Origin of the sequence: Paractinoplanes globisporus DSM 43857 (assembly GCF_000379645.1) — a bacterium.
GTDB lineage: Bacteria > Actinomycetota > Actinomycetes > Mycobacteriales > Micromonosporaceae > Actinoplanes > Actinoplanes globisporus.
The window spans coordinates 55,713-112,804 of record NZ_KB903301.1 but is presented as its reverse complement, the minus strand read 5'-3'; the positions used below and the strand labels follow the sequence as shown (position 1 = coordinate 112,804).

Genomic DNA, 57,092 nt, shown 5'->3' with positions numbered 1-57,092 from the left:
CGCTCGGCTACGAGCTCGAGTTCCAGGCCTGGGGCGTACCGGGGAAACGGGGTTGAACGAGGCGGAGACCGCCGTGAAGCGGTCTCCGCCTTCCGTCAGGTCAGAACCTCGCCGAACAGAACGTCACGCTGGGTGAGGCGCGGCCGGACCGTGCCGAGAATGTGTTCCGCGAAGTGCTCGGATGCCGCATGTGCGTCAAATGCGGCGCGATCGGTGTACTGCTCGTAGAGAATGAAAGCGGGCTGCCCGGCCCCGTCCTCGGCGTGCACCTCGTAGGCGAGGTTCCCGGGCTCCCTCAGCGTGTGCTCACGCATCGTGAGCAGGGCTTCCCGGATGAGGGCGGCGTCCCGCGCCGCGCACCGGTAGTGCGCTATCACCGCATAGGGCACGAGATCCTCCAGAGGTTGTCGTTTCGCATTCGGCCCGGGAATTCCATCAGTTTCCGGCCCGCGCCTGGAGTGCGCCGGATGCAACCAATGCATGCCTCCAGGCCCATGGTTGGCCCCGATTAGGGTTCCTACTATTCGGCCTTGAATGCGCGACCCGAGGAGTGGTGATGTTCGTACGAACCATGGAGACTCTCGCCGGAGGGGAGTGGACCGGCGCCGAGACCTGGGTGGACGTGTTCGACCCGGTCGACGTCCGGCAGCCCGTGGTCCGGGTGCCCGCGCTCACGGCCGCACAGGTCGCCGGCATCTACGACGCCGCTTCGGACGGCTTTTCCGTCTGGAAGCGCACCCCGGCGCTGGAGCGCGCCGCAATCCTGGCCAAGGCCGCCTCGCTGCTGCGGGTGCGGGCCGCCGAGATCGCGCTCGGCGTGACGACCGAGAACGGCAAGACCCTCGCCGAGGCGCGCGGCGAGGTCGGGAAGGCCGCCGACTTCCTCGACTACTACGCCGGGCACGCCCGGGAGGCGTACGGATCGCTCGTGCACGACGTGCGCCCGGACACGCGTACGTCGTTCCACCGTGAGCCGATCGGCGTGGTCCTGGCGATCACCCCGTGGAACGACCCGCTGCTCACCCCGGCCCGCAAGCTCGCGCCCGCGCTCGCCGCCGGCAACGCGGTGGTGCTCAAGCCGGCGTCCGAGACCCCGACGAGCGGCCTCTACCTGGCCCGCGCGCTGCACGACGCCGGCCTGCCCGCCGGTGTGCTGAGCGTGGTCACCGGCCGCACCTCGGAGATCTCCGACGCGCTGCTGGACGACCCGCGGATCGCCGCGGTCACCTTCACCGGCAGCAACGAGGTCGGCGAGGCCCTGCGCGCCCGGATCGCCCCGCGCAACGTGCGCTTCCAGGCCGAGCTCGGCGGCAAGAACGCGTCGGTCGTGCTGGCCGGCGCCGACCTGCCGGCCGCCGCGGCCGCCGTGGTCGCCGCCTCGTTCGGTCAGGCCGGCCAGCGCTGCACCGCCACCAGCCGGGTGCTGGTCGAGCGGGGCGTCTACGACGCGTTCGTCGCCGAGCTGCGCGCCAGGGTCACCGCCCTGCGGCTGGGCCCCGGCCGGGACGCCGGGACCGTGGTCGGCCCGCTGGTCAGCCGCGGCCACCAGGACAGCGTGCTCGGCGACATCGCCACCGCCGTGAAGCAGGGCGCCCGGGTCGAGCTGGGCGGCGACGCCCCGGCCGGCGACCTCGCCCACGGCTGCTACGTGAACCCGACGGTGCTCGCCGACGTCACGACCGAGATGGACATCTGGCGGCACGAGGTGTTCGGCCCGGTGGTCGTGGTCCGCGCGGTCGACGGCCTGGACGAGGCGATCGATGCGGTCAACGACTCGAAGTACGGCCTGTCGGCGGCCGTGTTCAGCGACAGCCTCGCGGCGGCGTACCGGTTCGCGGAGGAGGTGGAGTGCGGCCAGATCGCGGTCAACACGACCACCTCGGGCTGGGACGTGCACCATCCGTTCGGCGGCTTCCGGGACTCCGGCTCGGCGTTCAAGGAGCAGGGTGTCGAGGCGCTGCACTTCTACACCCGGGTCAAGACCGTCGCGATCCACTTCGGGCGGTGACCGGGATGGCTGACGAGACGATCGGGATCATCGGCGCCGGCATCGTGGGGCTGGCCATCGGTCGGGAGCTCACCAAGCGGCGGCCGGGCGCGCGCATCGTGGTGGTCGAGAAGGAGGACCGGGTCGCGGTCCACCAGACCGGGCACAACTCGGGCGTCGTGCACGCCGGCATCTACTACAAGCCGGGCAGCCTCAAGGCGGTCCTCTGCACCCGCGGCAAGGCGATGCTGGAGGAGTACTGCGCCGAGCGCGGGCTGCCGTACGACGCGTGCGGCAAACTCGTGGTCGCGGTCAGCGCCGACGACGTGACCCGGCTCGACGCCCTGGCCGCCCGCGCCGGGGACAACGCGGTGCCGGGGCTGCGCCGGGTCGGCCCCGAGGAGATCCTCGAGATCGAACCGCACGGCACGGGGCTCGCCGCGCTCTACTCGCCGAAGACCGCGATCACCGACTACGTGAAGATCGCGTCGTCGTTCGCCGAGGACATCGTCGCGGCCGGGGGAGAGGTCCGGTTCAACTTCCCGGTCACGTCGGTTTTGCAGCGGGCCGGCGGGCTCACGTTGTCGTCGCCGGCCGGCGAGGTCGTGGTCGACCAGCTCATCGTCTGCGCGGGTATCCAGAGCGACCAGGTCGCGGGGCTGGCCGGGGATTCGGCCGAGCCCCGGATCATCCCGTTCCGGGGCGAATACATGCGGGTAAAGCCCGGCAAATCCGACATGGTTCGCGGGCTGATCTACCCGGTGCCCGACCCGCGCTACCCGTTCCTCGGCGTGCACTACACCCGCCGGGTCGACGGGACGCTCGAGGTGGGTCCGAACGCCGTCCTGGCCACCGCCCGCGAGGGCTATCGCCGCAGCGACGTCTCGTTCAAAGATCTGTGGGGCATCGCCACCTGGCCCGGCGCCTGGAAGATGGCCGGCCAGCACTGGCGCACCGGTATCCGGGAGATGTACGGCTCGGCGTCCAAGCGGGCGTACATGAAGGCGGCCCGCCGCTACGTCCCCGAGATCGGCGTGCACGACGTCGAGCGGGCCGGAGCGGGCGTGCGGGCCCAGGCCCTCGACCGCGACGGGAGCCTCGTCGACGACTTCCGCATCCACCGGATGGGAGTCGTCACCGCGATCCGCAACGCGCCGTCGCCCGCGGCCACCTCGAGCATGGCCATCGCCGAGCACGTTCTCGACGTCATCGAGGGGAAGTCGGCGGGCTGACGAATCACACGTTTCCTGCAACAACCGCTTGCGCGCCAGGGACTTAGCAGAGGTCGCTCCCAGCTCTAGCGTCAATGCCACCCCGGCAGGCAGGCCGGCAGAGGAAGGAAAAAGCCCATGTTCGTTGTCGACTCCCAGGTGCACATCTGGAAGGAGGAGACCCCGGACCGTCCGTGGGTCCCCGGAGCCCGCGAGCGCATCCGCCTCAACGGCCACCGCGAGGACCCGTTCAGCTACGAGGAATGCCTCGCGCTGATGGACGAGGCCGGCGTCAATCGGGCTCTCATCCTTCCGCCGTCCTGGGAGGGCGACCGGATCGACTACGCGCTGGAGGCCTGCGAGGCGTACCCGGAGCGCTTCGGGATCATGGCGCGCATCCCGCAGAACAAGCCCGGCGAGGGCAAGGCGATGCTCAAGGACTTCGCGCAGAACCCGTACGTGAAGGGCACCCGGCTCACCTTCCACCGTCCGATCGACCGCAACTGGATGATCGACGGCACCAACGACTGGTACTGGCCCATCGCCGAGGAGCTGAACATCCCGACGATGGTGCACGCGCCGATCTGGAAGGCCGAGCTGGGTGCCATTGCCGAGCGCCACCGCGGGCTGAAGATCATCATCGACCACATGGGAATCATGGCCCGCTGCGTGGACGACGCGATCGGCTACTGGGTGCAGGAGACCGCCGACCTGCACAGGCACCCGAACATCTACGTGAAGGTCTCGGCCATCCCCGGGTACTCGACCCAGCCCTTCCCCAACCTCAACATCGAGAAGTACGTCCGGGAGATGGTCGACAAGATGGGCCCGGAACGCTGCTTCTGGGGCACCGACATCACCCGGCTGCTCGGTCACGGGCTCAGCTACGTGGAGACCATCGAGCAGTTCACCAAGCACTTCGACTTCACCGCCGAGGAGCTTGAGTGGATCATGGGCCGGGGCATCTGCGAGTGCCTCGACTGGCCGATCACGGACCCGTCCAAGTGACTGCCCGGACCGACGGGGGCGACGCCGTCATCAGCGCCTTCCTCGCGGCGGGCGCGGACTACATCTTCTCCTCGCCCGGCTCCGAGTGGGCCCCGGTCTGGGAGTCGATCGCCCGGCGCCATCGCGACGGCGAGCCCTGCCCGCGCTACCTCGACCTGACCCACGAGACCGTCGCGGTGGGCATGGCGACCGGGTACGGGCTGGTCACCCGGCGCGGCCAGGGAGTGCTGCTGCACGCCGGGCCCGGACTGCTGCAGGGCTCGGTCGCGGTGCACGGCGCGCTGCTCGCGGGCGTGCCGATGGTGGTCGCGTCGTCGGAGTCCACGACGTACGGCGACGGGCCCGGCCCCGACCCGGGCGGCCAGTGGTACCGGAACCTCTCGGTGGTCGGCGGCCCGCACGTGCTGGCGGCGCCGTTCACCAAGTGGAGCAACCAGGCCGCTAGCGTGCACACGCTGCCGGCGATGGTGACCCGTTCCTTCGAGATGGCGGCCCATGCTCCGGCCGGCCCGGTCTACCTGAACATCCCGCTCGAGGTGCTGCTGGATCCGTGGGAGGAGCGGCCGGTCCACCCGGTCGTGCCGCGCGGTACCACGGTCAGCGCCCCGGCCGAGATCGCGGCGGTCGCGGGTCTCCTCCGGGGCGCGGAGAACCCCGTCATCGTCACCGAGACCGTCGGCCGGGAGGAGGGCGGCCTTGCAGCCCTGGTCGAGTTCGCTTCGGCGTACCGAATCCCGGTGGTGGAGCCCAACTCGGCGGTCTGCGTGAACTTCCCGCGCGACCACGAGCTGCACGCGGGCGGCGACCTCGAGCCGTGGGTCGACACCGCCGACCTCATCGTGCTGGTCAACTGCCGGGCGCCGTTCTACCCGCCGAGCCGCAAGCCGGCGCGCGCCAGGATCGTCGTGATCGACGACGTGCCGCAGCGTCCGCACATCGTCTACCAGGTGTTGCGCGCCGACGCGTACCTGGAAGGGGGTGTGACCGCGACGCTGCGCGAGCTGGCCGCCCAGGCCGGCCCGGCACCCAGCCGTTCCTATGTGTCACAGGAACCTTCCGCCGTCCGCGCGGCCGAGGAAAAGGCGACGGGGCTCGACCCGGTGCTGGTCACGGCCACCCTCCGGGAGCTGGCCGGCGACGACTCGATCGTGGTGGACGAGACCATCACGCACAGCCGGGTCGTCCAGCGCCACCTGCGCCGCACCGCCCCGGACTCGTACTTCTACGTGCAGGGCGGGCTCGGGCAGGGCATCGCGGTCGCATTGGGCGTGAAGCTGGCCGCCCCGGACCGGACCGTCGTGCTCACCATCGGCGACGGCGCGTTCCTCTACAACCCGGTCATCCCGTCGCTGGAGGCCGCGAAGGCGAACGGGCTGCCGCTGCTGATCCTGATCTACAACAACCACGAGTATCGCTCGATGAAGATGAACCACCTGCGCTTCTACCCGCGGGGCGCGGCGGTGGAGACCGGCGAGTTCCTCGGCAACGACCTGAGCGGCCAGCCGTCGCTCGCGGCCTTCGCCGAGCCGTTCGGCATGCACGGCGAGACCGTCTTCGGGTCCGAGGAGTTACGGCCGGCTCTCGAGCGGGCGCTCAAGTCCGTGCGCACCGGCACCACCGCGATCGTCAACGTCCGCGTGTCCCGCTAGTTCGCTTGTTTTGGGAGCAGCATCCATGCCCGTCGTGATTCCGGCCGGCGAGCTGGGCGAGTTCGTCACCGCCCTGCTCGGCACCGCCGTCCCCAACCCCGACCACGCCCGCACGATCAGCGACGTGCTGCTCTGGGCCAGCCTGCGCGGCGTCGACTCGCACGGCGTCGCCCGCGTCCCCCGCTACCTGGAGCTGCTCGACTCGGGCGAGGCCAACGCCACCCCCGAGATGACCTTCTCCGCCGGGCCGTCGGGCGTGACCGTGCTGGACGCCGACCGCGCGCCCGGCCCGGTGGCGCTGACCGCCGCGGCCCAGGAGGCGGTGCGCCGGGCCCGGGCCGTCGGCATCGGCGCGGTCGGCGTGCGCCGCACCGTGCACACCGGGGCGATCGGCTACTACACGTCGCGGATCGCCGATCAGGGCCTGGTCGGCATCGCCTTCGTGGCCGGCATGCCGAACATGAGCTACCCCGGCGTCACCGGCGCCGCCGTCGCCACCAGCCCGTTGTCGATCGCCGTCCCGACCTCGGGCTCGCCGGCGGTCCTGCTCGACATGGCGACGGCCGGCATCGCGCTCGGGAAGATCGCCCAGTACCGCAACGCCGGCAAGACGCTGCCCTCCGGCGTGGCGGCGACCGCGGACGGCACCCCGACGACCGACCCCGCGCTGGCCAAGATACCGTTGCCGCTGGGCGGGGCGAAGGGCGCCGGCATGTCGCTGGTCTTCGAGCTGATCACCAGCGTGCTGGTCGGCGCGCCGATCGTCTCCTCGTTCCACTCCGACGACCCGCAGGGGCGCGTGCACCGGCAGAACGCGCTGATCGTCGCGCTCGACCCGGCGGCTTTCGGCGACCCGGCCGTGTTCACCGCGCAGGTCTCGTCGACGCTGGCCGCGCTCCAGAGCCTGCCGAAGGCCGACCCCGACACCGAGATCCGCTACCCGGGCGAGAACAGTGCGGCGATCGCCGAGTCGCGGGCGGCCAAGGGCATTCCGGTGGGTCCGAAGGTGTGGGGCGAGCTCGAGGTGGCGGCCGGGAAACTGGGCGTCGCGCTTCCGACGCCGGTGTGATCTCCACGCGGCCGGCCGCGGTTCTGAGTATCGGTCGATCCGGCCGGCGTCGCTCCCGGGGGGATCCACGCCGGCCGGGCCGATCGGGTCAGGCGCGGTTGAGGCGGACGACGACGGCGGTGCGGGAGTAGGAGACCGTGGCCTTGAAGCCGGCCGGGGCGACCACCGACGCGAAGCGGCCCTGCACGCGGCGGGCGCGCAGAACGGTCAGGTCGCGGCCGATGTCGCCGGTGACGGTCAGGGTGCCGCCGAGGACCGCGTCGCCGCAGATCTCGAGCAGGTCGCCGCGGCAGCGCGACGGCACATCCACCGAGAGCGTGCCGGCGTTCTGGCGGTATTCACCGCCCACCCGCAGCGCGTCGCCCACCAGGAGCGTGCCGCCGGTGACGGCCACGTCGCCGGTGCCGAGTGCGCGCGAGGACGACGCGACCAGCGTGCCGGCCGCGACCGTCGTGCCGCCTCGGTAGGCGTTGTCGCCGGTCAGGGTCAGGGCGCCGGTGCCCGTCTTCACCAGGCCGCCGCGGCCGGAGATGTCGTTGCGCCACGTGTCGGCGGCGGCGAAACCACCGGCGGCGGCGTCCAGCGAGACGACCACGTCCCGGTCGAAGGCGCCGTAACCGTCCGCGGCGGCGAACAGGTTGAGGCGACCCCAGTTCTCCGGGCCGTCGAGCAGCGGCCAGCCGGCGCCGACGGCGGTCGTGCGGAGCACCTCGCGGCGCTGGCGGGCGGTGAGGTAGGGCTGGCGGGTCTCGAGCAGCACCTCGGCGCCGTCCGGCACGACCATCGGGGCGGTCGAGCGGCCGCGGGGGAGACCATAGGTGAGCTTCGGCGTGACGATGCGCTCGTTGGCGGCCCGATCGGCGCCGCTCCGCGCGAACCCGACCAGATCGGCTCCGGTCCGAGCGGTGAAGTACGCGAGGGCCTGAGCGCGCGCGGCGGCCTTGAGGGTGGCGTTCGCCGGGTCGTTGAGGATCGCGGCGGCCAGCGCGGTCGCGAGGATCCGGCCGCCGATGACGTCGACCGGGGAGTGCATGCCGGCGACGATCCGGGTCTCGGCGAGGTCGAAGGCGGCGGTCACCAGCTCCTGGAAGCGCTCCGGCACGGCGTACGCGAAAGCCAGCGCGGCCAGGTGGAAAGCGTTGGTGTGCCCGCTGGGGAAACCACCGTCGGAGGCTGGCGTGGTGCTGCGCTGGCGTAGCAGCTGCGGCACCACCGTGACCGGCGAGTCGTAGACCGGGAAGCCGAGCGGGTCGACCGTCCCGGCGTCGGCGACCACGCTGTCCTCGTTCATCCGCCACGGGCGCGGGTACTGGTAGGCGGCCTTGCTCGGGTTGCCCGAGGAGAACGAGCCGCGCACGGTGTTGACGAGCGTGACGACCTGGCCGAGCGCCGAGGTGGGGGAGCCGGCGCCGAGGGCCGAGCCGGCGGGCGCGTCGGCCGGGACGACGTCGTCGATCGTGGTGGCGGGGGTGCCGGTGGGGGCCGAGGTGATCGAGGTGACGGCGAGCGCGCCGGCCTTGTAGAGCGGCGCGAGCGGGCCGAGGCCGGAGATCGCGGCGTACGACTGGTTCTGCCGGTCCTGGATGAAGGCGCGCGCCTCGTCGGCGGCGCTCCGGGTGCGGCTGATCCGGGCGGCGTAGCGCATGCTCGCCCGCAGCGCCGGGGCGTCGAGGACGGTGCCGGTGTTCCAGGCCGTGCCGGTCTGCCAGAGGCGCTGCATGCCGGAGAGGGCGCGGACCGCCGCGTTGGTGTCGACCGTCAGGTTCGCGGCAGTATTAGTCTGATAAGTCGAGATAAAGGTGGGCGAGGCGGACGCTAAGGCCGGAAGCCCGCGCATCAAGGCCGGCCCCGCCATTACGCGGCCGAGGCGGCGACCGTGGCGCGAAGCAGCGCCCGGCGGCTCAGGGTAGAAGAGATCACAAAACCGGATGCTCGGTGAACGACAAGAACCACCGGTGAATCCCGCCCGAACGCGATCTTTTTTCACCTATGAGTATTACCGCGCGCGTTCCATCGATGACCGTGAAAACCTACTGTCCGGTACATGAGTCGGATTACGGCCGGACTGGCCGCAGTCGTCACCGTGGGCGCGGTCCTCGTCGCGACGCCCCACGCCGCCCTCGCCGCGAGCGGCACCTTCACCGCCCTCACCTACAACGTCGCCGGGCTCCCCGAGGGCCTGTCCAGCGCGCCCACCCCGCGCGACACGGCGACCACCGCGATTGGTCAGCGCCTCGGACCATTCGACCTCGTGCACGTGCAGGAGGACTTCAACTACCACGCCAACCTCTACGCGGCCGACACCCACCCGTACCGGACGCCGACCAGCGGCGGTGCCGGCATCGGCAGCGGCCTCAACACGCTCTCGAGCTACGCGTACGACGCCGACGACTTCGAGCGGGTGAAGTGGAACTCGTGCCAGCTCGACTCGGGCGACTGCCTGACGCCCAAAGGTTTTACCTTCATGCGGGAGCGGCTCGCCGAGGGCGTCTACGTGGACGTTTACAACGTTCATACCAATGCCGGCACCAACGCGGGCGACCTGTCGTCACGGGCCGACAACCTCAGCCAGCTCACCTCGTTCATCGCGTCCCGCTCGGCCGGCAACGCCGTGATCGTCATGGGGGACTCGAACACCCGCTACACGCGTACGGGAGACACGATCGCGGCCTTCGCGGCGAACAACGGCCTCACCGACGCCTGGGTGAAACTGGAACGCGGCGGCGTCGCGCCGGCGATCGGCGGCGACGCGCTGCTCTGCGACGAGAACGCGATCACCGACACCTGCGAGGTGGTCGACAAGGTTCTCTACCGCGGCAGCAAGTTCGTCACGCTCAACGCCACCGCGTACCACAACGAGCACGCCGGTTTCCTCGAGACGTCGTCCGGGCTGATGCTCAGCGACCACGACCCGATCAGCGTGAAGTTCTCCTGGTCGGCCAGCGCGTCGTTCCAGATGAGCGAGCAGTTCGGCGGCCCGCACGGCAACTACTACACCGACATCGACGCGGTTCCCGCCGCCGGCCGGGCCGGCGTGATCAGCATGCGGGCCGGCAGCCGGGTCGACCAGCTGGGCCTCACGCTCACCACCGGCACCGTGCTGGCCCACGGCGGCACGGGCGGCATCGCCAAGTCGCTCACGCTCGGCAGCGGCGAGTACGTCACCTCGGTCAAGCTCTGCGCGGGCAAGTACAGCAACACCACCCGCATCTTCTACGCCCAGTTCATCACCAGCGCCGGCAACACCCTGGCCGGCGGCACCACGACCTCGGACTGCGTCACCCGCACGACGCCCAGCGGCTGGCAGGTCGCCGGCTTCCAGGGCCGCTCCGGCGACGAGGTCGACAAGGTCGGCTTCATCTACACAAAGCGCTGAGCTCCGCTCACGTCCGCGCCGATCCGGCCGAACGGACCGTTGTGACCGTCGGCTACCTGGATCGGCCGGCCGAGAGCGAGACACCGTTCGGATCTCTGTTCGACGCCTCGCCGCTCGGCATGGCCGTGTTCGGTCCGGAGGGCACCGTCCTGCGGGCGAACACGGCCCTGTCGACGCTGCTGGGCCGGGAGCCGCACGAGCTCGAGGGCCGGGAGTTTGTCAAGATCGCCCACCCCGACGACCGCCGCCTGCTCGACAACGACAACAAGCAGCAGCGGCACGTACGCCTGATGCACGCCGACGGCCGGCCCGTGCCCTGCCTGATCGCCGTGACCCCGCTCGCCGACGGCCGGCGGATCGCGCAGATCGTGGACCGCACCGAGGCCGTCGCCACCCGGGACCGGTTGCTGCGCAGCGAGCAGCAGTTCCGCACGGCCTTCGACGTGAGCCCGATCCCGTCGGCCATCGCCGGGGAGGACGGCCGCATCCAGCAGATCAACCCGGCCTTCTCGGCGCTGCTCGGCCGGGGCGACCTGGTCGGCCGGCACTTCGGGGATCTCACCCATCCCGCCGACCGCCCGGTCAGCGAGCGCGAGGTGAGCAAGGTGGTCGCCGACCCCGACGCGGCGGCCGGCTTCGACAAGCGATACCTGCGCCCCGACGGCACGGTCGTCTGGGCGCGGGTGGGACTGACCACGATCCCGGGGCCGGACGGCACCCGGCTGCGGTTCGTGCAGTGCGAGGACATCACCGCGCGCAAGCTCGCCGAGGAGGCGGCCGCCCGCGAGGCCGAGCGCCTGCGGGTGACGGTCGCCGCCGAGCGCTCGGCCCGCGCCGACCTGGCCCGCAGCGAGGAGCAGTTCCGCACCGCCTTCGACGGCTGCCCGATCGGCCTGCTGGTCGCCGACGAGCACGGCCGGTTCCAGCGTGCGAACCCGGCCGCCGCCGCGCTCACCGGGCGCAGCCGCGAGGAGCTGGCCGGGCTCACCCACCGGGAGATCACCGACCCGGCCGACCTCGAGGCGGCCACCCACGCCCGGCTCGCGCTGCTGCGCGGGGCCGGCGAGGTCTGCTACGACAAGCGGCTGCTGCGCCCGGACGGCTCGATCGCGTGGACGCGGGTCACCCTGTCGCTGATTCCCGGCCCGGCCGGCCGGCGGTGGCGGCTCGTGCAGCTGCAGGACATCAGCGCCGAGCGGGCCGCCGCCGCGGCCAGCCAGCGCGAGCTGCGGCGGCTGCGCGCCACCCTGGCCGTGCAGCGCGAAGTCACCGCCGCGGCCGGGGTACGCGATGACGCCCTGCGCGTGGTCGCCGAGCGGGCCGTCGAGATCTTCGACGCGGCCGACGGATCCGCGGTCGAGCTCGTCGACGGCGACACCCTCTACTACCAGGCCACGGCGGGCGCGCTCGCCGCCGCCATCGGCACCCGGGTCCGGATCGCCGGCTCACTCAGCGGCCGCGTGCTCACCTCCGACGCGCCCGCCCACTGCGCGGACACCGCCGACGACCCGCGCGTCGACCGGGCCGCCTGCGAGCGCCTCGGCATCGGCTCGATGCTGATCGCCCCGCTGCACGCCGAGAACCGGGTCATCGGCTGCCTGAAGATCTCGGCGGCCCGGCCCGGCGTCTTCGACGACACCGACGAGCAGCAGCTCGCCCTGCTGGCCGACAGCCTCTCCTCGGCGCTGCGGCACGCCGGCGACGCCGAGCGCAACGCCGAGCTGCTCGCCGAGCGGACCCGGGCGCTCGCCGCGCTCGAGGCCAGCGAGACCCGCTTCCGGCTCGCCTTCGAGAACTCGCCGCTGGGTCTCACGCTGATCGACATGAGCGAGGCCGGCCGGGGCCGGTACCTGCAGGTCAACCCGGCGATGAGCGAGATCACCGGGTACCGCCCCGACGAGCTGCTGACGATGACCTACAAGGATCTGATCATCCCGGAGGACATCCCCACCGACGCCGTGGTCCGCGAGGTCGTCGCGGCCGGGATCGGGGCCTACCGGCTCGAGCTGCGCTACCGGCACAAGGACGGGCACGCCGTCTGGGTGGCCCTGGCCGGAGCGCCGGTCACCGACGAGTGCGGGCGGCCGATGTACGTGGTCAGCCTGGTCGAGGACATCACCGAGAAGCGGGCAGCCGACACCGAGCTGCGCCGCCAGGCCCGGCTGCTCGAGCTGATCCCGGCCGCGGTCATCGTCCGCGACGTCGGGGGCGCGATCCGCTGGTGGAACGCCGGGGCCGAGGCCCTGTACGGCTGGCCGCTGCCGGCGGTGGCCGGCAAGAACGTGCACCGGCTGCTCGGCACCGCGTACCCGGCCGGCGGCAGCGAGATCGACGTGCTGAACGGCCTCACCCGCGACGGGCACTGGGACGGGCAGGTCGAGCACTTCACCGGCACCGGGCGGGTGGTCACCGTGCTCAGCCGTCAGGTGCTGCACCGGCCGGGCTCGGGCGCCGACCCGCAGGTCCTGGAGATCAACACGGACGTGACCGGGGCGCGGGCCGCCGAGAAGGCGCTCGCCGAGAGCGAGCAGCGGTTCCGGGCGCAGTTCGCGAACTCGGCCGCCGGTCAGGTCATCCGCAGCCTCGACGGCTTGCCCCCGCAGGTCAATCCCGCGTACGCGGCGATGCTCGGCTACACGCCGGCGGAGATGGCCGAGCTGCCCGACACCGACCTGCTGGATCCCGACGATTTCGCCGACATCAAGCGGGAGGTGGCCGGGCTGTTCGCGGGCGACGCCGCCTCGTACACGCGCGAGGGGCGGCTGCGCCACAAGGACGGCCACTGGGTCGATGTGGCGGCGACGGTCTCCCTCGTACGGGATGAATCCGGACGTCCCAAGAACGTGATCGCCGTCGTCACCGACATCTCGGCCCGCCGGGCCGCCGAGAACGCCCGCGACCAGGCCGCGGCCGCGCTCGCCGAGCGCAACCAGGAGCTCGAGGCCGCGAACCAGCTCAAGCTCGACCTCATCGGCATGCTCGGGCACGAGATCGGCAACCCGCTGTCGTCGATCCGCGGCTACGCCGAGGTGCTCACCGAGGGCGTGGACGACCCGAGCCGGGACCGGGCGGTCGGCGCCATCACGCGGCAGGCCGGCCGGCTCGACGAGATCGTGCGCGAGGTGCTCGCCATGGTCAGCATCGACGCCGGCACGATCACCGCTGCCCGGCAGGAGCTGTCCCTGCGCGCGGAGGTCGAGCGGGCGCTGTCGGCGATGGATCTCGACCAGCTGCCGGTGACCGGGCCCGACCTGCGGGTGCTGTTCCACCCCGGCCACCTGCAGCAGATCCTGGTCAACCTGCTGTCCAACGCCGGCAAGTACGGCGGCGGCGCCACGGCGGTCGTTCTTACCTGCCCGGGTACGGGGTCGGCGCAGGTCGCCGTGGAGGACGACGGGCCGGGCGTGCCGGAGGAGTTCCGGCCCCACCTGTTCGAGCGGATGTCGCGCGCCGACCGCGACGCGGCCAGCGTGAAGGGCACCGGCCTGGGCCTGTTCATCGTGCAGGGGCTGGCGCACGCCAACCACGCCGACATCCGGCACGAGCCCAAATCGGGCGGCGGGTCGCGCTTCGTCGTCACCCTGCAAACGACGCGCTCCGCAACTGACTGATCACAGACAGGTCCATTTCGGGTCCTGTCGGGCGGCGTTACGGTGTCGCGGGGCGGTGTGTCGTCCCGCGCGCACCGGGGAGGCGCCGCCATGACCGACGACCACGCACGGGATTCCGAGGACAGGCTGCGGACGATCGGCGGCAACGTCCCGGTGCGGCTCGAGATCCCCGCGATCGACGTGCGTGCCGACGTGGTGCCGGTCGGGGCCCGGCCGGAGCGGGCGCTCGAGTCGCCGGCGCCGAGCGGGAACGCGCCCGTGGCGTGGTACCGGGAGTCGCCGGCGCCGGGGGAGACCGGCTCGGCGGTGATCGTCGGGCACGTCGAGGCCGCCCACGACGGGCCACCCGCCTTCTCCCGGCTGCGGCTGCTGCGGCCGGGTGACGAGATCCTCGTGGGGCGGGCGGACGGCGTCTCGGTGCGGTTCGTGGTCACCGGCGTGGCGCTCTATCCGACGAAGGCGTTCCCGAACGAGCGGGTCTACGGACCCCGCGAGCACCCCGAGTTGACGCTGGTCACCTTCGGGGGCGGCTTCGACCGCAACCGGCTCTCCTACACAACCAACCTCATCGTGTACGCCCGGAGCGTGCCCCGCTGATCCTCAGGGTGCGGGCTCGGCGGCCGATTCTGCGGCCGTGGAATGGGTACGGCGGATGCTGCCGTTGATCGGCGGCGCCCTGATCGTGGGCGTCGCGGGGATCCTTGCCGCCCCGATGCTGGCGGATCGGCTCGGCGGGGGATCGATCGGGATCGACTACCTGCCGCTGCGGCACGCGGCCGAGGCGTTGCTGGCCGGGCGCTCCGTCTTCACCGATCCGCTGTTCGTCTACCCGCCGACGGCCGCCGTCGCGCTGCTACCGGCCGCGCTCGGCTCGCCGGCCGCCGGGTTCGCCGGCTGGACGCTCGCCGGGATCGCGGCCCTGCTGCTCGCGGCGGTGGTCATCGCCGGCGCGGCCCCGCAGCGGCATCGGACCACCGTCTTCGGGATCGCCGCGATCGGGCTGCTCGGCAGCATGGTCGCCGCGCACTCCCTGCTCCTCGGCAACCTCAGCGTGCTGCTGGCGCCGGTCGCGGCCGGGGTGCTGCTCGCGTTCCGGCGGGACCGATGGGAGCTCGGATGCGGGCTGCTGGCGGCCTCGCTGCTGGTCAAGCCGCTGCTCGCGCCGCTGGTGCTGGTGCCGGTTCTCTACCGGCAGTGGCGGCCGCTGCTGCGGACGATGCTGCCCGCCGGCGCGCTGCTGCTGCTCGCGGTCGGGCTGGTGCCCGGCGGGTGGTCGTTCCCGCGCGTGCTGCGGTACTGCCTGACCGGGACGAACCTGCACGGCGCGAACGCGGTCAACAACCTGTCGCTGCGCGGGTGGGCCGAGTGGCACGGCGCGCCGCACGTGCTGGGCGTCGCGGCGGCCGCGGTCGCGCTGGCCGCGGTGGTGGCCGCGGTGGCGTGGCGGCTGCGCGCGGGTCCGCTGCCGTCGCCGATCTGGCTGGGCGCCGTGCTGATGTTCGGGACCTTCCTGGCCGGGGGCATCTCCGAGGTGCACTTCCTGCTCACCGGGTACGCCGTCGTCCTGCTGTTCCTCGTCGCCGACCGTCCGCCGGCGCGCTGGTTCGTGCCCGGGCTGGCGATGATCGCGCTTCCCGATCTCTTCCTGCCCTGGGCCACGACCCAGAACTGGCTGGTCGGGGCGGAACTGCTGCTCCTGGTGGTGCTGCTGCTCGCGCCCCCGGCCGGCCGGCGCCCAGCGTCAGTGCTCCTGGCGCCGGTGGCGGCCACCGCGTGACCCTCCCGGCTTCCCTCCAGCGGACATGGCGCCGCGTGGCCGCTCCGGCCTCCTTGCACACGCTCGTTCGTTACCGGCGGGTGGTGGCGGCGGTGGTTGCCGCGGTGGTCGGGGTGCTCACGGCGGACGTCCCGCCCGATCTCGCGGGCTTCGCGCAGGCGGCCGATCTGCTGTTGCGGGGGCGGTTCGCGGAGGTCTACGCGACGCCGTGGAACCAGGCCGGGCCGGCACAGCTGCTGATCAGCCGGGTCCTGGAGTTCGGCGTCGGCGAGCACGGCATGGCGTGGCCGGTGGCTGCGTTGTGGGGTGCGGCGCTGGTGACGGGCGTGATGTGGCTGTGCGGGCGGTTCCACCCCGGGGACCTGCGGCGCGAGGCGGTCGCGGCGCTGCTGGCCCTGCTCTGGGTGGCCGTGCCGATGCCGTGGTACGGGCATCCGCCCGAGATCCTGGTGCCGGTGCTCTGGGCGTACGGCATCGTCTGTCAAAGACGCGGCCGTGATGTCGCGGCAGCCGGCCTGCTCGCGCTCGGGATCGCGATCGCGCCGTGGGCGATTCTCGGCGTGCCGTGCCTGCTCGCCGGGTCCGGGCCGATCCGTGCCCTGCGCGCGGGGCTGCTCGCGGTAGCGCTGGGCGTGGCGTGCTACCTGCCGTTCGTGCTGACCGGGCAGTTCGCGATGTTCGCGATCAAGTGGCGGGTCGGGGTCGGCACCTTCGCCTCGCTGCTGGGGATCGAGCAGATCGGCTGGTGGATGCGGCCGCTGCAGGCCGCGATCGTGGCCGGCGGGGTGGCGCTGGTGGCCTGGCGGCTGCGGCGGTCGCCGGTGGCGGTCACGGCGGTCCCGCTGGCGGCCGCGTTGCTGCGGGTGACGACCGATCCGGTGACGCACGGCTACTACTGGTTCCCGGTGGCGATCGCGTCGTTGCTGTTCGTGGCCGTGAACGGGCGATGGGTGATCGCGGCGGCGCTGGGTTTCGTGGCGTTGCTGAGCGAGTCGTCGTGGTGGCCGCTGTGGGGCGGGGCGGCGTGCCTGGTGCTGCTGCTCGTGGCCGTCGGCGTCCTGCGTTTCACCGCTCGCCCATCGCTTGATCCCGTTGGATAGGTTGACGGCTGCCGATGTCTGCCGTCGTTCTGACCTCCCGGGGGAGCCACATGTCCATGCTATTTTCCCGCCGTTCCGCGCTCGGTCTGGGCGCCGCCACGGCCGCCGCGCTGGTGGGCTCGCCGGCCGCGGCTTCTTCGAGCGGGCCGGCGTGCATCCGCTCGGCGTACCAGCGGGAGAAGAAGAAGGCCGGCGGCACCTGGCACACGCACATCGCCGGGGTCGACGGGACCGGCGCCCCGGTCCCGATCGTCGAGGACGACGCCGACCACGTGACGCAGGGCTACAGCGTGCAGAAACTGGCCGTGGCCACCGCGGTCATGGACAAGATCGACCGTGGCGAGCTGACCCTCGGCCAGAAGCTCGACCTGCCCGCCGACATCATCCTGGGCGGCAGCGGCATCTACTTCCTGCACACCGTCTGGGGCGACGAGATCACGATCGCCAACTTCCTGACCGCGATGCTCCTGGTCTCCGACAACACGGCCGTCCGCATGTGCGGCCGCGTCGTCCCCGCCGCCGAGATCAACGAGATTCTGGCCGCGAAGGGCTTCGTCCACACCCGCGTCGAGCCGGTGGCCAACCCGAACCGCTTCTTCCTCGGCACCACCACCCCGCGCGAGATGCACGACCTCCTGTGGCGCCTGGCCACGAAGACCCTCCTGTCACCGGCCTCCTGCACTTTCCTCCTGAGCATCACCCGTTGGATCAACGGCTACATGGACGGCGTCCGCCGTGTCATGTCGTCCGAGGAGCGCAGCCGGGTAGCCACCAAGTACGGCGCCGACTTCAACACCCTCGGCGCCTCCCGCCACGAGGCCGGCATCATGTTCGGCCCCGACGGCCAGCCGAAGCTCACCTACGCCATGTTCGCCGAGGCCCTCGGCGACCTGGACAACTACGGCTCCACCCACCCCGCGGTCCAGGCACACGCCGTCATCGGCCGCACGATGCTCGACAACCTCCCTGCCGGCGCTCCGGCAACCGCAGCCGCAGCCGCCGCCGCTGCCTCCCGTGCCGACCAGCCGAAGCTCTTCACCCCGGTCAACGGCGGCTGACCACCGACCGTCGCCCCGCGACCGCGGGCGCCTGCGCCGAGCACCCGGATCCCGTCACCCCCGCGCTTAACGGCGGCTGATCCCCGGGCTGGTCATGGCGCTGCTGCTTGGCGGGCCGGGTCCGGTGTGGACGGTCCGACGACGCCCGTTTCGTAGGCGAGGATGACGGCCTGGACGCGGTCGCGGAGGCCGAACTTGCCGAGGATGCGGGCGACGTGCGTCTTCACCGTGGCCTCGGCCAGGTGCAGCTCGGTGGCAAACTCGGCGTTGGTCAGCCCGCGCGCTATGAGGACCAGCACCTCGTGCTCACGCGGGGTGAGCGCGGCCAGGCCGCGGTGGGCGGCCACGGCCGGCGCCTCCGGCCGGGCGAACCGCTCGACCAGCCGCCGCGTGATCGTCGGGGCGAGCAGCGCGTCCCCCGACCGGACCAGCCGCACCGCCGCCACCAGGTGCTCCGGCGAGACGTCCTTGAGCAGGAACCCACTGGCCCCGGCCGAGAGCGCCGCGTACACGTACTGGTCGAGGTCGAATGTGGTGAGGATCAGCACCCGCGGCGCCTCGGCCGTCCCGTCGAGGATCCGGCGAGTCGCCTCCAGCCCGACCCCGCTGCTGACCGCGGCCGGTGCGAAGATCGGGGACACCATCACGGTGACCGTTTCCGGTCATCGGATCCCGCTGCGGATCGTCGGCGAGGTCTTCTCCACCCGCAACCAGGGCATGCAGGTGTTCACCGACCTGCGCACGCTGACCGCGGTGTTGCCCGGCGCCACCCCGTTCGAGTACCGGGTGGCCGTTGCGTTCGGGGTGGACGTGGTGGCGTACACGAACAATCTTGACTCTGCCCTGCGATCGCTGGGGCTGAGCGCCGCGGTCAATGCGGCCGGACACAGCAGCACGCTGCTGGCTTTGAACACGCTGACCGTTTTTCTCACGGTGCTGCTGGTCGCCGTCGCCGCCCTCGGCATCCTCAACGCGGTGGTGCTCCAGACCCGGGAGCGGGTGCGGGAGTTGGGCGTCCACAAGGCGATCGGGATGACTCCGCGGCAGGCCGTCGCCGTCGTGCTGTCCTCGGTGATCCTGGTCGGACTGGTGGGCGGACTGGTCGGCGTTCCGGCCGGGGTGGCGCTGCACCGCGTGCTCATGCCCGCCATGGCCGGCAGCGCGGGCATCCGCCTCCCGCACGCGTTGCTCGAGGTCTACCAGCCGTGGTTGCTGGCCGTTCTGGCGGCGGGAGGTCTGCTGATCGCGATCGTGGGCGCCCTGCTTCCGGCGGGTTGGGCGGCCCGCCTGCGCACCGCGACCGCCCTCCGAACGGAGTGAACAGACGGCGTGGCCGATGAACGGGGCTCGAGTTCGGTAGCCGACAACGAGCGGCGGGTCGGCGTGGCCGGCGGGCATGATGAGCCGCGGAAAGGGGTGGACATGGAACGGACGGACGACCTGGACGGGCTGATCCGGCGCACCGCGGATGCGGCTTCGGCGATCATCCGGGGTGACATCCGGGGGTACCTCGCGCTGATTGTGCACAGCGACGACTACACGCTCATGCCGCCGGCGGGCGGCGAGACGGTGCGGGGCTTCGACGGCTCACCGGAGACCATCGAGTCGATGGAACGGTACTTCCGGAGCGGGGAGGCCCGGCTGGAGATCGTGGAGACCTACGCCTCGGGTGATCTCGCGGTGCTGGTCGGAGTCGAGCGGCAACACGGCGAGGTCGGCGATCTGCCGGATCAGGACCTGTCGCTACGGGTCACGCTGGTCTTCCGCCGCGACGGCGACTCGTGGCAGCTCGTGCACCGCCACGCCGACCCGCTCACACGCCGCATCACCGAGACGACGCTGGGCGCCCTGGCCCGCGGCGACGCGGCCTTGTAAGCGGGGCGGCCGGAAGGGAGCCGGGCCGTGGCGCGGCGGCACAGGCCCGCAGGCCCCGACGGCGCAGCACGAGCGGGCAGCAGCGCGGCGGAACCAGCGCCGGACGGGGCTGCGCGGCGGTGCGGGACCGGTGGCGCGGTGGTGCGGGAACGGGCCGCAGCCCGCCGGGGCGACGGCGCGGGAACGGGCGGCAGCCCGCCGGGGCGACGGTGCGGGGCCGGGCGGGGTCTTGGCGGGAGCCGCGCCTACCCGAGGCGCGGGCCGGTGAGCGGGTCCGGCTCGGTGACGCGGGGATCGTGGTGCAGGACGTGGCGGCGGGCGTCGCGGTGGGAGGCTCGGATGGCGTCGCCGCCGGCTCGCTTGGCCTCGTACATGGCCTGGTCGGCTCGTTGCAGGGCGTCGACCAGGGCGACGGCGGGGGCGGCGGCCATGCCGATGCTGATGGTGGCGGGGCAGTCGGGGAGGGCGCGCACGGCGGTGAGCATGCGGGCGGCCATCGACGCGGCCGTGGCCGGTGAGGCGTCGGGGAGCAGCACGCCGAACTCGTCGCCGCCGAGGCGGGCTATCAGGTCCGTGTCGCGTAGCTCGGCGGAGAGGGCGCGGGCTATCGAGCGCAGCGCCGTGTCGCCGGCGGGGTGGCCCAGGGTGTCGTTGATCTGTTTGAACTTGTCGGTGTCGATGATCATGACGGTCACGGCGCCGGGGAGAGTCTGCGCTCGGTGGATGGCCCGGTCGAAGGCCCGGCGGTTGGCGATGCCGGTGAGCGGGTCCAGGTCGGCGGCGCGGGTGGCCTGTTCGTGCTTGGCGCGCAGGGCCTCCAGCGACTTCAGCGTCGCGGCCGTGTGCAGGGTCTGCTGACGCTGGCGCCACATGGCCGCGGCCAGCGTGTCGCCGTAGGTGAGGCCGGCCTGCGCGTCCGCCGAGCCGCGGGCGGCCAGCAGCACGGCGTGGGTGCGGTGGGTCGCCGCGGTGATCAACCAGCCCGCGTCGGGTGGCAAAGCCGAAACCGCCGATGACATCACGACCAGCGCCTCGGCGAGGCGGCCGGAGCGTTTCAGGGCGACCGCGTGGAACGGGCGGCTGAACGCCAGGCGCGACTCCGCGATCCCGCGGACCTGCTGCGCCGCCAGGTACCGCGCGATGTCGACGGACGCGCCGGCGGGATCGGACCGGTCGGCCCGGGCGCACGCCGCCATCAGCAGCGCCATGTCGCGCCACGTGTCCGCCTCCGCGCCCGACGCCTCGGCGGCGCCTTGCCGGCCGAAGCGCTCCGCGGCCGTCGTGTGCTCCTCGGCCTCGGCGACCTCGTCCACCTGGTACAGCTCGAGCGCCCAGTGCAGGTGCATCTCGGCCAGGTTCGTGAGCCACATGGCCCGGTTGCCGTTCTGCTCCGGGTCGGCCGCGCTGATCTCGTACGCCGCCTCGAACTGCGGACCGGCCAGCTCGTACAGGCGAAGATTGAGGTAGCCGAGCGCGATCGCGACCCGGGCGTTGACCGCGGCCACCGGGTCGGAGCCGCCGCGCAGCGCCGCCTCGGCCGCGGACAGATCGCGCAGCGCCGCGTCCACGTCGTACTGGTCGTTGTCCACCTCGCCGAGCCGCAGCCGCTCCGACGACCTGGTCCCCAGCGCGCACGCCCGCCAGCCGTGGCTGCCCTCGGCCTCGGCCGCGCGCAGCATGAGCTCGACCTCCTCGAGCACCGCCGGCGTGTCACCACGGACGATCTGCACGACCACCCGGACGAAGCGCATGCACGCGAGATCGCCGCCGGGCGCGCGCATCAGCTCGGTGACCTCGGCCAGCACCTCGTCGGCCTCGCCGGCCTGCGCCCGTTCCAGCAGGCGCGCGGCTCGCCGCGAAGAGTCCTGCATCGGCGACGCTCCCCAGGGGCAACAACCAACTACCGACAGCTAGCGAATCAGAGCGATCAACCAGAGGCAAGCGCGGGCGTGGCGATCAGCGAGGAAGGTCGCGTTTAACTACCTTTCCGGTCGCGTTCCGGGGCAGTGCGGGCAGGAAGACGACGTCGCGCGGCACGCAGAAGCGGGCCCGATGACTGCGTACGTAGGAGCGGATGGTGTCCTCCTCCAGCGTCGCCGACTCGCGCAGCACGACGTAGGCGGCGAGCCGCTGGCCGTACTCGTCGTCGGGCACGCCGATCACCGCGCACTCGAGGATCTCGGGCAGGCCGGCGAGCAGGCCCTCGACCTCGGACGGGAAGACGTTCTCGCCGCCCGAGACGATCATGTCGTCCTCGCGGCCGTCGACGAAGACCCGCCCGGCCTCGTCGACGTGCCCGAGGTCGCCGGTGGCGAGCAGCCCGCCGTGCAGCTCGCGGCCGCTCCCGTTGGTGTAGCCCTCGAAGAGCATCTCGTTGCCGACGAACAGCCGCCCGGTCTCACCGGTCGGAACCGGCGTCCCGGACGGCGAGAGCACCGCCACCGCGGTCCCGTGCGGCGGCCGTCCCGCCGTGTCCGGAGCGGCCCGCAGGTCGGCCGGCGTGGCGATCGACGCCCACGACGCCTCGGTCGACCCGTACAGGTTGTACAGAATGTCTCCGTACCGGTCCATGAACCGCGTCGCCAGCCCGCCGGGCAGGGCCGAGCCGCTGACCGCGGCGATTTCCAGAGGTGGGAGAGCGAGTTCCGGTGGCAGCTCCAACAGGCTCTGCAGCATCACCGGTACGGCGATGAGCGCGGTGCAATCCTGATCGCGCATGAACGACAGTGACTCGAACGGCTCGAAGCGGCGCCGGAGAACGACCGTCGCCCGCAGCGCCAGCGCGATCTGCAGCCCCGCGAACCCCCAGGTGTGGAACAGCGGCGCCGCGATCATCATGCGGACGCCGCCGCGGAGCGGAATCCGGTCGATGATCGAGCAGAGCGGGCTGAACCCGCCGGGCGTCGGCCGCCGCGCACCCTTCGGCATCCCGGTCGTCCCCGAGGTCAACACGATCGTCCGCCCGGGCCGGGGCGGCGGCGACAACACGACCGGCGGCACCGAGTCGATCATCGCCAGGGTCCGATTGATCTCAATCGCACCGGCGAACCCGGATAAGAGCGCGGAGAACTCTTCATCGTGGACGACGACCTTGAGCCCCTGCGCCGCGGTGACGGCCGAGAGCTGCGAGGCGGACAACCCGGTGTTGACGAGCACCGGATCGGCCCCGACCGAGGCGATCGCGATCAGCACGACGATCATGTCGGCCGAGTTGCGGCAGAGGACCCCGACCCGGTCGCCCGCCGAGACCGGCAGAGCACCGGCGAGCCGGGAGGAACGATCGAGCAATTCCCCGTACGTGAAACACGCGCCCGCCGAATCGACCACCGCCACTCGCGACGGGGAGCGGGCCGCGGCCTGGCGCAGTTCGCCGGCCAGCCCGTAACCCCATTTCCCCAGTTCCCGGAACTGCCGCAGAATGTGGTGCGGCGGGCCGGGCTTGAGCAGCCCGCGCCGCGCCATGGTGGCGAGAACGAAGGGCGCGTCCATCACCTACTGAGCCCCTTCATCGGATGGGCATTCCCGAGATGGCCCGCGAGATGACCAGTCGCTGAATCTCGCTGGTCCCCTCGAAAATCGTGTAGATCTTGGCGTCCCGGAACATCCGCTCGACCGGGTGCTCCCGCAGATAACCCGCGCCGCCGAGCACCTGAATCGCCTTCTCGGTGACGGCGACCGCCACCTCGCCGGCCTTCAGCTTCGACATCGACCCCTCGCCGGCGGTGAACGGCCGGTCGTTGCGTCCCATCCACGCGGCGCGCCACACCAGCAGCCGGGCGGCATCGATCTCCATCTTCATGTCGGCGAGCGCGAAGGCGATCGCCTGGTTCTCGATGATGGGCCGCCCGAACTGCACCCGGTTCTTGGCGTATTCGAGCGCGTACTCATACGCGGCCCGGGCGATGCCGATCGCCTGGGCGCCCACCGCCGGCCGCGACAATTCAAACGTGCGCATGGCCGCCTGCCGCGAGGCCCGCTGCCCCGAACGCGCCCGCGCGAGCCGTTCGTCGAGAGCCTCCTTGCCCCCGAGCAGGCACCGCCCCGGCACCCGCACATCGTCGAGGAAAACGTCGGCCGTGTGCGAGGCGCGCAGCCCGAGCTTCTTCAGCTTCTTGGTTCCGACCAGGCCCGGCGTCCCCGGCGGCACGATGAACGCGGCCTGCCCGCGCGACCCGAGCGACGGATCCACCGACGCCGTCACGACGTGCACGTTGGCGATGCCACCGTTGGTCGCGTAGGCCTTCTGGCCGTTCAGCACCCATTCGTCGGTCGCCTCGTGATAAACGGCCCGCGACTTCATCGATGCGACGTCGGACCCGGCCTCGGGCTCGGTGCTGCAGAACGCGCCGACCGCGGGCGAGGCCACGTCCCCGAAGCACTGCGGCACCCATTCGACGAGCTGATCGGGCGTACCCGAGCCGTAGATCGCCGCCACCGCGAGCGACGTCCCGGAAATCGCCATCGCGATTCCGCCGTCGCCCCAGAACAGCTCCTCGTTGGAGATCGGCATGCTCAGCCCGGTCGTGTCCGACCAGGTGTTCACGAGAAACTCGAACCCATAGAGCCCGATCTTTGCCGCTTCCTGCAGGATCGGCCAGGGAGTCTCCTCGCGTTCGTCCCATTCGGACGCGGCGGGCCGGATCACGCCCTCGGCGAATCCGTGCACCCACTCCCGCAGGTCGTTTTGCTCCTCGTTCAGGTCGAGCCAGAACTCCATGCGCGCGGACACCCCTCGGACGACGCCGGTTTGTACTCGCCGGTAACGTTACGGTGGCGTAACTTGGCCCGCAAGATGCGGACGCTTCCCGTCCACCCGGAAATCCCAATGGCCGGCGGAGTCACGCGGCACGGCGGTGAATCCGACCGTCGACGGCAGCAGAATCGGCTGCTTGAACGCCACGTCGGCGATGTACTCCGTGGGCAGCCGCCCGTCCAGGGCAGCGATCGCGCGCGCCTTGGTCCACATGCCGTGCGCGATCGGCCGCGGAAAGCCGAACAGCCGCGCCCCGATCCGCGACGTGTGAATCGGATTGCGATCCCCGGAAACCTCGGCGTAGTCGGTCCCGGTCCGGGCCGGCACTTTCCATTTCGCCGTCGGATCCGGCGTGGGTGGGTGGTCGCGCTTGGCGTGCCCCTCGCTCTTTCCGGCGTTTTTCCGCAGGTACGTCGAGACACCCGTCCACACGTTCTCGCCGGAGGCGAATGCGGTCGCCACCACGTCGAACACCCGCCCGCGATCGTGTGAACGCAGGTTCTCGGCCCGCACCAGCAGGTCGAGCGGTTCGCCGGCGTCCATCGCACGCCGCACGGTGATCCGGTTCGCGACGTGCACGATTCCCACCGCCGGAAACGGGAAGTCGGACGCGGTCATCAGCGTCATCGCCAGCGGAAACGCCAGCACATGCGGATACGTGGCCGGGAGCGTGTCGGAGAGCCGGAACCCGCAGACGCGGTCGTAACGCGCCAGGTGGTCTCGATCGACCGTGACGCCGCGCCGCACGATCTCGCGGTCGGGCAGGTCGTGGCCGCGCCGCGCGGGCAGCAGTCCGAGTGCCGCCCTCAGGTAGATGCCCGACGGGTCCGAGTCCAGCTCGACGACGGCCATCTCAGGCGCCCAGCAGGCTCTGCCCGCAGACCCGCACCACGTTGCCGGTGACGGTCGCCGAACCGGGGGAGGCGTACCAGGAGATCGTCTCGGCCACGTCGACCGGCAGCCCGCCCTGCGACATGCTGTTCATCCGGCGGCCGGCCTCGCGCAGGAACAGCGGCATCTTCGCCGTCATCGCCGTCTCGATGAAGCCCGGCGCCACCGCGTTGATCGTGATGCCGCGCCCGGCCAGGACCGGCGCCATCGACTGCACGAGGCCGATCACGCCGGCCTTGCTGGTGGCGTAGTTGGTCTGGCCGCGGTTGCCGGCGATCCCGGCGATCGAGGCGACCCCGATGAGCCGGCCGCCCTGGTTGATCAGGTCGCGTTCGAGCAGCAGGTCGTTGATCCGCTCCTGGCTGGAGAGGTTCACGTCGAGCACCGAGTCCCAGCGGCTCTCGTCCATCCGGGCGATCGTCTTGTCCCGGGTGATGCCGGCGTTGTGCACGAGGATGTCGAGGCCGATGAGGTGCCCGGCGAGCCGCTCGGGCGCGTCGGGGGCGGTGAGGTCGAGCTGGACGGCCCGGCCGCGGACGTCGTTGGCCACCCCGGCCAGCGCGTCCCCGGCGCCCGGCACGTCCAGCACGATCACGTCGGCGCCGTCGCGGGCCAGCACCCGGGCGATGGCCGCGCCGATGCCCCGGGCGGCCCCGGTGACCAGCGCCGTCTTGCCGGCGAGCGGGCGGTCCCAGTCGGCCGGGCTGGGCGCGTTGCCCGCGCCGACGTGGATGACCTGACCCGAGACGTACGCGGAACGCCCGCTGAGCAGGAAGCGCAGGGTGGACTCGACAGCGGCCTCGCCGCCGGGCGCCACGTACACGAGCTGGCTGGTGATGCCCCGCCCGAACTCCTTGCCGATGCTGCGGGTCAGCCCCTCGAGGGCACGCTGGGCGGTGGCCTCGCGCGGGGTGCCGGCCGCCGACGGCGGAGTGCCGAGCACGACGACCCGGCCCGAGCTCATCAGCGACCGCGCGACCGGATGGAAGTAGTCGTAGAGGGCGCGCAGCCCGCCCGAGTCGGTGATGCCGGTCGCGTCGAAGACCAGAGCACCGTATTTCACCTGCTCGTCCGCGGTGTCGGTGGTCTCGACGCCGGCCGCCTCGAGCAGCTTGCCGACCGGTCCCGCCAGCCGTCCGCCGTCGGCCGCGCCGAGCAGCACCGGGCCGTTCGTGAGCGGGTCACCCGGCCGGTGGCGCCGCAGGCGGGGCGGGTCGGGCAACCCGAGCCGCTTGACCACGCCACGGCCCACGCCAGAGTTCGCGAAGTTCGCGTACCTGTCTCCCATGCGCGTAGCCTACTCGTCAGTAGGGTCCTGTCATGAAGGAGATTGCCGTGCAGAGCGTGCGTCGCGTCGCCGTGCTGGGTGGAAACCGGATCCCGTTCGCCCGCTCCAACAGCAAGTACGCCGAGGCCTCGAACCAGGACATGCTGACCGCCGCGCTCGACGGCCTGGTCGCCCGGTTCGGCCTCGCCGGCGAGCGGCTCGGCGAGGTGGTGGCCGGCGCCGTGCTCAAGCACTCCCGCGACTTCAACCTCACCCGCGAGACCGTGCTCGGCTCCCGCCTCGACCCGCGCACCCCGGCATACGACATCCAGCAGGCCTGCGGCACCGGCCTCGAGGCCGCGATCCTGGTCGCCAACAAGATCGCGCTGGGCCAGATCGAGGCCGGCGTGGCCGGCGGCGTCGACACCACCTCCGATGCCCCGCTGCAGCTCAACGAGGACATGCGGCGCGCGCTGCTCGCCCTCAACCGGGCCCGCAACCTTCAGGACCGGCTGAAGGCGGTCGCGCGCCTGCGCCCGCAGCAGGCGTTCCAGCCCGCCGTCCCGCGCAACGCCGAGCCGCGCACCGGGCTCTCCATGGGTGACCACGCCGCGATCACGGCCCTGAAATGGGGCATCCCGCGCGAGGCCCAGGACGAACTGGCGCTCGCGTCGCATCGGCGTCTTGCCGACGCGTACGGGAAAGGCTTCTTTGATGATCTTGTGACGCCCTATCTGGGGCTCACGCGGGACCAGAACCTGCGGCCCGACACGACGATCGAGAAGCTCGCGACGCTCAAGCCGGTCTTCGGCCGGGAGGACGCGACGATGACCGCGGGCAACTCGTCACCGCTCACCGACGGCGCCTCGACCGTGCTGCTGGCGAGCGAGGAGTGGGCCGAGCGGCACAAACTGCCGGTGCAGGCCTGGTTCGTCGACGCCGAGGACGCCGCGGTCGACTTCGTGCACGGCGAGGAGGGCCTGCTCATGGCCCCGGCCTACGCGGTGCCCCGGCTGCTGGCCCGCAACGGGCTCACCCTGCAGGACTTCGACTTCTACGAGATCCACGAGGCGTTCGCGTCGCAGGTGCTGGCCACGCTCGCGGCCTGGGAGTCGCCGTCGTTCTGCAAGGAGAAGCTCGGCCTCGACGCGCCGCTCGGCTCGATCGACCGGGCCAAGCTCAACGTCAACGGCTCCTCGCTCGCCGCCGGGCACCCGTTCGCGGCCACCGGCGGCCGGATCGTGGCGACGCTCGCCAAGCTGCTGGCCGACAAGGGTGAAGGCCGCGGGCTGATCTCGATCTGCGCGGCCGGCGGTCAGGGCGCGGTGGCCATCCTGGAGCGCTGAAGCCGGGCCGCGAACTCCTCCGGCGGCATCGGCTTGCCGAACAGGTAGCCCTGCAGCATCGGGCAGCCGGCCTCGCGGAGGGCGGCCACGTCGGCCTCCTTCTCGACGCCCTCGGCCACCGCCGACATGCCCAGCGACCGGGCCAGCCAGAGCACGGCCTGGATGATCGACGTCTTCTTCGGGTCGTCGGCGAGCCCGGCCACGAACGAGCGGTCCAGCTTGACCACGTCGGCCGGGACCGACTGCAGCCAGGTGAGCGAGCTGTAGCCGGTGCCGAAGTCGTCCAGCGCGATGCGTACGCCCAGACCCTTGATGGTCTCCAGACGCTCCTGCACGTCGACCGACGAGACCAGCAGCGCGGTCTCGGTGATCTCCAGGATCAGGCGCTGCGGGTCGAGCTCGGGCGTCGCCGCGAGAAGATCCGCGAGCAGCGGTACGAAGTCCGGCTCGGCCAGCTGACGCGGGCTCACGTTCACCGACACGTAGCGCAGCTCGTGCCGCCACGCCACCAGGTGCCGCAGCGCCTCGATCAGCACGTGCTCGCCGAGCGGCACGATGAGGCCGGTCTCCTCGGCGGCCGGGATGAACCGGTTCGGCCCGAGGATCTCGCCCTCGGGCGTCCGCATGCGCACCAGCGTCTCCGCGCCCATGACCTCGCCGGTCGCGGCCGACACGATCGGCTGGAACCAGACCGGCAGCGTCTGGCGGCGATCGCCGTCGAGCGCCTGGCGCAGCAGCTTCTCGCCCGCGATCCGCTCGTGCACGGCGACCCGCATCTGGTCGCTGAACACCTTCATCCGGTTGCCGCCGTTGCGTTTCGCCGCGTACATCGCGGTGTCCGCGGCCAGGACCGCGTCCTCGGCGTGCGCGGCGTCGGCGGTCACGGCCAGCCCGACGCTCGCCGACAGCGCCAGCACGTTGCCGGCGACCGGCAGCGGCTCGGCGAGCTCGGTCACGATGGCGTGCCCGAGCGGCGCGCCCGCCTCGAGCCCGCCGGGCAGCGCCACCACGAACTCGTCGCCGCCGAAGCGGGCCAGCAGCGCCCCGGGCGGGACCAGCGCGCGCAGCCGGGCCGCGATCGAGCGCAGCACGAGGTCGCCGGCCGAGTGCCCGGAGCCGTCGTTCACCGACTTGAACCGGTCGACGTCGAGGTAGAGGATGCTCGCCGGCCCGGGCCGCGCCGCCATCATCGCGGCCAGGTCCTGGTCGAAGCCCCCGCGGGAGAGCAGCCCGGTCAGCGAGTCGTGCCGCACCTGGTGCCGCAGTTCCTCCTGGTGCCGGTACATCGCGGTCACGTCCACGCAGTGCACCACGATCAGCCGGAGCCGGCCGTCGCGGTCGTGCAGCGCGGTGCTGTGCACCTCGACCCACATGGTGGAGCCGTCGTCGTGCCGGCGATAGGCCCGGGTCTGCTGGTCCGAGCCGCGCTGGATCAGCTCGCCGAACAGCGGCGGCAGGTTCTCGATCGCGGTGATCGGCAGGTCCTTGACCCCGAAGCCGTCCGGCAGCTGCGCGGGCAGGCGCATCCAGGTCCGGTACGCGGCGTTGATGCGCAGCAGCCGGCCGTCCGGGGCGATCATCGCCATCGGCACGGGCGTCTCCTCGAACGCGATCGTCAGCCGCGCCTCGCTGTCGTCGAGGTTCTCCTGGGCGCGCCGCTCCTCGGCCGCGGTGAGATACCAGCCGACCACCTGGAACGTCGCGGCCAGCAACACCGCGACGCCGTGCAGCACCGCCCAGACCAGCGGGCTCAGCGCGATGTCGTGGTGGCTGTGGTCGAAGGTGCGGTCGTTGACGATCGTGCCGAAGACGCTGTGGTGCAGCGTGGTGGCGACCAGGAACATGCCGAACGGCGCCCAGTCCCGGTAGAGGGAGAGCGCGGCGACCGCGATGAAGAACGTGAAGTGCGCCTCGGTGAGGCCGTGGCACATGGCCACGAAGCCGCCGCAGGCCGCGGTGAGGCCGAGGGCGACCGCGACCGACGGCAGCCGGCGGCCGGGCAGCCGGGCCGCGGCGAGCACGCACGGCAGCACCAGCAGCACGGTGAAGAGCCAGGATCTGGTCAGACCGTCGGTCAGCGCGCCGAAAATCGTTAGACCGATGACGGTGGCGGCGAGCAACATGGCCAGCAGCCGATGGCGGCGGGCCCAGTCCTCGTCCCGGAGCCGGCCCGCGTTGCGCAGCCAGCCCAGTCTCCCGGTGGTCACGTGCATTTGATCGGCGCGTCATCTGCCCGGACCAGGATCTCGCCGGGTGCACGTGGGTTGCGCCACATTCCGATACGGATACGTTCCGTTTCGCCGGACGACGGCATAGTGTGATCGACGGATACGGAACCGTCTCGTTTCGAAAATGCGGGGAACCCACATGGACACACCAGCCGCTACTCCCCAGACCGGGCATCCCCGGCGCTGGGTGATCCTCGGCGTCCTGGTCATCAGCCTGCTGGTGGTCGTGCTCGACAACACGGTGCTCAACGTCGCATTGCGCACCATCGCCGACCCGGAGCACGGCCTCGGCGCCACCCAGAGCCAGCTCGAGTGGGCCATCAACTCGTACACCCTGGTCTTCGCCGGCCTGCTGTTCACCGCCGGCATCCTCGCCGACCGGCTCGGCCGCCGGATCACCCTGATCACCGGCCTCGCCCTGTTCGGCATCGCCTCGCTGACCTCCGCGTACGCGGGCTCGGCCGACCAGCTGATCGCCGCCCGGGCCCTGATGGGTCTCGGTGCCGCGGCCGTCATGCCGGCCACGCTCTCGATCATCGCGAACGTCTTCGCCCCGCAGGAGCGCGGCAAGGCGATCGGCGTCTGGGCCGGCGCGGTCGGCCTCGGCGTCGCGATCGGCCCGATCGTCGGCGGCCTGCTCCTCGAGCACTTCTGGTGGGGCTCGGTCTTCCTCATCAACGTGCCGATCGTGGTCGTCGGCATCGTCCTCGGCCTGGTCATCATCCCGGAGTCGCGAGACCCCAAGCCGGGTCGCATCGACGTGGTCGGTGTGCTCCTGTCGATCATCGGCATCGGCCTGCTCACGTACGGCGTGATCAAGGGTGGCGAGGACGGCTTCGGCGACACGCTCGCCTGGGCCCCGCTGGTCGCCGCGGCCGTCGTGCTCGCCGGCTTCGTCGCCTGGGAGCGGCGGGTCGCGTTCCCGTCGCTGGACGTGCGGCTCTTCACGAACAAGACCTTCGCCGCCTCGACCGGCATGATCGGCCTGGTCTTCTTCGCGGCCATGGGCGCGATGTTCTTCGGCGCCTTCTACCTGCAGCTGGTCCGCGGCTACGGCCCGCTCGCCTCCGGCGCGCTGTTCGTCCCGTTCGCGGTCGCCCAGATGGTGTTCGCACCGCGCAGCGCGGCCATGGTCAAGCGGTTCGGGCCGAAGGCGGTCAGCACCACCGGCCTGCTGCTCGTCGCGGTCGGCCTGGCGTCCTGGCTCTTCATCGGCGCCACCACGCCGATCTGGATCGTCGGTGCGGCGTTCTTCCTGATGGGCGTCGGCATGGCCAACGTGATGCCGTCGGCCACCGAATCGATCATGGCGTCGCTGCCGCGGGAGAAGGCCGGCGTCGGCTCCGCGGTCAGCAACACCATCCGCCAGCTGGGTGGCGCGCTCGGCGTCGCCGCGCTCGGCGCGATCCTCTCCTCGGTGTACCGCGACCACCTCGGCAGTGCGACCGACGGCCTCCCGGCCGCCGCGTCGGACGCCGCCCGCGAGTCCATCTCCGGGGCGTACGCGGTCGCCGAGAAGGCCGGCGCCGCCGGTCCGGCCCTGATCAACAGTGCCAACGACTCGTTCCTCACCGCGATGCACTACGCATCGATCGGCAGCGTCATCGTGGCCCTGCTCGGCGCGGTGGTCGCGCTGATGTGGCTGCCCGGCAAGCGTCCGGCGACCGCTCCGGTCCCCTCCACGGCGGAAGGTCTCGCCGAGGAGCAGGGCGTGGAACTGGTCGAGGCGTAACCCTTAAGTAACAATGAACGCCATGACCACGGCTGTTACCGAGACCGGCCAGGAGCGCAAGGCTCCTGGCCGGCCCCGCAGCGCGCAGGCCGACGAGGCCATCCTCGATGCCGTGCTCGAGCTGCTCGGCGGCGGGCACAGTGTCGCCGCCATCTCGATCGAGGCGGTCGCCGCCAAGGCGGGAGTCGGCAAGGCAACCATCTACCGCCGCTGGCCGAACAAGGAAGCGCTGATCATCGACGCGGTGGCGTCGATGAAGGGGCCGCTGCCCGTGCCGGTCGGCGAGTCGGTCCGCGACGACCTGGTGATGCTGCTGAAGGCGTCGCGGACGGGCCGTTCCCTGCGGTACGGGCAGGTCACGGTCTGCCTGCTTCCGGAATTCCTCAAGGACGAGCATCTGCACGACATGTGGCGGGCGGTCATGGAGCCGCGGCGCGACGTGATGCGTCAGGTGCTGCGGCGCGGGATCGCCAAGGGGGAACTGCGGGCTGACCTCGACGTCGAGCTCTCGCTCCTGATGATCAACGGCCCGTCGATGATGCAGAACATGCTCCAGTGGAACCCGGCCGTCCCGCCGGAGGGTTTCGCCGAGGCGCTGGTCGACGCCTTCCTGCGGGGCGCTGCCGCCTGACTCAGGCCGCGGCCTTCTGGCCGCGGTAGGCGAGGCGGGCGACCGTGTTGCGGAGGGCGATGCCCGGCCGGGTGCTGGGCACGACCAGAGCGGCGGCGAAGCGGGCGGCCCGGCCCTTCGCGTCGGTGCGGCGGCGGTGCTCGGCCTCGTACCGCTGGAGGGCGGTCGCCGGGTCGCCGTCGCGCAGAGCGCCGGCCAGGGTGCGGGCGCCGGCCATCGCCATGCTCGACCCGTCGCCGAACAGTGAGATCGAGGCGGCCGCGTCGCCCAGCAGCGTGATGCGGCCGCTCGACCAGCTCGGCAGCACGACCTTGCTGACGCTGTCGAAATACAGGTCATCGGCCTCGCGGACCCGATCCAGGAACTCGGGCACGCGCCAGGCGGTGTCTTTCCCGTACGCCTCGAGCAGCACCCGGCGATGCAGCGCGGTGTCGCGATGGTCGAAGCCGGGGATGGCCCGCCCGCGGAAGATGAACGCCAGCAGGGCGTGGTCGCGGGACGGGTGCACCGAGAGCAGCCGGCCGGGGGTGTTGTACATGAGCGCCTCGTCGGGGTGGTCGACCGGCTCGCCCAGCGGCAGCGTGCCCACGTAGACGCCGAGGTGGCGGACGAACCGCTCCTCGGGGCCGAACGCCAGCCGGCGCACGGTCGAGTGCAGGCCGTCGGCGCCGACGACCAGGTCGAAGCGGCGCGGCGCGGACCGCTCGAAGGTGACGTCGACGCCGTCCGGGTCGGGCGCGAGCTCGGTGATCGTGTCGTCGAAGACGAACTCCGCGTGGTCGCGTGCCGCCCCGTACACGATGGAAGCGAGATCGGCCCGCGGAACCTCGATCTCCTCGGTGCCGGCCGCGCTGCGGCTCGCGGGCATCGGGATGCGGCGCCCGCGACGGCCGCGCGAGTCGATCAGGCGCATCGCGGTGACCGTGGTGGCCGCCTCGCGCAGGCGGGGCACGATGCCCATCTCCTCGGCGACGGGGAGGGCGGGGCCGCGCACGTCGACCGGGTTGCCGCTCGAGCGCTGGCCCTGCGCGCGCTCGACGACGGTGGGCTGGAACCCGGCACGGGTCAGCCAGTAGGCCAGAGTCGGACCGGCCACGCCGGCTCCTGAGATCAGTACGGTTCGCATGTCCTCACGATAACCGCATCGAGTGCAAAACTGCAACGAGTGCAGATTGGCGTTCGATGCCGTAAGGTGACCGGGTGACCTTGCGTGAGCGGAAGAGGGCCCGGACCCGGGAGGCCCTCGTGTCGGCGGCCGTCGACCTTTTCGAGCGGAACGGGTACGAGAAGACGACCGTGGCCGACATCGCGGCGGCGGCGGAGATCGGGACTCGGACGTTCTTCAGCTACTTCGCCAGCAAAGAGGAGCTGCTGTTCCCTTCGAGCGACGCCCGCGTGCGCGCCACCGTCGACGCCATCGCCTCGCGGCGGCCGGACGAGGGGCCGGCCGAGGTGCTGGTGCGGGCGCTGGCCGAGGCGGCGGCGACGGATGACGACCTGACCGGGCCGATGGCGGCGCTACGGATCAAGCTGATGCGCGAGGTGCCGACGGTGCTCGGGCGGGGGCTGCAGATCCAGCTCGACGCGCAGCGGGAGATCGGGCGGCACCTGGCCGCTGCCTATCCGGACGAGCTCGACGAGGTGTCGGGGGCGGCGCTGGCGGGCGCGCTGATCGGGGCGGTGTCGACGGCCTTGGTGGTTTTGTTCGACGATCCCTCGGGGGTGCCGTCGCCGTCGGCGGTGCGCTCGGCGGTTCGGCGGGCTACGTCGCTCGCCTTGCGGCCGTGGTCTCGGCCTCAGCCGTTCGCCACGTCGTCGCTGTCGGACGCGATGGTGGTGACGGCGCCGGACGGATCGGTGGTGCGGCCGCTGGCGGCGGTGCGCGGGGCGGGGAGTTTCGCGCATTTCAGCTTGGGGGCCGGGGAGGTCTCTCGGGCGGTTGTGCATGCCACGGTTCACGAGATCTGGTACGTCGTGGCGGGGGAGGGGGAGATGTGGCGTTCCTCGTCCTCCTCGCCCGCCGGGATCGTCGCGCTTCGGCCGGGGGTTTGTCTCACGATTCCGGTGGGGACGGCGTTCCAGTTCCGGGCCGGTGCGGTGGGTCTCGAGGTGGTCGCGGTGACGATGCCGCCGTGGCCGGAAGAGGCGGATGGCGAGGCTCGCCCGGCATCGGGGCCCTGGGAGCCGTCGGTCTGACGCCGCCGGTCCCGTCTTTACCGTGGCATCGAGGCGGGTCTATGATCTGGCGCATCAGCCTTTGGGAGCGCTCCCATCGCTCTTTCGCGGCAGTCCGAAGGAGAACCGCGCCATGACCCGTCTTCGTACCCTGCTCGCGGTGCTGGTCGCGGCCGCCGCCGGGCTTCTGCTGCTGGGCATCCAGCTGCCGGCGAGTGCCGACCCGGTGACCGGCAACGCCACGTACTTCGATGCGCTCGGCTCGCCGTACGGCGGATGTGGTCTGCCGCAGGCCCAGCTGGACACCCAGGACTTCGTCGCGCTGAACGTCTACAACACGCCCGGGGACTACAACTTCTACCCGCGGCCGGTGACCGACGCGTCGAAGGTCGGCCAATGGAACAACGGTCTGAACTGCGGACGGTTCGTCCAGGTGTCGATCGGCGACTACTGCACCGGCGTGAACGACGGCGCCCAGAACCAGGCGTTCTGCCGCAACGGCGCCTGGACGGCCGACAAGTACAACGGCGCCACCCTGACGATGACCGTCGCCGACAGCTGCGGTGACTCCAACGGCTGGTGCCGCGACGACCCGTACCACCTGGACCTGGCGAAGGACTCGCTGAACCGCTTCGCGCTGAACGGCACGGCGGTCGGCGACATGTACCCGAACCATTGGAACAACCGTCATATCAGCTGGCAGTACGTGCCCGCCCCGAACTACTCCGGCGACATCAAGATCGGCTTCCTGCAGGGCGCCCAAGCCTACTGGCCCGCGATCGCCGTCTCCCATCTGGCCAACGGCATCCACGGCGTCGAGTACTACTCGGCCGGCGCCTGGCAGACGGCCACGATGAACAGCGACATGGGCCAGTCCTACATCATCGCCGGCCTCACCTCAGGAACGACCAATTTCCAGATCCGCGTACGCGACGTCAACGGCGCACTGATCAACAACGGCCGGGTGTACAGCTTCTCCCTCCCGTCCGCCTGCGGTTCCCAGTGCTCCCAGGCGTACACGGCAACGACCTACACGACCAGCGGCGGCGGCACCACGTCGCCGACGACCCCGCCCACCACAACTCCGACGACACCGCCCACGACCCCGCCCACCACTCCGCCGACGACCCCGCCCACGTCGGCTCCGGCGGGTTCGTGCACCGCGTCGTCCACGGTGGTCAGCTCCTGGTCGGGCGGCTTCCAGAGCAACGTGACCGTGAAGGCCGGCAGCACCCCCATCTCCGCCTGGACCGCCCGCTGGACCTTCACCAACGGCGAGCAGATCACCCAGCTGTGGAGCGCCTCCTACACCACCAGCGGCTCCACGGTCACCGCCCGCAACGTCAGCTGGAACGGCTCCCTGGCCGCGAACGCCTCCACGACGTTCGGCTTCACCGGCTCCGGCACACCCGCCGCCGTCGCCATGACCTGCACCCCCGCCTGACCCCGCCTGACCCGCACTCCCGCCCAACCGGCCACCCGGCCCGGCCGCGCCCACCCGCCGCCGGGCCGGGCCACCCTCACCGGGTCGTGGCGGGCCGTCGACCGCGGCGCCCGTCCGCCCGTTGCTGGGGTGCGGGCGCCGCCTCGCATGCCGGGGTGGTCAGGGGTGCGGGACGTGGACGGGGTCCACGTGCCAGATGGTGGAGATGTAGTCGCGGACCGTGCGGTCGGCGGAGAAGAAGCCGGTTCGGGCGGTGTTCAGGATGGAGGCCCTGGTCCAGCGGTCCTGGTCTTGCCACGCCTCGTCGACCTCGGACTGGCAGTCGACGTAGGCGCGGTAGTCGGCCAGGGTCAGGTACTCGTCGCGGTTCAGGAGGGAGTCCGCCACCTCCTGGCCGACTCCGCCGAAGGCGCCCGAGGCGATCGCGTCGAGGGCCGCGCGGAGCTCGTCGTCCCGCTCGTAGTACGCGCGCGGGTTGTAGCCCGCGGCCCTCAGCGCGGTGGCGCCGGGGGTGTCCAGGCCGAACAGGAAGAAGTTGTCGGCGCCGACGCGGTCGCGGATCTCGATGTTGGCGCCGTCGAGGGTGCCGATCGTGATGGCGCCGTTGAGCGCCAGCTTCATGTTGCCGGTGCCGGAGGCCTCCTTGCCGGCCAGGGAGATCTGCTCGCTCAGGTCGGCAGCCGGGATGATCAGCTCGCCGAGGGTGACGTTGTAGTTCGGCGGGAAGACGATCTTGAGGTACGGGGCGACGGCCGCGTCCTCGTCGACGACCCTGGCGACCGCGTTGATCAGCCGGATTATCGACTTGGCCGCGTGGTAGGCGGGGGCGGCCTTGCCGGCGAACAGGACGGTGCGCGGGACGTACGAGCCGCCGGGGTTGTTCTTGATCCGGTGGTACTGGGTGATCACGTGCAGGAGCTTGAGCTGCTGCCGCTTGTACTCGTGGAAGCGCTTGACCATCACGTCCGTCAGCGAGTCCGGGTCGCCGAGACCGAGACGGACCTTGTTCGCCCGCTTGATCTCGCGCCAGCGGGAGAGGAACGCGGGGTCGTCGGCCAGCGGCGCGAGGTCCTCGAGACGGTCGAGGTCGTTGATCCAGCCGCCGTCGCCGAGCGACGAGGTGATCAGGTCGGCGAGGGACGGGTTCGCGAGCCGCACGAAGCGGCGCGGGGAGACGCCGTTGGTGACGTTGCGGAACTTCGCGGGCCACAGCTCGGCGAAATCACGGAGCGTCGTCTCGGCCAGCAGCTTCGAGTGCAGCTCGGCGACGCCGTTGACCGCGGTGGTCCCGGTCACGGCCAGGTTGGCCATGCGGACGCGGCGCTCCGGCTCCTCCTGGATCAGCGACATCCGGCGTACGCGATCGAGGTCGTCGGGGAAGCGCGACCGGACCTCGCCGAGAAGCCCCTCGTTGATCGCGTAAATGATCTCGAGGTGGCGGGGGAGAAGGCGCTCGAACAGCGCCACCGGCCACGTCTCCAGCGCCTCCGGCAGGAGCGTGTGGCAGGTGTAGGCGAAGGTGCGCTGGGTGATCTCCCAGGCCTCGTCCCAGGACAGGCCCTCCTCGTCGACCAGCAGCCGCATCAGCTCGGGGATCGCCAGCGTGGGGTGGGTGTCGTTCAGCTGGATGGCGGTCTTGCCGGCGAACTCGGACCAGGCGGCGTTGCGCAGCCGGAACCGGCGGATGATGTCCCGCAGCGAGCACGACACCAGGAAGTACTGCTGCTTGAGGCGCAACTCGCGGCCCAGCTCGGTGCTGTCGTCGGGGTACAGCACCTTGCTGATGTTCTCGGCGCGCACCGCCTCCTGCACGGCCTCGGCGTACTGGCCGGCCGAGAAGCGGGAGAGGTCGAACGACGACTCGCTGCCCCGGGCGCTCCACAACCGCACGATGTTCACGGTGTCGGTGCCGTAACCGGGCACCAGCATGTGGCTGGGCTCGCCGAGGACGATCTCGCCGGGGATCCAGGTGGTGTTGCCGTCGGAGTCGCGCGTCGTGTGGCCGTAGAAGAAGACCGTCTGCCGATCGTCCGGCGCCGGGAACTCCCACGGGTTCCCCTGGAACGCCCAGGCGTCGGGCTTCTCCACCTGGGCGCCGTCGGCGAAGGCCTGCTTGAAGATGCCGAAGTCGTAGCGGATGCCGTAGCCGACCGCCGGGATGTCCAGCGTGGCCATGGCGTCGAGCAGGCAGGCCGCGAGGCGCCCGAGGCCGCCGTTGCCCAGGCCGGGCTCGACGTCCAGCTCCTCCACCTCGCCGGGCGCGAGCCCGAACGCCTTGAGCGCGGCCGCCGCGACCTCACCCGTGTTCGAGTAGAGGAGGTTCTGCGACAGCTGCCGGCCGAACAGGAACTCGGCCGAGAGGTAGTAGACCCAGCGGGGATTCGCCGCGTACTGGGCGGCCGAGGTCCGCGCCCGTCGCGCGGCGAGCCGGTCACGCACGGTCAAGGCCAGGGTCTCGTAGGCGTCCTGCGCACTCGCCGACTCCACGGTGGTGCCGCGCCGGTAGTAGAGGTTGCTCAGCAGGTCCTGCTCGAACTCGGCCGGCGTGTTTCCCAGCGGCCGGAGCCCGATCCCGTTCCGAAGGTCCATGGACGCACCCTCCCGCAAACAGGTTGCCGGAAGTTGTCAGCTATATGCCACTTACCGAGACTCCTGCGCCAAATCGGAGGCGCCTAACCCTCCAGTTGAGGTTGAGGGTTAAGGCTGGAGGTGAGGTTGAGGTCGAGGCTCACGTGGTCGTCAGGTATGCGACCACCATGTCGCTGAGCATGCCCCGGTAGTGGTCGCGGCGGGCCGGGTCGAGCAGGTCCCGGTTGAAGATGGCGCCGAAGGTGTGCTGGTTGGCGACGCGGAAGAAGCAGAAGGAGCTGATCAGCAGGTGTACGTCGATGGCGTCGACGTCGGTGCGGAACTCGCCGGTGGCGCGGCCGCGCTCGAGGATGCGGTCGAGCAGGAGGACGGCCGGGGTGTTGATGTTGACCATCTCGGGGAGGCGGGCGATGTGCTCGGCGCGGTGGATGTTCTCGATGCTGACCAGGCGGATGAAGTCGGGGTTGGCCTCGTGGTGGTCGAAGGTCACCTCGGCGATCCGGCGGATCGCGTCGGCCGGCTCCAGGTGGTCGACGTTGACCTGCTGCTCGGCCTCGCGGATGCGGGCGTACGCCGCCTCGAGCGCCGCGATGAACAGCTGCTGCTTCCCGCCGAAGTAGTAATAGATCATGCGCTTGGTGGTGCTGGTGCGGGCGGCGATCTCGTCGACGCGGGCGCCGTCGTAGCCGCGGTCGGCGAACTCGGCGGTCGCCACGGTGAGGATCTCGGCACGGGTGCGCTCGGCGTCGCGGCGGCGTTCCGCGGTGGGCCGCGCGGGGCTGGCAGTCATCGGGCTCCTGTCCGGGATCGCAGAAAGGGGATGGCTAGAACGACGCGCCGAGAGGGTGGTCGAAACCGCGCTCGGCCATCCGGTTCGCCACCTCGGTCAGGTCCTTGACGAAGGTGTCGATCCGCTCCTCGGTGAAGCGCATGGTCGGCCCGCTGAGCGTGAGCGCGGCGACCACGGCCCCGGAGCGGCCGAGCACGGGGACGGCGACCGCGGTCAGCCCCTCCTCGCGCTCGCCGTGGCTGACCGCGAAACCCTGGTGGGCGGCCTCGTCGATCCACTCCTGCATGCGGCGCACATGTTGCTCACCGTACGGCGAGGAGCGCGCGATCCGGGCGAGCAGCGCGGGCGACGCGTGGCGCAGCAGCACCTTGGCCGACGCCCCGGCCCACATGGGCAACTCGTCGCCGACGTGCACGACGTGCCGCAGCGGCTGCGGGCTCTCCTGCTGGGCGATGCAGACGCGGACGATGTCGCGGGCGACGTAGACGTTCACCGTCTCGCGGTCCTTGGCGGCCAGGTCGCGCATCATGCGCTTGGTCTCGGGCGGCAGCTCCCAGCTGCTGCGGGCCAGATGCGCCCAGCGCCACAGCCCGGGGCCGGCCATGTAGCCGTTGCTGGTCGCCCACAACAGGCCCATCTGCTCGAGCGTCTGGATCAGCCGGATCACCGTGGTCTTGGCGAGACCGGTGGCGGCGACCACCTCGCGTACGGTGATCGACGGCCGCTCCTCGGTGAGCAGCGACAGGATGTCCAGCGCCCGCTGTACGCTGCGAACCCCGCCTGCCGAGCCCTCGTCCTGAGCCTGCACGGTCCACTTCCTCTCCACGGTCGTCCGCAGGTTACCCCAAACCGTAGAGCGGTCCAATTCCTGGTGGAAAGTCCGATAGGTGGGGCCCGCCGAGCGGCGGGCCCCATGTCGGGTCAGCGGCAGAAGGGCTTCATGCCCATGGCGGACTCGATGCCCCCGAGCAGCAGCGACCGGTACTCGGCCGCGCCCGGGAAGGTGGTGTTGCTCAGGTCGAACAATGCGGCGTCGTGGCCCAGCGTGGTCAGCCACGCCCGGCCGCCGTCGTAGTACTGGCACCACGCCACCGGGTGAAGGTCGCCGTGCCCCGGGTGGCCCATGCTGCCCTTGACGCCGCGGGTCAGCGTCGACTCGTCGACCGTGGCCAGGATGCGCACCTGCGACGGGAACGGCACCAAGTTGTACCACTCGTCCTCGAAGCCCCACCGCGACGGCAGCGACTGCGTCGAGACGTCGCGCCGGTCGGTGATCCGCACCGTGCCGGTCTGCTCGGGCCCGTGGTCGTAGTAGTTGGCGCCGCCGAGCAGCCCCTCGTACCACGGCCAGTTGTACTCGGTGCCGAAGGCGTTGTGCGCGCCGACGAAGCCGCCGCCACCGCGGATGTACTGCCGCAGCGCGGTCTGCGCCGCGTCGTCGAGGGTGTCGCGCGAGGTGCTGAAGAAGATCACCGCGTTGTAGCGGAACAGCTGGTTGGGCGAGGCGACCTGGGCCAGGTCCTCGGTCCAGTCGACGGCGAAGCCGTTCGCCTTGCCCATGGCGATGATGCCGTTCTGCACCACGTTCGCGGCGGTGAGCGGTGGGTTGAGCCCGGACGCCAGCGCCGGGCCGAGATTGGCGTGCCGTGGTCCGGCCGTACGCGTGAAGAGCAGCACCTTGTAGCCGTTGGTCGCGGGGTCGAAATTGCCCCAGTCGTGGTAGCAGCGCGGGTCGGTGCCCCGGCAGACGCCGTAGTCGGGGTCGCCCAGCTGCTGGGCGCCGTGGTCGGCGCCGGGATGACCGGCCGCCGCGTGGCCGCGGGCGATCAGGACGGCGGTGAGCGAGAGCAGGACGGCGAGCGCCGCCGCGAGCGGGACGAAGCGGCGGCGAACGGATTCGATCATGGACGGGCTCCTAATCAGGCCGAGGAGGTCCGCTAGATGGACCGACTGATCCATTTTGGGCTCGCTCACCGTAGGCCCGGGCCCGCGCGGCAGGCAACCATGGATTTGCATCCGGCTCTTGTTGCGAATGGATGAACAGGCTTATCGTCTGACCATCCAGCGGAACCAACGGTCCACGTAGCGGACCAGGAGAGTGAGCATGGACAGACGAAAGTTCCTCGCCGCGGCCGGTGCCGGCGCGGCGACCGCGGTGGCCGCCCAGGCTCCGGCCCTGGCCGGCGAGCCCGCGAAGACCACGCCCGCACCGCCGCAGCCCACCGACTTCCGCCCGCCCGGCCGCGATTTCCCCAAGGTCTGCGGCGACCTCGGCAACCAGAACCACTCACCGCTCAAACAGATCAACCGTCGTACGGTCGGACATCTCGGCGGCGCCTGGCACGTGAACCTCGAGGGCGGCAGCACCGAGCAGGGCCAGCAGAGCACCTGCGTCGTGCAGGACGGCGTTCTCTATGTCCAGACCAGCCAGCAGAACGTCTTCGCGGTCGACGGCCGCACCGGCGCCGTCAAGTGGAAGACCAATGTCGGCACGCGCGGCACCAATATGCGGGGAGTCGCGCTCGGCGAAGGCAAGGTCTTCTCCACCTCAGGAGCCAACATTGTGTACGCCCTGGATCAGCGCACCGGAGCAGTGATCTGGCAGAAGCAGCTGATCACGGCGGACGAGGGCGGCGCGGACAGCGGCTGCGACCCGCAGAACGGCCAGTGCGGCGGCCTCACCGGGACGCTGGCCGGCGCGGTCGTCTACCACGACGGCCTCATCTACGTCGGCATGCAGGGCAGTACCGGCGGGGCGCGCGGGCGGGCGTACGCGCTGAAGGCCGCCACCGGCGAGATCGTCTGGATCTTCTGGTCGGCCCCGGGCCCGGGCCAGTTCGGGAACGACACGTGGGCCGGCGACTCGTGGAAGACCGGCGGCGCCGTTCCGTGGATCCATCCGGCCATCGACCCGTCGCTGGGGTTGGTCTATTGGACCTTCAGCGGGCCTTACCCGCGGACCGATGGCTCGTCGCGGGCCGGGGACAACCTCTTCGCGAACTGCATCGTGGCGCTCGACGCGAAGACGGGGGAGCGGCGCTGGCACTTCCAGTCGGTGCACCACGACATCTGGGACATGGACAACGTCATGGCCCCGGTCCTGATCGACCTGCGGATCGACGGCCGGCTGCGCAAGGTCGTCGTCTACGGCAGCAAGGTCGGCATGTACTACATCCTCGACCGGCGCACCGGCGAGGCCGTTCACGGCATGGAGGAACGGCCCGTTCCGCAGGACGAGCGGCAGAAGACGGCGCCCACTCAGCCGTTCCCGGGCGGCGAGCCGTTCTGCCCGCAGGAGCCCCGATTCGACAACGCGACCCGGCCGGTGCCGTTCTACGAATGGGGCGGCCTGTACACGCCGCACTGGGACCGGGCGACCATTATCTTCCCCGGCGCCGGGGGCGGCGGCGATTGGATGCAACTGTCCTTCAATCCGTACACCGGATGGGTCTATGTGGGTTATGGACTGATCAATTCGGGCTATTCGAATGCCCGGGACGGCCGGGTCAACACCTCCCGGCCGCTCGGCGAGTACTTCGCGGGCGGCATCGCGGCGGTCGATCCGCGCACCAACACCCCCGTGTGGCGGCGCGACGGGGAATGGTCGCTCGCGCACGGCAACGGCATTCTCACCACGGCCGGGCGGGTCATGTTCCAGGGCGGCCCGGACGGCCTGCTGCACGCCATGAACGACGAGACCGGGGACGTGGTCTGGTCGTTCCAGTGCGGGGCCGGGGTACACACCAGCCCGATCGCGTACGAGATCGACGGGGTTCAGTACCTCGCGGTGCTGGCCGGCGGCAACGGCCTGCCGTATCCCGACATCCCGCGCGGTGACCATCTGTGGGCCTTCAAGCTGGGTGGGACCGTCGCGCCGGCGCCGACCCCCACGCCGCCCTCCAAGCGCAACGACATCCGCACGGCGGCGGTCACCGGAGTCACCACCGTGACGCTCGGGCGGATCTGGAGCACGTCGACCGGCGCGCCGGGAACGACCGAGAACCTGGTGGCGCAGAACGCGATGGCGCCGCAGCACCTGCGGATTCCAGCCGGCACAACGGTCACCTTCGTCAACCCGGCCAGCAATGCGAGCGCGCATGCGGCGGTGGCGTTCTTCGACAACGAGTTCGACACCGGCGTGCTGATGCCCGGCCAGTCCGCCACCCACGTCTTCGATACGCCGGGCACCTACTTCTACAACGACGCCATCTACCCGCAGAACACCGGCAAGATCGTCGTCTACTGAGGAACGACTGAGGAGTCGCCATGAAGAAGAAATGGACCGAACCGCGTACGACCCGGATCGAGACGGCCGCCGAGATCTCGGCCTACGCGGGAACCGGCGGCCCGTGGCCGCGCCGCGACCAGCGCTGACCCGCTCGGAACTCGCCGGCGCCCTGCACGCGCAGGCCGCACGGTACTGGGACAAGCACCCGTTCCACGTCCGGCTGCACGCCGGCGGGTGCGGGCCCGGCGAGATCCGGTCCTGGGTCGCGAACCGCTGGTACTACCAGCGGCACCTCTCGCAGAAGAACGCCGCGATCATCGCCGCCTGTCCACACCCGGAGATCCGGCTGCGGTGGCTCGACCGGATCGCCTTCCAGGACGACGGCGGCCTGGCCGACTGGCTGGCCCTGGGGGACGCGGTCGGGCTCAGCGAGGAGGAGATCCTCGACGAGCGGCACGTGCTGCGCGGCACCCGGTTCGCGGTCGACGCGTACGTGGCCTTCTGCCGGACCCGGCCCTGGCTGGAGGGCGCCGCGGCCGCGCTCACCGAGCTCTTCTCGCCCCGGCACATGGCCGATCGCGTGCAGGCCTGGCGCGCGCACTACGACTGGATCAAGCCGGACGGGATGGCCTACTTCGACAACCGGATCCCGGTCGTGCGATCGGACAGTTCATTCACGCTCGACATTGTTCTGACCTATGCACGTACGCGGGAGGAGCAGGAGGCCTCGGTGGCGGCACTGGCGTACAAGTGCGACGTGCTGAACGCGATCCTCGACGCCGTCGACTACTCCGGCGGGCTGCCGTCGTGAGGCCCGGGCTGGCCGTCGGCTGCTCGCTGGTCTACGACGTGGGCCGGGCCGGGTACTTCGTGTTTTACCCGGAGGGCGTGCTCGCGCTCGACGAGCCCGCCGCGGCGGTGCTGACCCGCTGCGACGGGCGGACCCTGACCGATCTCGTCGAGTCGTTGTCGGCCGAGTACGACGGGGTCACGCCGGACTCGGTGGCGCGGCTCCTCGACGATCTGATCGCCCAGCGGATCGTGGCCGACGGCGGCGTGCCGGTCGAGCCCCGCTCGGTCGGCGGCCCGTCGGCGCTCCCGGCGGGCGCACCGATCGGGCTGGTGGCCGAACTGACTCACCGGTGCCCGCTGCAGTGCTTCTACTGCTCGAATCCGATCGATCTGTCCCCCGACGAGATGGACACCGAGGGCTGGCTCGGCGTCATCGACCAGGCCGGCGAGCTCGGCATCCGCCAGCTGCACCTGACCGGCGGCGAGCCCCTGCTCCGCCGCGACCTGCCGGCGCTGGTCGCCCGCGCCGGCGACCGCGGCCTGTACACCAACCTCATCACCAGCGGCCTCGGCCTGTCCCCGGCCCGCCTGTCGGCCCTGGTCGACGCCGGCCTCCGCCATGTGCAACTCTCCGTGCAGGACAGCGATCCCGCCTCGGCCCGCCGCATCGCCGGCCTGGCCGTGACCGATCGCAAACGCTCGGCGGCGGCCGCCATCGTCGCCTCCGGTCTGCCCTTGACCGTCAACGTCGTTCTCCACGCCGGCAACGCGGATCGGGTCGCCGAGCTGGCCGCCCTGGCCGTGGCGCTGGGCGCGAGCCGCCTGGAACTGGCCCACACGCAGTTCTACGGCTGGGCCCTGCGCAATCGCGCGGCGCTCATGCCCACTCCCGACCAGGTGGCCGCGGCCGATCGCGCTGCCGCCGAGGCCGCTCGGCTCCTCCCGACGACGTACGTCCGGCCCGACTATCTGACCGGCATACCTAAGCCGTGCATGCAAGGTTGGGCCACCCGCCAGCTGGTCATCACCCCCGCCGGCGACGTCCTGCCCTGCCTGGCCGCCGCCCAGCTTCCCGGCGGCCCGCCACCCAGCGTCCGCACCTCGTCCCTGCACGACATCTGGTACGACTCGGAACTGTTCAACCGCTACCGCGGCACCGCCTGGCTCCCGTCACCCTGCCGCGACTGCGCCCTCCGCGAGCTCGACTTCGGCGGCTGCCGCTGCCAGGCCTTCCAGCTGACCGGCGATGCCTCCGCCACCGATCCCGCCTGCCACCTGTCCCCGTCCCACGCCCTGGTCACGTCCCTCACCACCCCGGCCCCACCCCGCCCCCTCCCCGTCTCGCGCCGGTTCCCATGAGGGTGCGCTTTCTCGGCACCGCGGCCGGCGGCGGGCTTCCACAGTGGAACTGCGCGTGCGCCGGTTGCCGCGCCGCTCGCGAGGGCGGTTGGTCGCGCCGCCAGGACACCGTGGCGATCAGCGGCGACGGCCGCGTCTGGTACCTCCTCAACGCCGCACCCGACCTCCGCCTCGACGCACCCGAGCTCCATCCCGGCCCGGGACTGCGCGAGACACCCCTGCGCGGCGTCATCCTGACCAGCGCCGAGCTCGACCACACCACCGGTCTGCTCACCCTCCGCGAGACTTCCGCCATTTCCGTGTACGCCTCGAGCACCGTCCTTGCGGCCACCCCGGCGCTCTCTCTGCTCCGCCGATACACCACCGTGAACGAGTCGCCCCTGATCGGTGGTGTCCCGGCCGTGCTCGACGGCGGCCTCACCGTCACCGCGTTCCCGCTCGGCGACAAGCGTCCCCGATACGCCGGCGAATCCGCGGCCGGCATCGCGGCGCCGTCCGGGGCGCCCGCCGGCGAGTGGGTGGTCGGGCTGCGGCTGACCAACGGCCGGACCACCGTGATCTACGCACCCTGCCTGGCGGAATGGTCGGACGAGCTCACCCGGGCCGACGTGGTCATTCTCGACGGCACCTTCTTCAGCGACGACGAGTTACGACGGCACACCGGCGTCGATCGCACCGCCCGCCAGATGGGCCACCTGCCGATCGAGGAGTCCCTGCCGCTGCTCGCGCCGGGGCCGCGCTACCTCTACACCCACCTGAACAACACGAACCCGGTCGCCCGGCCCGATTCGCCCGAACGCGCGCTGCTGCACCGTCACGGCGCCGCAGTCGCCCCCGAGGGCCGAGACCTAGCTGATCTATAGGAGATCTGGCTATGGTGATCGTGACACCGGAATCCCTGATCGGAGGACCTCCCATGTCCGTCACCGATGAGCTGCTGGCCAACGCCGAGCGCTACGCCGCGACTTTCGACAAGGGCGCCCTGCCGCTTCCGCCCGCCAAGCACGTGGCGGTCGTGGCCTGCATGGACGCCCGCCTCAACCCGTACGGAATCCTGGGTCTGAGCGAGGGCGACGCGCATGTGATCCGCAATGCCGGCGGGGTCGTCACCGCCGACGAACTGCGTAGCCTGGCGATCAGCCAGCGGCTCCTGGGCACCACCGAGATCATCCTGATCCACCACACCGACTGCGGCATGCTCACCTTCACCGACGACGACTTCCGGTCGGGCATCGAGCGCGAGGTCGGCATCCGCCCGCCGTGGGCCGCCGAGGCGTTCACCGACCTCGACGCGGACGTGCGGCAGTCCGTCCGGCGCATCCAGGCCGACCCGTTCATCCCGGTGAAGGACTCGGTCCGCGGCTTCGTCTACGAGGTCGAGACCGGCAAGCTGCGCGAGGTGCGCTGACCCCGCCACCGGCAGGCCGCGCCACTTCGGCGACAGCGAGCCCATCCGGGCGCTCGTCCCATCCGTAGTGAACGAATGACGGTGGGAGGATGCGATGGCTGGGGACAAGGCCGACGGCACAGCGGCAGAGCTGGACGAACCCACGGCGGAATGGCCGGCGCCGGACAGGACGGAAGAAGACACCGATCCCTTCGGGTTCGCGCCCGTCTACGGCCCGCCCCGCGACCCGTTCGTGGAGGAGACGGACGACCTGGACGAGCCGACCCTCCCGGGCTGGGGACAGCCCGCCCGGGACCGGCACGCGACCGTCGGCCGGCGCCGCCTGCTGGTCGTCGCCGGCGTGTTCTGGGCGCTGGCGGCGATGGTGGGCGCGATCCTGCTGGTGTCCGCGAAAGGAGGCGCCGGCGGGCGCACCGAGGCGGTCTTCGAGATCGTGGACGGTGCCGGGCGCGTACAGGTGACGGCGGGTGACCTGGGCAGCCAGCTTTATCGCGTGTCGACGCCCGGGGCGACCTCCCGGGTGGAGGACGGCGGCGGGACCCTGCGCCTTCACCTGAAGGCCGGAGCCAGGGCCGTCGAGGTCGTCCTCAACAAGAACATCCTGTGGACGGTGCGCCTGAAGGGCGGCGCGGACCAGGCGCGACTGGACCTGAGCGCGGGCCGGGTCGCCGGGGTCGACCTCGAGGGCGGGGCCAACCGGATCGATCTGGCGCTGCCGGCGACCAAGAGCATGACGGCCGTACGGATGAGTGGCGGCGTCGATCAGTTCGAGGTGCGGCTGGCCGGCGGAACCCCCGTACGCGTGCAGGTGCGCGACGGCGCCGGCCGCATCACTCTTGCGGGTGACACCCACACCGGTATCGCGCCCGGCAAGGAGTTCACGACCGCGGGATGGACCCCGGGCGGGAGCGGCGTTGACCTGGTGGCGGACGCCGGAATGTCGGGTTTGACGGTCAGCCTGGGGTGAACTTCTACGCACCTGCGTACTTGTTCGGTGCCGGGACCGGCAGAAAGATCGAGCCCAGTTGATCGCTGACGAGGGTGAGATCGATGAGCATAGCAACGACGCAGCCGACTGTTCCGGCCGACCCGGCCGGTGCCGCCACGCCGGGTGAGTTCGCCCGGCGGCTGCGGGCGCTGATGGTGGCTCGCCGCCGCTCCCTGGACAGTGTGGCACGGCGCAGCAAGGACGCGGGGACCCCCATCTCCCGCGCCACCGTCCACAACCTGATCACCGGCGGGAGTGTGCCGCGCCGTGACACCGTGCTGGGTTTCCTGCGCGGTTGCGGCGTGCCGCCGCGGGAGCAGATCCGATGGCTGACCAAGCTGGACGAGGTTTACCCCGACGCCCGTCGCGGCATCGCGCCGCGAAAGGTGCCGGAACCGCGACTGACCGGCCTGCGCGCGCCGGAAGGGCGCCTGACCGCCTGACCGCCCGACAACGGGACGGGGCGCCGCGAGGCGCCCCGTCCCGTGTCTTCGCTACTGCTTGTTGAGCGCGTCGACCTTGGCGGTCAGGATGGCCAGGTCCTCGAGGATCTGCGCGTACACCCCCTCCGGCGGCAGCGGGTCTCCACCCTTGGTGGTGCCGCGCATCGCCGCCGACCACACGTCGCCGGTGAGCTCGGAGAGGTTCCGCTGGTAGGTGCTCCCGGGCGTCGTCGTCCCCGCGATCCGGTAGTCGACCAGCACCTCCTTCGCGATCTCGCCCAGCCGTGAGTCGATGGCCGCCTTCGTCTGGGCCGCGATCGTGTTGGTGATCCAGGTTTTGTCCGCTGCGGTCAGTGCCACGGGGATGTCCTCCAGGTGCCAGGAAGCGGTCGAGGCTTCGAGATTCGTTGCGTACGAGGCGGAGAAGTGCGCGTGCTCGGTGTGTGGAGACGACCCCGTGTACGTCTTCTGCACCCAGCCCGACGACGCCGACCAGATGCGCCGGTTGTAGATGATGTAGCGCAGCCGCTTCTCGGCGCCCGAGCGGCACCGCGCCAGCAGGAACTGCACGCACTTCTCCATGGTCAGGTCGCTCTCGCGCAGGTCGTCGTCCACGTCGATCGCGTGCACCTCGTTGATGTGATCGGCGTCGTGGATCGGCACCGAGCCGGTCTCGTCCGGATTGTGGTCCGAGACCTCGTGCTGGTGCGCGGCGTCGCCGATCGATCCGTCCGAGGCGTGGTCGCGAGACGGTGCGATCCGGTCGAAATCGGCGAAGAGCGCCTTCAGACAGGGTATGAGCACCCAGTCAGCCATGCGGTTTGCCTTCCCTTCGGAAAAGGGCCCTTCCCTACGGTCACCACACACCCACCGGATGAGCAAGCGAAGATCCGTCGATCGAGGAGGGATTTATGGGCGGGCCGCGGCCGCGGCCTCCAATGTGTCCCGGAATGCCCGGGCGGCCGGCGAGGCGGCGCCGGCGAGTCGCTGCGCGGTGAAGATGGTACGACGAGGAGCGCCGGGCGGGTCGAGCAGACGGCACGAGGTCTCCCGCCCGGCCCACACCAGATCGGGGATGAGCGCGACCGCGTTGCCCGACTCGACCAGCCGGATGTGCGCCTGCAGGTCGGCGGTCTCGTAGCGGACGTCCGGCTCGAACCCGGCGGTGCGGCACATCTGCTCGGCGAAATGCCGGGACGCCGCGCCGCGCGGTTCCATCACCCACGGCATGACCCGGGCGTCGGGGAGCGACTCGACCGGGTGCAGCGCGACCTCCACGGCGGGCAGGGCCAGGCGGATCGCGTCGGTGGTCAGCGGCCGCCGGTCGAGGCCGGGGTGGTGTGGCGCGGCGTGTGCCGGGTACTGCTCGGCGATGACCATGTCGAAGTCACGGGCCCAGGTCTCGCGGAGCGCTTCCTCCGGCTCTCTTTGCACCATTTCCACGCGTACGTCCGGATAGCGCGTCGCCATGTCCCGCAAGGTTGCCGGCATCAGGGCCAACGCCGCCGATTGGAAGACGGCGACCCGCACCCGGCCGCTCACCCGGGTCAGCGAGGCCTGCAGCGCGGCTTCGGCCCGTTCGAGCGTGTCGAGCACCTCGGCCGCCGACTCGACGAGCACCTCGGCCTGCGGGGTGAGCTGGACGCGCCGCCCGGCCTTGCGCAGCAGCGTCATGCCGGTCTCCTTCTCCAGGAGGCTGAGCTGCTGCGACACGGCGGACGGGGAGAAGTTGAGCGCCTCGGCGACGGCCGCGAGCGTCCCCCTGATCGCCAACTCCCGCAGCAGCACCAGACGCCGGATCTCCAGCATGATTTCCCACTCCCTGGGCAAACAGTAAGAAGGTCTGAAGAGTACTCGTCAAAAACCATCGCTTTTCCTTAACCGGACACGGACGGACACTGGCGCCATGACCGATCTCGCGATGCCCGCCGACACCGACCTCGCCCAGGAGGCGGTCGCCCTCGTGCGACGCTGGCTGCACGAGGCCTCCGCCGTGCCGGTCGGCGGATCGGCCGCGCAGCTCGCCGGCCTGCTGCGCGACCCCAAGGGCCTGCAGTTCGCGGTCGGCTTCGTGGACGGCGTCGTACGCCCCGAGGACCTCAAGGTCAGCGCCCGCGCCCTGTCCGCGATCGCCCCCGGCGTCCCGCGCTTCCTGCCGGCGCCGCTGCGCGCGGCGGTACGGGTCGGCGGCGTGATGGCCCCGGTCCTGCCGGGCGTGGTCGTCCCGGTCGCCCGCCGCGTGCTGCGCCGCATGGTCGGTCACCTGGTCGTCGACGCCACCGACGCGCGCCTGGGCCGGGCGATCTCCCGGATCCGCCGCCGCGACGTCCGGCTCAACGTCAACCTGCTCGGCGAGGCCGTCCTCGGCAAGAAGGAGGCGGGCCGCCGGCTGCGCGAGACCGAGCGGCTGCTGTCCCGCGACGACGTCGACTACGTGTCGATCAAGGTGTCGGCCGCCGTCGAGCCGCACAACCCGTGGGCCTTCGACGAGGCGGTCGACGACATCGTGGAGCGCCTCACCCCGCTGTTCCGCCTGGCCGCGTCGTTCGAGAAGACCAAGTTCGTCAACCTCGACATGGAGGAGTACAAGGACCTCGACCTCACCATCGCGGTCTTCACCCGGCTCCTCGACGCTCCCGAGCTGCGCAACCTCGAGGCCGGGATCGTGCTCCAGGCGTACCTCCCGGATGCTCTCGCCGCGATGATCCGCCTGCAGGAATGGGCGGCCCGGCGGCGCGCCCGCGGCGGCGCCGGCATCAAGGTCCGCCTGGTCAAGGGCGCGAACCTGCCGATGGAGCGGGTCGAGTCGACCGTGCACGGCTGGCCGCTGGCGACCTGGGAGAGCAAGCAGGCCACCGACACCAACTACAAGCGGGTCCTCGACTACGCGCTGCACCCTTCGCGGATCGAGAACGTGCGGCTCGGGGTCGCGGGCCACAACCTCTTCGACATCGCGTACGCCTGGCTCCTGGCCGGCCGTCGCGAGGTGCGGAACGGCATCGAGTTCGAGATGCTGCTCGGCATGGCCGAGGGCCAGGCCGAGGTGGTCCGGCGCGAGGTGGGTGGGTTGTTGCTCTACACGCCGGTCGTACGCCCCGAGCAGTTCGACGTGGCGATCGCGTACCTGATCCGCCGTCTCGAGGAGGGCGCGAGCCAGGACAACTTCATGTCGGCGGTGTTCGAGCTCGACTCCGATCAGGGGCTGTTCGCGCGTGAACGCGACCGTTTCCTGGCGTCCCTCGGCGATCTGGACGACACCGTGCCCGAGTCGCGCCGGGTGATCGACCGGTTCGCCGCGGTGCCCAAGTCCGGGCCTGGCCATTTCGAGAACACCCCCGACACCGACCCGGCCGTCGCCGCGAACCGCGCCTGGGTGCGTGACGTGCTCACCCGCGCGTCGGCCTCGACGATCGGCGTCGCCACGATCGACAGGGCGCGCATCGACGACCCGGCCGGCCTCGACGAGGCTCTGGCGGGCGCCGTCGCGGCGGCCGGCGAGTGGCATCGGCTCAGCGGCGCCGAGCGCGCGCGGATCCTGCACCGCGCCGGCGAGGCGATCGAGGCGCGCCGGGCCGAGCTGCTCGAGGTGATGGCGGCCGAGGCCGGGAAGACCGCCGACCAGGCCGACCCCGAGGTCTCCGAGGCCGCCGACTTCGCCCACTACTACGCCGAGCTGGCGGCCGGCCTCGACCAGATCGACGGCGCGACCCCGGTGCCGGCCCGGCTCACCCTGGTCACGCCGCCGTGGAACTTCCCGGTCGCGATCCCGGCCGGTTCGATGCTGGCCGCGCTGGCCGCCGGGTCGGCCGTGGTGATCAAGCCGGCCGGGCCGGCCGAGCGGTGCGGCGCCGTGCTCGCCGACATCATCCGGCCGGTGCTGCCCGACCCGCGGCTGCTCACCCTCGTGCAGGTCGACGAGCAGGCGCTCGGCAAGGAGCTGATCGCTCACTCGCTCGTCGACCGGGTCATCCTCACCGGGGCGTACGAGACGGCGGAGTTGTTCCGGTCGTTCCGCCCCGACCTGCCGCTGCTCGCGGAGACCAGCGGCAAGAACGCGATCATCGTGACCCCGAGCGCCGACCTCGACCTGGCGGTGAAGGACGTGGTCGCCTCCGCGTTCGGGCACGCCGGGCAGAAGTGCTCGGCGGCGTCGCTGGTGGTGCTGGTCGGCTCGGTGGCCCGCTCGGAGCGGTTCCGCACCCAGCTGCTCGACGCCGCCTCGTCGCTGACCGTGGGGTACCCGGCGGACCCGCGCACGCAGGTCGGGCCGGTCATCGAGCCGGCGGCCGGGAAGCTGCTCACCGGGCTCACCACCCTCGGCCCGGGGGAGAAGTGGCTGCTCGAGCCCCGGAAGCTGGACGACGAGGGCCGGCTGTGGACCCCGGGCATCCGGGACGGCGTGCGGCGCGGCTCCGACTACCACCGCACCGAGTACTTCGGGCCGATCCTCGGCGTCATGACCGCGGCGACCCTGGACGAGGCCATCGACCTGGTCAACGAGGTCGACTACGGACTGACCTCGGGGCTGCACTCGCTCGACCCGGCCGAGGTGCGCACGTGGCTCGACCGGATCCGGGCCGGCAACCTGTACGTGAACCGGGGCATCACCGGCGCGATCGTGCGCCGGCAGCCGTTCGGCGGGTGGAAGCGCTCGGCGGTCGGCCCGGGCACCAAGGCCGGCGGCCCGAACTACCTGGTCGGCCTCACCGGCTGGGAGCCGGCCCGCGCCCACCTGGCCGCCACGATCGAGTCGACCGGGGTGCGCTCGCTGCTCGCCGCGGCCGCGTCGGTGCTGGACGACGCGGAGATGTCCGGCATCTCCCGGGCCGCCGCCAGCGACGCGGCCGCCTGGCGGGAGCACTTCGGACCGAGCGACGTCTCCGCGCTGTGGGCCGAGCGGAACGTCCTGCGCTACCTGCCGCAGCCGGTCGAGGTGCGGCTCGCCGCCGGCGCGCCGGTCGCCGACCTGGTGCGGGTGCTCGCGGCCGGCGTCCTCGCCGGCTCCCCGCTGCGCGTCTCGGTCGGCACCCCGCTGCCCGGCTCGCTCGCGGCGGCGATTCCGGCCGAGATCCGGGTGGAGAGCGACCAGGCGTGGGCGGCCGGCCTGCGCCCCGGCCGGGTACGCCTCATCGGCGGCTCGGCCGCGATCCCGTCCCGCCCCGACCTCGCCGTCTGGTCGAACCCGGTCACCGAGTCCGGCCGGGTCGAGCTGCTCCCGTTCCTGCACGAGCAGGCGATCAGCATCACCGCCCACCGCTTCGGCAACCCGGACCACCTCGCCGCCGAGGTGCTGTGACCACACCACGCGCGACCACCCAGCGCCCGGGCCATGGCAGCCCCGCACCGCGCGGTCAAGCCGTGGGCCGGGCCACCGTGTTGCGCAGGGGCCGGCCCGACCGGAAGGCGGCCAGGTTCTCCAGGATGAGGGCGGGCGCGCCCAGCGGTCGCCCGCCCGCGGCGTGTGGCGAGACGATGATGTTCGGCTCGTCCCACAGCGGGGAGGACGGCGGCAGCGGCTCGATCTCGGTGACGTCCAGCGCCGCGCCGCCGAGGCGGCCCTCGCGGACGGCGGCGACCAGCGCCGCCTCGTCCAGGGTGGCGCCGCGGCCGACGTTGACCACCCAGGCGTGCCGGGGGAGCAGGGCGGCGATCCCGGCGTCGAAGGCGTGCCGGGTCTGCGGGGTGGCGGGCAGGATCATGATGAGCACGTCGGCGGTGGGCAGCAGCGCGGGGAAGTCGGCCTCGGTCGCGACCGGGTAGCCGTGGCGCTCGCCGGGGGATTGCGCCACGCCGGTGACCCGGGCGCCCAGCGCGGTCAGCAGGGGGGCCGTGACGGCGGCGATGCTGCCGAAGCCCCAGATCACCACGTGCGCTTCCCGGAGCGTACGGAAATGGTCGGGGTCTTTGAGGGGTTGGTTTCCGCCCAGTTCGGACGCCCAGCGATGGCCGATCTGGGCGCGCGTCATCAGATCGACGCGGCGGGCGGCCGCCAGAACCAGGGCGAGGGTGTGCTCGCCGACCGTGCGGTCGTGCAGCCCGCGACCCGAGGTCACCACCACGGACGGGTCGAAACCGGCGGCCAGCACCGCGTCGGGGCCGGCGGCCAGCGTCTGCACCCAGCGCAGGCTCTTCATGCGGCTCGCGGCGTCGCGCATCTGCGACTCCGGGTTCCCCCAGACGACCAGCACCGAAGCGTCGGCGTGCTCCTCGGGTACGGGGTCGGTCACCGAATACGGGAAACCGTCGACACCGGCTGGGAGCGTGAGATCCGAGAGGTCGACGTTGCTGGGCAGCAGCACCTTCATGACTGCTCAGCCTGCCATGCCTGGAGCAGTCCGTCGATCTTGGCGCGGTGTGCCCGTTCCCAGTCGTCGAGCGTGAGCGCCGCATCGGCCTGATGTTTGGCCTCGGCCGCGGCGAGCGTGTCGTCCAACTCCTCCTGGGGGATCACGACGACACCCTCCTCGTCGGCCACCACCAGATCGCCGGCCCGCACCGGGACGCCGCCGCAGCGGATCGGCACGTTTAGCGGCAGCGCCGCGCCCTTGCCGCCCGGGATCGGGATCACGCCGCGCGCCCAGACCGGGAAGCCCATCTCGCGCACCTCGCCGAGGTCGCGGATCAGGCCGTCCAGCACGAACCCGGCGATGCCGTTGCGCTGGGCCACCGCGCACACGTTGCCGCCGGCCAGGGCGTAGTCGAGGTCACCCGACTCGACGACGATCACCGAGCCCGGCTCGGCCCGGTATATCGCCGCGTGCAGCATGAGGTTGTCGCCGGGCGGGCAGCGCACGGTGAACGCCGGGCCGGCGATGCGCGGCAGCGGTGACCAGAGCGGCCGGATCACCGGGTGCATCACCTGCCGGCGGTCCAACACATCCGCGAGCGTGGTGGTAGGAAGGTCAGCCATTCGATCAATTTAGTTGCGGACCTCGCGGCCGTGCGCGACCAGGGCGTAGATCACCAGAACGTCCAGGGTGACAAGAATGATCGACCAGAGGGGGTACGCCCCGAGGAACAGCATGCTGGAGAACGCGCTGAGCACGGCGATCAGCACCCCCAGCGCCCGCGCCCACAGCATGCCCAGGAAGATCCCGGTCGCCGCGGCGATGGCCAGCACCCCGAGGATCACGTGCAGCCAGCCCCACGCGCCGTAGGGCATGGACAGCGCGAGCGCCGCCGGGCGTACCGCGTAGAAGCTGTCGTCGGCGAGCGCCACCACCCCTTCGAACAGGTGGAACAGCCCGGCGATGAACAACATGATGCCGCCGAACACGACCATGCCCACCCAGCCGGTCATGGGCGGTGCGGAGCCCGCCCGGCCGGGCCGTTCGGTCGCGTAACTGCTCTGCGTGGACATGCGACTCATCGTGCGGCGGGCGGCGTGCGTGCGCGCCATCCGCGGCGGATGATGCCCGTATGTTCACCGACGGGTCAGGCTGCGGTGATGGTTGACGTCCCCGTGCCTGCCGGGCGGCGCTGGCTGGCCCGCCTGGCCTTCCTGACCGCCGCGGTCGCCATCGTGCTCCTGCTCGCCGCGGCCGGGGTGCGCGCCAGCGTCGCGCTCCTGCTGGTCTCGGCGCTCGGCATGGCGATCATGCTGGCCGCGGCCTGGTCGTTCCTCACCCACCGCGGCGTCGTGCGCTGGGCCTCCGCGCTGGTCGCGGTGGCCGCGCCCGTCACCGTGGCGATCTGGTACGCGCGCGAGTCCCTCATCTGGATCGTCGTCGTCTTCGCCGTGCTCTGGGCCGGCATGGTGGCCGCCGGCCGCGCCGCGCTCCTGCGCCACCACGACATGGCGGCCGAGTATGACACCCCGCGGCCGTCCCGCCCGTTCCTGATCATGAATCCGCGCTCCGGCGGCGGCAAGGTCGTCCGCTTCGACCTGGAGCAGCGTGCCCGCAAGCTCGGCGCCGAGGTCTTCCTGGTGCAGGGCACGGACGTCGATGTGGCCGCCGTGGCCCGCCAGGCCGTCCGGGACGGCGCCGACCTGCTCGGCGTGGCCGGCGGCGACGGCACCCAGGCGCTGGTGGCCGGCGTGGCCGCCGAGTGCGGCGTGCCGTTCCTGGTCATCTCGGCCGGCACCCGCAACCACTTCGCGCTGGACCTCGGCCTCGACCGCGTCGACCCGTCCACCTGCCTCGACGCCCTCACCGACGGCGTGGAGCTCAAGGTCGACCTGGGCCGCGCCGGCGACCGGATCTTCGTCAACAACGCCTCGTTCGGCGCCTACGCCACCATCGTGCAGAGCCCCGAGTACCGCGACGACAAGACCGGCACCACGCTCGACCTGCTGCCCGACCTGCT

47 protein-coding genes (2 of these 47 cut by a window edge) are annotated in these 57,092 nt (G+C 71.6%); 28 read left to right on the top strand and 19 right to left on the bottom strand.

The window, feature by feature from the left end; all coding sequences use genetic code 11:
* On the top strand, positions 1–56 hold the end of the coding sequence (locus A3CQ_RS0115835) for a GlcG/HbpS family heme-binding protein (RefSeq protein ID WP_020511918.1). It extends 397 nt beyond the left edge of the window; the window shows 56 of its 453 coding nt (coding positions 398–453); its start codon lies off the left edge, out of view; it ends in the stop codon at positions 54–56.
* 39 nt (positions 57–95) lie between these two features.
* On the opposite strand, the gene A3CQ_RS0115830 is transcribed toward A3CQ_RS0115835, so the two are convergent.
* Positions 96–389 carry a putative quinol monooxygenase gene (locus A3CQ_RS0115830; protein WP_020511917.1) on the bottom strand — a complete coding sequence of 98 codons (294 nt, stop codon included), beginning with the start codon at positions 387–389 and terminating at the stop codon, positions 96–98.
* Positions 390–556: 167 nt separating this feature from the next.
* Here A3CQ_RS0115830 and A3CQ_RS0115825 point away from each other — a divergent pair, with 167 nt between their 5' ends.
* From A3CQ_RS0115825 to A3CQ_RS0115805, 5 genes are all read left to right on the top strand, one after another.
* Entirely contained in the window at positions 557–2,008 is a 1,452-nt protein-coding gene (locus A3CQ_RS0115825) for an aldehyde dehydrogenase family protein (RefSeq protein WP_211216608.1), read from the top strand.
* A 5-nt stretch (positions 2,009–2,013) separates the two neighbouring features.
* Positions 2,014–3,219 carry an L-2-hydroxyglutarate dehydrogenase gene (lhgD, locus tag A3CQ_RS0115820; RefSeq protein ID WP_026205743.1) on the top strand — a complete coding sequence of 402 codons (1,206 nt, stop codon included), beginning with the start codon at positions 2,014–2,016 and terminating at the stop codon, positions 3,217–3,219.
* Positions 3,220–3,336: 117 nt separating this feature from the next.
* A complete protein-coding gene (locus A3CQ_RS0115815) occupies positions 3,337–4,206 on the top strand; it encodes an amidohydrolase family protein (protein WP_020511914.1) in 870 nt (289 codons plus the stop codon).
* Complete coding sequence (locus tag A3CQ_RS0115810; RefSeq protein ID WP_020511913.1) at positions 4,203–5,855, top strand: thiamine pyrophosphate-dependent enzyme; 1,653 nt, start codon at positions 4,203–4,205, stop codon at positions 5,853–5,855. Before A3CQ_RS0115815 ends, A3CQ_RS0115810 begins: the two co-directional genes overlap by 4 nt.
* A 25-nt stretch (positions 5,856–5,880) precedes the next feature.
* Positions 5,881–6,924 (top strand): Ldh family oxidoreductase, encoded by a 1,044-nt coding sequence (locus tag A3CQ_RS0115805; protein WP_020511912.1) that lies wholly within the window; start codon positions 5,881–5,883, stop codon positions 6,922–6,924.
* Positions 6,925–7,012: 88 nt separating this feature from the next.
* On the opposite strand, the gene A3CQ_RS63645 is transcribed toward A3CQ_RS0115805, so the two are convergent.
* On the bottom strand, positions 7,013–8,644 hold the full coding sequence (locus tag A3CQ_RS63645; RefSeq protein ID WP_020511911.1) for a phosphatase PAP2 family protein: 1,632 nt from the start codon (positions 8,642–8,644) through the stop codon (positions 7,013–7,015).
* 324 nt (positions 8,645–8,968) lie between these two features.
* Between A3CQ_RS63645 and A3CQ_RS0115795 the strand changes: the two genes are divergently transcribed.
* From A3CQ_RS0115795 to A3CQ_RS0115770, 6 genes are all read left to right on the top strand, one after another.
* Complete coding sequence (locus A3CQ_RS0115795) at positions 8,969–10,300, top strand: jacalin-like lectin (RefSeq protein WP_020511910.1); 1,332 nt, start codon at positions 8,969–8,971, stop codon at positions 10,298–10,300.
* Between the two features lie 41 nt (positions 10,301–10,341).
* On the top strand, positions 10,342–13,911 hold the full coding sequence (locus A3CQ_RS57445; RefSeq protein ID WP_020511909.1) for a PAS domain S-box protein: 3,570 nt from the start codon (positions 10,342–10,344) through the stop codon (positions 13,909–13,911).
* Positions 13,912–14,001: 90 nt separating this feature from the next.
* Positions 14,002–14,508 carry a sortase domain-containing protein gene (locus A3CQ_RS53050; RefSeq protein ID WP_020511908.1) on the top strand — a complete coding sequence of 169 codons (507 nt, stop codon included), beginning with the start codon at positions 14,002–14,004 and terminating at the stop codon, positions 14,506–14,508.
* A 37-nt stretch (positions 14,509–14,545) separates the two neighbouring features.
* Positions 14,546–15,688, top strand: coding sequence for a glycosyltransferase 87 family protein (locus A3CQ_RS0115780; protein ID WP_157295928.1), 1,143 nt, complete (start codon positions 14,546–14,548; stop codon positions 15,686–15,688).
* 83 nt (positions 15,689–15,771) lie between these two features.
* A complete protein-coding gene (locus A3CQ_RS0115775) occupies positions 15,772–16,788 on the top strand; it encodes a hypothetical protein (RefSeq protein ID WP_169516280.1) in 1,017 nt (338 codons plus the stop codon).
* A gap of 50 nt (positions 16,789–16,838) precedes the next feature.
* A complete protein-coding gene (locus A3CQ_RS0115770; RefSeq protein WP_020511905.1) occupies positions 16,839–17,846 on the top strand; it encodes a serine hydrolase in 1,008 nt (335 codons plus the stop codon).
* 92 nt (positions 17,847–17,938) lie between these two features.
* Here A3CQ_RS0115770 and A3CQ_RS53045 read toward each other — a convergent pair whose 3' ends face one another.
* Positions 17,939–18,490: a LuxR C-terminal-related transcriptional regulator gene (locus A3CQ_RS53045; protein WP_020511904.1), complete on the bottom strand. Its 552-nt coding sequence runs from the start codon at positions 18,488–18,490 to the stop codon at positions 17,939–17,941.
* Between the two features lie 4 nt (positions 18,491–18,494).
* Here A3CQ_RS53045 and A3CQ_RS0115760 point away from each other — a divergent pair, with 4 nt between their 5' ends.
* Both A3CQ_RS0115760 and A3CQ_RS0115755 read left to right on the top strand, forming a co-directional pair.
* Complete coding sequence (locus A3CQ_RS0115760) at positions 18,495–19,166, top strand: ABC transporter permease (protein WP_020511903.1); 672 nt, start codon at positions 18,495–18,497, stop codon at positions 19,164–19,166.
* Between the two features lie 102 nt (positions 19,167–19,268).
* A complete protein-coding gene (locus A3CQ_RS0115755) occupies positions 19,269–19,721 on the top strand; it encodes a YybH family protein (protein WP_020511902.1) in 453 nt (150 codons plus the stop codon).
* Between the two features lie 245 nt (positions 19,722–19,966).
* On the opposite strand, the gene A3CQ_RS0115750 is transcribed toward A3CQ_RS0115755, so the two are convergent.
* The 5 genes from A3CQ_RS0115750 to A3CQ_RS0115730 all read right to left on the bottom strand — a co-directional run bounded on the left by A3CQ_RS0115750 (position 19,967) and on the right by A3CQ_RS0115730 (position 26,653).
* Positions 19,967–21,592, bottom strand: a complete 1,626-nt coding sequence (locus tag A3CQ_RS0115750) for a GGDEF domain-containing protein (protein ID WP_020511901.1) — start codon at positions 21,590–21,592, stop codon at positions 19,967–19,969.
* An 85-nt stretch (positions 21,593–21,677) separates the two neighbouring features.
* Positions 21,678–23,210, bottom strand: a complete 1,533-nt coding sequence (locus A3CQ_RS0115745; RefSeq protein ID WP_020511900.1) for an AMP-binding protein — start codon at positions 23,208–23,210, stop codon at positions 21,678–21,680.
* 16 nt (positions 23,211–23,226) lie between these two features.
* Positions 23,227–24,438 (bottom strand): acyl-CoA dehydrogenase family protein, encoded by a 1,212-nt coding sequence (locus A3CQ_RS0115740; RefSeq protein ID WP_020511899.1) that lies wholly within the window; start codon positions 24,436–24,438, stop codon positions 23,227–23,229.
* 48 nt (positions 24,439–24,486) lie between these two features.
* A complete protein-coding gene (locus A3CQ_RS0115735) occupies positions 24,487–25,326 on the bottom strand; it encodes a MaoC family dehydratase (RefSeq protein ID WP_020511898.1) in 840 nt (279 codons plus the stop codon).
* Between the two features lies 1 nt (position 25,327).
* Positions 25,328–26,653 carry a 3-oxoacyl-ACP reductase gene (locus tag A3CQ_RS0115730; protein ID WP_026205741.1) on the bottom strand — a complete coding sequence of 442 codons (1,326 nt, stop codon included), beginning with the start codon at positions 26,651–26,653 and terminating at the stop codon, positions 25,328–25,330.
* Positions 26,654–26,700: 47 nt separating this feature from the next.
* Between A3CQ_RS0115730 and A3CQ_RS0115725 the strand changes: the two genes are divergently transcribed.
* Complete coding sequence (locus A3CQ_RS0115725; protein WP_026205740.1) at positions 26,701–27,978, top strand: acetyl-CoA C-acetyltransferase; 1,278 nt, start codon at positions 26,701–26,703, stop codon at positions 27,976–27,978.
* Here the strand turns inward: A3CQ_RS0115725 and A3CQ_RS0115720 are convergent.
* The gene (locus A3CQ_RS0115720) at positions 27,948–30,191 is read right to left on the bottom strand and encodes a putative bifunctional diguanylate cyclase/phosphodiesterase (RefSeq protein ID WP_020511895.1); all 2,244 of its coding nucleotides are present in this window, start codon (positions 30,189–30,191) and stop codon (positions 27,948–27,950) included. The two genes, A3CQ_RS0115725 and A3CQ_RS0115720, sit on opposite strands and share 31 nt — an antisense overlap.
* A gap of 154 nt (positions 30,192–30,345) precedes the next feature.
* Here A3CQ_RS0115720 and A3CQ_RS0115715 point away from each other — a divergent pair, with 154 nt between their 5' ends.
* Both A3CQ_RS0115715 and A3CQ_RS0115710 read left to right on the top strand, forming a co-directional pair.
* Positions 30,346–31,938: an MFS transporter gene (locus A3CQ_RS0115715; RefSeq protein ID WP_026205739.1), complete on the top strand. Its 1,593-nt coding sequence runs from the start codon at positions 30,346–30,348 to the stop codon at positions 31,936–31,938.
* Between the two features lie 22 nt (positions 31,939–31,960).
* Positions 31,961–32,569 carry a TetR/AcrR family transcriptional regulator gene (locus tag A3CQ_RS0115710; protein ID WP_245577242.1) on the top strand — a complete coding sequence of 203 codons (609 nt, stop codon included), beginning with the start codon at positions 31,961–31,963 and terminating at the stop codon, positions 32,567–32,569.
* 1 nt (position 32,570) lies between these two features.
* Here the strand turns inward: A3CQ_RS0115710 and A3CQ_RS0115705 are convergent, their stop codons facing one another.
* Positions 32,571–33,695, bottom strand: coding sequence for an FAD-dependent monooxygenase (locus A3CQ_RS0115705; protein WP_026205738.1), 1,125 nt, complete (start codon positions 33,693–33,695; stop codon positions 32,571–32,573).
* Between the two features lie 74 nt (positions 33,696–33,769).
* Between A3CQ_RS0115705 and A3CQ_RS60155 the strand changes: the two genes are divergently transcribed.
* Together A3CQ_RS60155 and A3CQ_RS0115695 are read left to right on the top strand one after the other, a co-directional pair.
* On the top strand, positions 33,770–34,765 hold the full coding sequence (locus A3CQ_RS60155) for a TetR family transcriptional regulator (RefSeq protein ID WP_020511891.1): 996 nt from the start codon (positions 33,770–33,772) through the stop codon (positions 34,763–34,765).
* Between the two features lie 112 nt (positions 34,766–34,877).
* Entirely contained in the window at positions 34,878–36,188 is a 1,311-nt protein-coding gene (locus A3CQ_RS0115695; RefSeq protein WP_020511890.1) for a cellulose binding domain-containing protein, read from the top strand.
* A gap of 159 nt (positions 36,189–36,347) precedes the next feature.
* Here the strand turns inward: A3CQ_RS0115695 and A3CQ_RS0115690 are convergent, their stop codons facing one another.
* The 4 genes from A3CQ_RS0115690 to A3CQ_RS0115675 form a co-directional block, all read right to left on the bottom strand.
* Positions 36,348–38,777, bottom strand: coding sequence for a glycogen/starch/alpha-glucan phosphorylase (locus tag A3CQ_RS0115690; protein WP_020511889.1), 2,430 nt, complete (start codon positions 38,775–38,777; stop codon positions 36,348–36,350).
* Positions 38,778–38,916: 139 nt separating this feature from the next.
* Positions 38,917–39,567 carry a TetR/AcrR family transcriptional regulator gene (locus A3CQ_RS0115685; protein WP_020511888.1) on the bottom strand — a complete coding sequence of 217 codons (651 nt, stop codon included), beginning with the start codon at positions 39,565–39,567 and terminating at the stop codon, positions 38,917–38,919.
* A gap of 34 nt (positions 39,568–39,601) precedes the next feature.
* Positions 39,602–40,393, bottom strand: coding sequence for an IclR family transcriptional regulator (locus tag A3CQ_RS0115680; RefSeq protein WP_051115259.1), 792 nt, complete (start codon positions 40,391–40,393; stop codon positions 39,602–39,604).
* A gap of 95 nt (positions 40,394–40,488) precedes the next feature.
* Positions 40,489–41,472 carry a ThuA domain-containing protein gene (locus tag A3CQ_RS0115675; protein ID WP_020511886.1) on the bottom strand — a complete coding sequence of 328 codons (984 nt, stop codon included), beginning with the start codon at positions 41,470–41,472 and terminating at the stop codon, positions 40,489–40,491.
* 199 nt (positions 41,473–41,671) lie between these two features.
* Between A3CQ_RS0115675 and A3CQ_RS53035 the strand changes: the two genes are divergently transcribed.
* The 7 genes from A3CQ_RS53035 to A3CQ_RS0115630 all read left to right on the top strand — a co-directional run bounded on the left by A3CQ_RS53035 (position 41,672) and on the right by A3CQ_RS0115630 (position 48,785).
* Complete coding sequence (locus A3CQ_RS53035) at positions 41,672–43,813, top strand: outer membrane protein assembly factor BamB family protein (RefSeq protein ID WP_020511885.1); 2,142 nt, start codon at positions 41,672–41,674, stop codon at positions 43,811–43,813.
* 103 nt (positions 43,814–43,916) lie between these two features.
* The gene (gene pqqC, locus A3CQ_RS0115660) at positions 43,917–44,606 is read left to right on the top strand and encodes a pyrroloquinoline-quinone synthase PqqC (protein ID WP_020511883.1); all 690 of its coding nucleotides are present in this window, start codon (positions 43,917–43,919) and stop codon (positions 44,604–44,606) included.
* Positions 44,603–45,946 (top strand): pyrroloquinoline quinone biosynthesis protein PqqE, encoded by a 1,344-nt coding sequence (gene pqqE / locus A3CQ_RS0115655; protein WP_020511882.1) that lies wholly within the window; start codon positions 44,603–44,605, stop codon positions 45,944–45,946. Before pqqC ends, pqqE begins: the two co-directional genes overlap by 4 nt.
* Positions 45,943–46,809: a pyrroloquinoline quinone biosynthesis protein PqqB gene (gene pqqB, locus A3CQ_RS0115650; protein ID WP_026205737.1), complete on the top strand. Its 867-nt coding sequence runs from the start codon at positions 45,943–45,945 to the stop codon at positions 46,807–46,809. Before pqqE ends, pqqB begins: the two co-directional genes overlap by 4 nt.
* 53 nt (positions 46,810–46,862) lie before the next feature.
* Positions 46,863–47,354 carry a beta-class carbonic anhydrase gene (locus tag A3CQ_RS0115645; protein WP_020511880.1) on the top strand — a complete coding sequence of 164 codons (492 nt, stop codon included), beginning with the start codon at positions 46,863–46,865 and terminating at the stop codon, positions 47,352–47,354.
* Between the two features lie 94 nt (positions 47,355–47,448).
* Positions 47,449–48,321 carry a hypothetical protein gene (locus A3CQ_RS57440; protein WP_020511879.1) on the top strand — a complete coding sequence of 291 codons (873 nt, stop codon included), beginning with the start codon at positions 47,449–47,451 and terminating at the stop codon, positions 48,319–48,321.
* 83 nt (positions 48,322–48,404) lie between these two features.
* Positions 48,405–48,785, top strand: coding sequence for a helix-turn-helix domain-containing protein (locus A3CQ_RS0115630; protein ID WP_020511878.1), 381 nt, complete (start codon positions 48,405–48,407; stop codon positions 48,783–48,785).
* 51 nt (positions 48,786–48,836) lie between these two features.
* Here A3CQ_RS0115630 and A3CQ_RS57435 read toward each other — a convergent pair whose 3' ends face one another.
* Both A3CQ_RS57435 and A3CQ_RS0115620 read right to left on the bottom strand, forming a co-directional pair.
* Positions 48,837–49,601, bottom strand: a complete 765-nt coding sequence (locus tag A3CQ_RS57435) for a hypothetical protein (RefSeq protein ID WP_051115258.1) — start codon at positions 49,599–49,601, stop codon at positions 48,837–48,839.
* A gap of 93 nt (positions 49,602–49,694) precedes the next feature.
* Positions 49,695–50,594 (bottom strand): LysR family transcriptional regulator, encoded by a 900-nt coding sequence (locus tag A3CQ_RS0115620; RefSeq protein WP_020511877.1) that lies wholly within the window; start codon positions 50,592–50,594, stop codon positions 49,695–49,697.
* Positions 50,595–50,691: 97 nt separating this feature from the next.
* Between A3CQ_RS0115620 and A3CQ_RS0115615 the strand changes: the two genes are divergently transcribed.
* Positions 50,692–54,081 (top strand): bifunctional proline dehydrogenase/L-glutamate gamma-semialdehyde dehydrogenase, encoded by a 3,390-nt coding sequence (locus tag A3CQ_RS0115615; protein WP_020511876.1) that lies wholly within the window; start codon positions 50,692–50,694, stop codon positions 54,079–54,081.
* Positions 54,082–54,136: 55 nt separating this feature from the next.
* Here A3CQ_RS0115615 and A3CQ_RS0115610 read toward each other — a convergent pair whose 3' ends face one another.
* Genes A3CQ_RS0115610 through A3CQ_RS0115600 form a run of 3 tightly spaced genes read right to left on the bottom strand, consistent with a single transcriptional unit; the run spans position 54,137 to position 56,145 of the window.
* Positions 54,137–55,090: a phosphoglycerate dehydrogenase gene (locus A3CQ_RS0115610; RefSeq protein ID WP_020511875.1), complete on the bottom strand. Its 954-nt coding sequence runs from the start codon at positions 55,088–55,090 to the stop codon at positions 54,137–54,139.
* Positions 55,087–55,695 (bottom strand): RraA family protein, encoded by a 609-nt coding sequence (locus A3CQ_RS0115605; RefSeq protein WP_026205736.1) that lies wholly within the window; start codon positions 55,693–55,695, stop codon positions 55,087–55,089. Before A3CQ_RS0115605 ends, A3CQ_RS0115610 begins: the two co-directional genes overlap by 4 nt.
* Positions 55,696–55,704: 9 nt before the next feature.
* A complete protein-coding gene (locus A3CQ_RS0115600; RefSeq protein ID WP_157295922.1) occupies positions 55,705–56,145 on the bottom strand; it encodes a DUF7144 family membrane protein in 441 nt (146 codons plus the stop codon).
* A gap of 87 nt (positions 56,146–56,232) precedes the next feature.
* Here A3CQ_RS0115600 and A3CQ_RS0115595 point away from each other — a divergent pair, with 87 nt between their 5' ends.
* Positions 56,233–57,092, top strand: the 5' portion of a protein-coding gene (locus A3CQ_RS0115595) for a diacylglycerol/lipid kinase family protein (protein WP_020511872.1). The gene runs 448 nt beyond the window's last position; the window shows 860 of its 1,308 coding nt (coding positions 1–860); its start codon is at positions 56,233–56,235; its stop codon lies off the right edge, out of view.

What these genes read in the sequence shown, in the direction of transcription:
- A3CQ_RS0115825 (WP_211216608.1), top strand. Translation starts at nt 557, where the DNA reads ATGTTCGTACGAACCATGGAGACTCTCGCCGGAGGGGAGTGGACCGGC.
- lhgD (WP_026205743.1), top strand. Translation starts at nt 2,014, where the DNA reads ATGGCTGACGAGACGATCGGGATCATCGGCGCCGGCATCGTGGGGCTG.
- A3CQ_RS0115815 (WP_020511914.1), top strand. Translation starts at nt 3,337, where the DNA reads ATGTTCGTTGTCGACTCCCAGGTGCACATCTGGAAGGAGGAGACCCCG.
- A3CQ_RS0115805 (WP_020511912.1), top strand. Translation starts at nt 5,881, where the DNA reads ATGCCCGTCGTGATTCCGGCCGGCGAGCTGGGCGAGTTCGTCACCGCC.
- A3CQ_RS63645 (WP_020511911.1), bottom strand. Translation starts at nt 8,644, where the DNA reads ATGCAGCGCCTCTGGCAGACCGGCACGGCCTGGAACACCGGCACCGTC.
- A3CQ_RS0115795 (WP_020511910.1), top strand. Translation starts at nt 8,969, where the DNA reads ATGAGTCGGATTACGGCCGGACTGGCCGCAGTCGTCACCGTGGGCGCG.
- A3CQ_RS53050 (WP_020511908.1), top strand. Translation starts at nt 14,002, where the DNA reads ATGACCGACGACCACGCACGGGATTCCGAGGACAGGCTGCGGACGATC.
- A3CQ_RS0115770 (WP_020511905.1), top strand. Translation starts at nt 16,839, where the DNA reads ATGTCCATGCTATTTTCCCGCCGTTCCGCGCTCGGTCTGGGCGCCGCC.
- A3CQ_RS53045 (WP_020511904.1), bottom strand. Translation starts at nt 18,490, where the DNA reads ATGGTGTCCCCGATCTTCGCACCGGCCGCGGTCAGCAGCGGGGTCGGG.
- A3CQ_RS0115755 (WP_020511902.1), top strand. Translation starts at nt 19,269, where the DNA reads ATGGAACGGACGGACGACCTGGACGGGCTGATCCGGCGCACCGCGGAT.
- A3CQ_RS0115750 (WP_020511901.1), bottom strand. Translation starts at nt 21,592, where the DNA reads ATGCAGGACTCTTCGCGGCGAGCCGCGCGCCTGCTGGAACGGGCGCAG.
- A3CQ_RS0115745 (WP_020511900.1), bottom strand. Translation starts at nt 23,210, where the DNA reads ATGGACGCGCCCTTCGTTCTCGCCACCATGGCGCGGCGCGGGCTGCTC.
- A3CQ_RS0115740 (WP_020511899.1), bottom strand. Translation starts at nt 24,438, where the DNA reads ATGGAGTTCTGGCTCGACCTGAACGAGGAGCAAAACGACCTGCGGGAG.
- A3CQ_RS0115735 (WP_020511898.1), bottom strand. Translation starts at nt 25,326, where the DNA reads ATGGCCGTCGTCGAGCTGGACTCGGACCCGTCGGGCATCTACCTGAGG.
- A3CQ_RS0115730 (WP_026205741.1), bottom strand. Translation starts at nt 26,653, where the DNA reads ATGGGAGACAGGTACGCGAACTTCGCGAACTCTGGCGTGGGCCGTGGC.
- A3CQ_RS0115720 (WP_020511895.1), bottom strand. Translation starts at nt 30,191, where the DNA reads ATGCACGTGACCACCGGGAGACTGGGCTGGCTGCGCAACGCGGGCCGG.
- A3CQ_RS0115715 (WP_026205739.1), top strand. Translation starts at nt 30,346, where the DNA reads ATGGACACACCAGCCGCTACTCCCCAGACCGGGCATCCCCGGCGCTGG.
- A3CQ_RS0115710 (WP_245577242.1), top strand. Translation starts at nt 31,961, where the DNA reads ATGACCACGGCTGTTACCGAGACCGGCCAGGAGCGCAAGGCTCCTGGC.
- A3CQ_RS0115705 (WP_026205738.1), bottom strand. Translation starts at nt 33,695, where the DNA reads ATGCGAACCGTACTGATCTCAGGAGCCGGCGTGGCCGGTCCGACTCTG.
- A3CQ_RS0115695 (WP_020511890.1), top strand. Translation starts at nt 34,878, where the DNA reads ATGACCCGTCTTCGTACCCTGCTCGCGGTGCTGGTCGCGGCCGCCGCC.
- A3CQ_RS0115690 (WP_020511889.1), bottom strand. Translation starts at nt 38,777, where the DNA reads ATGGACCTTCGGAACGGGATCGGGCTCCGGCCGCTGGGAAACACGCCG.
- A3CQ_RS0115685 (WP_020511888.1), bottom strand. Translation starts at nt 39,567, where the DNA reads ATGACTGCCAGCCCCGCGCGGCCCACCGCGGAACGCCGCCGCGACGCC.
- A3CQ_RS0115675 (WP_020511886.1), bottom strand. Translation starts at nt 41,472, where the DNA reads ATGATCGAATCCGTTCGCCGCCGCTTCGTCCCGCTCGCGGCGGCGCTC.
- A3CQ_RS53035 (WP_020511885.1), top strand. Translation starts at nt 41,672, where the DNA reads ATGGACAGACGAAAGTTCCTCGCCGCGGCCGGTGCCGGCGCGGCGACC.
- pqqB (WP_026205737.1), top strand. Translation starts at nt 45,943, where the DNA reads ATGAGGGTGCGCTTTCTCGGCACCGCGGCCGGCGGCGGGCTTCCACAG.
- A3CQ_RS0115645 (WP_020511880.1), top strand. Translation starts at nt 46,863, where the DNA reads ATGTCCGTCACCGATGAGCTGCTGGCCAACGCCGAGCGCTACGCCGCG.
- A3CQ_RS57440 (WP_020511879.1), top strand. Translation starts at nt 47,449, where the DNA reads ATGGCTGGGGACAAGGCCGACGGCACAGCGGCAGAGCTGGACGAACCC.
- A3CQ_RS0115630 (WP_020511878.1), top strand. Translation starts at nt 48,405, where the DNA reads ATGAGCATAGCAACGACGCAGCCGACTGTTCCGGCCGACCCGGCCGGT.
- A3CQ_RS57435 (WP_051115258.1), bottom strand. Translation starts at nt 49,601, where the DNA reads ATGGCTGACTGGGTGCTCATACCCTGTCTGAAGGCGCTCTTCGCCGAT.
- A3CQ_RS0115620 (WP_020511877.1), bottom strand. Translation starts at nt 50,594, where the DNA reads ATGCTGGAGATCCGGCGTCTGGTGCTGCTGCGGGAGTTGGCGATCAGG.
- A3CQ_RS0115615 (WP_020511876.1), top strand. Translation starts at nt 50,692, where the DNA reads ATGACCGATCTCGCGATGCCCGCCGACACCGACCTCGCCCAGGAGGCG.
- A3CQ_RS0115610 (WP_020511875.1), bottom strand. Translation starts at nt 55,090, where the DNA reads ATGAAGGTGCTGCTGCCCAGCAACGTCGACCTCTCGGATCTCACGCTC.
- A3CQ_RS0115605 (WP_026205736.1), bottom strand. Translation starts at nt 55,695, where the DNA reads ATGGCTGACCTTCCTACCACCACGCTCGCGGATGTGTTGGACCGCCGG.
- A3CQ_RS0115600 (WP_157295922.1), bottom strand. Translation starts at nt 56,145, where the DNA reads ATGTCCACGCAGAGCAGTTACGCGACCGAACGGCCCGGCCGGGCGGGC.